This window comes from Limnohabitans sp. WS1, assembly GCF_003063265.1.
Lineage (GTDB): Bacteria > Pseudomonadota > Gammaproteobacteria > Burkholderiales > Burkholderiaceae_C > Limnohabitans_A.
Window position 1 is genome coordinate 1 of record NZ_NERU01000011.1, and the last position, 57,671, is coordinate 57,671.

Below are 57,671 nucleotides of genomic sequence, written 5' to 3' on the forward strand. Positions count from 1 at the left end.
CAGGCAACGCCACGCCCGAGGCCAGCGACAGCGCCAAGCGCGACACCTCCAACTTCGGCCCCGTCGACCCCAACGTCGACCCGGCCAATGCCGACAAAAACATCAGCATCGAGATCACCTCCGACCTCGAAACCGGTGGCGGCAACGCCGTGCTCAACGCCGCCGAGCTGGCCTCCGGCAAGATCAGCGTCAAAGTCAAGTTGTCTGCCGACGCCAAAGCCGGTGACACCCTGGTCATCGAAGGCACGGGCAATACCGCACAAACCATCACCCTGAGCGCCGCGCAAGTGGCCGCCAAGGAGGTGGTCACTGACTTTGCCAACGTGCCCGCCAACGGCACCAAGTTCGTGGCCACCGCCCAATTGAGCGATTTGGCCAAGAACATCAGCAACAAGGTCGAAGACTTTGCCGTCATCAACACCGACTTGCCAGGAGCGCCCAAAGTGGTCATCCTGGAAGACGCCAACGACAACAGCTTCATCAGCCGCGCTGAGCTGTCGGGGGCCATCGACGTCAAAGTCACCGTGCCCACCGGCGCGGTGGTGGGCGACACCATCACCGTCACCGACGGCGTGAGCGCACCGCAAAACTTCACGCTCACCCAAACCCAAATCGACAACGGCATCCTCACCAGCTTTGCCGCGCCCGCAGACGGCGCGACCTTCAGCGTCAGCGCCACGCTCAAAGCCACGGGCGGCAGCACGCCCAGCAACGCCGTGAGCAACCCCGGCACCGACAGCGCCAAGCTCGATCTGACCGACTTCAGCAAAGTGGACCCGAGCAATCCCAATGGCCCGAACGGCCCGCGCATCAGCGCTGTGGGCGTGAACATCGACACCGATGCCAACGGCTTGGGTGACGGCATCATCACCACCGCCGAGCTGCTGGCCACCGGCAGCAAAATCAAAGTCACCATCTTGCTGCCCCAAGGCGCAGCCGCAGGCGACACCCTCACCGTCAACGCCAGCGGTAACAGTCAGCGCCTGATCACCCTCACGCCAGCGGACACAGCCGCGCAAAAGGTCGTCATCACCGACTACAACAGCGTGGGCGAGGGCAACACCTTCGAAGTCTCGGCCAGCATCAAAGACCCCGCAGGCAACGCCAGCCCCGCACCCGACGCCAAAGACAGCGCCATCTTGCGCACCGTCATCGCCGGCGCTCCCGTGGTCGTCATCACCGAAGACAGCAACGACGACGGCTTCATCAACGCCGCAGAACTGAACGGCGCAGTGGGCATCAGCATCAGCATCCCCACGGCAGCGCAAGTGGGCGACGTGCTCAAAGTCACGATCAACGGCGCTCCAGACAACATCACCCTGACGGCCGCTGACTTGTTGGCCGCCAGCATCACGCGCCAAGTCAGTGCCAGCAACGGCCAAACCGTCACCGCCAAGGCCCAGCTCATTGCCGCAGGCAACCAAGCATCGGCCGAAGGCAGCGACACGGCTGTCATCGACACCACCGCCCCCAACGGCGGCAAAGCCGTGGACTTGTCGATCGACACCGACACCAACAACGACGGCTGGATCAACCGCAAGGAACTGGGCGCGGACACCAGCGTCAAAGTCACGGCCAAGTTCGATCCCGCCTTGGTGGAGGTGGGCGACAAAGTCACCTTCACCGCAGCGGACGGCAGCGCCCCGCAAATCGTGACCCTGGACGCCGCCTCTAAAGCCGCAGGGCAGGTGAGCGTCAGCTTTGCCGCGCCTGCCGAAGGCGCCAGCATCAACGTCAAGGCCGTGCTCAAAGACAGCTCTGGCAACGCCACGCCCGAGGCCACCGACAGCGCCAAGCGCGACACCTCCAACTTCGGCCCCGTCGACCCCACGGTGGACCCGGCCAATGCCGACAAAAACATCAGCATCGAGATCACCTCCGACCTCGAAGCCGGTGGCGGCAACGCGGTGCTCAGCGTCGCCGAGCTGGCCGCAGGCAAGATCAGCGTCAAAGTCAAGCTCTCGGCGGACGCCAAAGCCGGTGACACCCTGGTCATCGAAGGCACGGGCAACGACGCACAAACCATCACCCTGAGCGCTGCGCAAGTGGCCGCCAAAGAGGTGCTCACTGACTTTGCCAAAGTCCCCGCCAACGGCACCAAGTTCGTGGCCACCGCCCAACTGAGCGATTTGGCCAAAAACATCAGCAACAAGGTCGAAGACTTTGCGGTCATCAACACCGACTTGCCCGGCGCCCCCAAAGTCGTCATCCAAGAAGATGAAAACGACAACTCCTTTGTGAGCTTGGCCGAACTCAAGGGCCTGGTCAACGTCAAAGTCACCGCCCCTGCAGGCGCGGTGGCCGGTGACATCCTCACCGTCACCGCCACCACCAACCAGGCGGTGGGCCAGCCACAAAACATCACACTCACCCAAGCCCAAATCGACGGCGGGGTGGACCTCACCTACACCGCGCCCGCTGACGGCGCCACGCTCACCGTGAGCGCCACGCTCAAGTCCGCGGCCAGTGGCAACATCAGCAACCCCGGCAGCGACAGCGCCAAGTTCGATCTGACCGACTTCAGCAAGGTGGACCCGGCCAACCCGAACGGCCCGCGCATCAGCGCGGTGGGCGTGAACATTGACACCGACACCAACACAAACAACAACACAGCAGGTGGCGACGGCTTCATCACCGCCGCAGAGCTCACAGCCACCGGTGGCAAGATCAAAGTCACCATCAGCTTGCCCGCAGGCGCGGCCGTGGGCGACACCCTCACGGTGACCGCCAGCGGCAACAACCAACGCGTGATCACCCTCACGCAAGCGCAAATTGACGCCCAACAAATCGTCATCACCGACTACAACAGCGTGGGCGACAGCAACACCTTTGAGGTGACCGCCAGCATCAAAGACCCTGCGGGCAACGCCAGCCCCACGCCCGACGCCAAAGACAGCGCCATCATGCGCACCGTCATCGCCGGTGCCCCGGTGGTCGTCATCACCGAAGACAGCAACGACGACGGCACCATCAACGTGGCCGAGTTGAACGGCACCGTGGGCGTGAACATCACCATCCCCACCGCTGCCAAAGCGGGTGACACCTTGCGCGTGACCATCAACGGCACGCCGCAAGACATCGTGCTCACCCAAGCGCAAATCATCGCCTCCAGCATCACGCAAGAGCTGACAGCGCCTGCCAACGGCCAAAGCCTGACCGTCAAGGCCCAGCTCATTGCCCCGGGCAACCAAGCGTCTGCCGAGGGCAGCGACACCGCCGTCATCAACACCACCGCACCCGCGGGGGCCATCAGCATCGACGCCATCACCGGCGACGACTTCATCGCCGGCCCAGAAAAAACCGGCAGCGCCACCATCACCGGCACGGTCACCGGCAACTTCCGCGCAGGCGACATCGTCACCGTCAAAGTGGGCGCTGACAGCTACAGCGCCGCCGTGGACGCCTCGGGCCAGTACAGCGTGGCGGGCGTGCCTGGTGCCCAATTGGCCGCCTTTGCAGGCCAACAGGTGCAAGCGAGCATCCTGGCCAGCAACGAGGCGCAAAACACCGCCACTTACACCGCCACACCCCGCCCCTACACAGTCGACAGCAACGCCGAAGCGCTCAAAACCGCTTTGACGCTCAATCCTGTCACCGGCGACAACATCCTTGACACCACCGAAGGGGCCGCGGCCAGCACCACACTCACCGGCAAAGCCACCGGTGCGTTCGCAGCAGGCGACGTGGTCACCCTCAGCGTGGGCCTGGCAGGCAACACCAAGACCTACTCGGGCACGGTGGACGCCGCAGGCGCTTACAGCATTGCCGTGAGCACCGCCGACTTGAAGGCCGACACCGACACCCGCGTTGAAGCCCGCATCGCGGCCACCGTGCCCGGCAGCGCTGCCAAGCAAACAGCCACGGCTGCGCAAGACTACGTGGTGCAAAACGCCACCAACGTGGGCAAGATCACGGCGCTGAGCATCGACCCGGTCACGCCGGACAACATCATCAACTTGGCCGACAGCACGGCCAACGGGGGCCAAATCGCCATCACCGGCAAAGTGACTGGCGCATTTGTGGTGGGCGACACCGTCACCCTCACCGTCAAGGGCTCGCCCGTTGTGGGCAGCGTCAGCGCCATCGTGGGCGGCCAAGGCGTCTTCAGCATCAACGTGAGCGCGGCCGACCTGATCGCAGACGCTGACACACAAATCGAGGGCAGCGTCACCGGCACCGGCGGCAGCCAAGCCAGCGCCTTGCAAAACTACGCGGTCGACACCACACCGCCTGCAGGCACCGCCATCACCATCGACGCCATCACCGGCGACGACTTCATCAGCTCGGCCGAAGCGGGCGCGAGCGTCACCATCACCGGCTCTGTCACGGGCGAATTCCGCGCCGGCGACAAAGTCACCATCACCGTGGGCGGCGCCGACTACACAGGCACTGTCGATGCTGCAGGAAAATACACCGTCTCAGGCGTAGACGGCAGCAAGTTCGGCCCCGACACCGACCAAAAGGTCGAAGCCAAGATCTTGGCCACCGACAGCTCTAGCAACAGCGCCACCTTCAGCGCCACGCCCCGCGCCTACACGGTGGACACCAGCACCGAGGCCACCAAAACGGCCCTGACGCTGGACCCCATCACCGGCGACAACGTCATCACCTTGGCCGAAAGCGGCCAAGCCAACACCACGCTCACCGGCAAAGTGACCGGCGCGTTTGCCGTGGGTGACATCGTCACCATCACCTTGGGGCTGCCCAGCGGCAGCAAAACCTACAGCGTTGCCGTGGACGCCTCGGGCGCCTACAGCCTGGCCGTGGCCACAGCCGACTTGGTCGCGGACAGCGACACGCAGGTGCAAGCGCGCATTGCGGCCACCGTTGACGGTCTCAAGAAAACGGCCGACGCCGCGCAAGACTACACCGTGGAAAGCACGGGCACCCTCACACAAACGGCGCTGTCCATTGCCCCCATCACGGGCGACAACCTCATCAACCTGGCCGACAGCACGGCCAATGGCGGCGTCACTGCCGTCACCGGCAAAGTGACGGGCAAGTTCGCCAGCGGCGACATCGTCACCGTGACGGTCAACACCCAGCCCTACAGCGCTGCCGTGGACGCCTCGGGCAACTACAGCATCAACGTGCCCACGGCGCAGTTGCTGGCCGACAGCAACACGCAAATCGAGGGCAGCGTCACCGGCAGCGGCGGCACAGCGGCCAGCGCCTTGCAAAACTACGCCATCGACACCACACCGCCGTCTCCTGCGGGCACCACGCTCACGATTGACGCCATCACGGGCGACGACTTCCTCTCCGCCAGCGAAGCGGCAGGCAGCGTCACCATCACCGGCGCTGTCACGGGCGAGTTCCGCGCGGGTGACATCGTCACCGTGGTGGTCGACGGCACCAACTACAGCGCCGCTGTCAACGCCTCCGGAAAATACAGCGTGACGGGTGTTCCCGGCGCTAAGCTCAAAGCCGACTTTGACAACGGCGACAAAGCCGTCTCGGCCACCATCCTGGCCAGCGACAGCTCCAGCAACACCGCCACCATCTCGGCCACGCCACGTCCGTTCACCCTGGACACCAACACCGAAGCGCTCAAAACCGCTTTGACGCTGGAGCCGATCACGGGCGACAACATCATCAACACCACCGAAGGGGCGATCACCAGCACCACGCTCACCGGCAAAGCCACAGGTGCGTTTGCAGCAGGCGACGTGGTCACCTTGACTGTGAACGACGTCAAGTTCAGCGGCACCGTCAACGCAGCCGGTGTGTACAGCATCGCTGTGACCACAACCGACCTCAAGGCCGACGTGGACAGCAAAGTCGAAGCCCGCATCGCGGCCACCGTGCCCGGCAGCGTGGCCAAGCAAACGGCCGAAGCTGCGCAAGACTACGTGGTCGAAACTGGCACCACCGTGGGCAAGCTCACCGCCATCAGCCTCGACCCGGTCACCGCTGACAACATCATCAACGCTGCAGAAAACACCAGCTCCATTGCCATCACCGGCAAAGTGACGGGTGCCTTTGCATCGGGTGACACCGTGACGCTCATGCTCAAGGTGGGGGGGGTGGACAAGCCGTACCCCGGCACCGTGGGTGCAGACGGCAAATTCAGCATCAACGTGCCTGCAGCCGACTTGGTGGCTGACAGCAACACCACCATTGAAGCCAGCGTCACTGGCACGGGTGGCACGCTGGCCAATGCGGTTCAGAACTACGCGGTGGACACCGTGGTGCCACAAGGCGCCATCAGCATCGACGCCATCACCGGCGACGACTTCCTGAACGCCTCTGAGCAAGCTGGCAACGTCACCATCACCGGCACCGTCACAGGCGACTACCGCGCGGGTGACGTGGTCACCCTCACCGTGGACGGCACGGGTTACAGCGCGGCCGTGAACGCCTCGGGCCAATACAGTGTGGCGGGCGTTCCGGGCAGCAAGCTGGCAGCGGATGCCGACAAAAAAGTGCTGGCCACCGTGCTGGCCAGTGACGGCTCCAACAACACCGCCATCTACACCGCGCCGCTGCGTGCCTACACGCTCGACACCAACACCGAAGCGCTCAAGACTGCACTCACGCTCAACCCCGTGGCCGTTGACAACGTCATCGACGCGACCGAAGGCGCCAACACCTTGACCACCCTCACGGGCAAAGCCACCGGCGCGTTCGCAGCCGGTGACGTGGTCACCATCAGCTTGGGCCTGGCCAGCGAAGTCAAAACCTACTCGGGCACCGTGGACGCGGCAGGCAACTACAGCATCGCCGTCAACACCGCCGACCTCAAGGCCGACACCGACACCCGTGTTGAAGCGCGCATTGCCGCCACCGTCTCCAGCGTGCCCGGCGCGGCCAAACAAACGGCCGAAGCCGCACAAGACTACGTCGTCGAAGACGGCACCACCGCAGGCAAACTCACCGCCATCAGCCTGGACTCTGTCACGCCTGACAACATCATCAACGCCGCAGAAAACACCGGCTCCATTGCCATCACCGGCAAAGTGACGGGCAAGTTTGCCTCCGGTGACACCGTCACCCTCACCCTCAAAGTGGGGGGTGTGGACAAACCGTACCCCGGCACCGTGGGTGCAGACGGCAAATTCAGCATCAACGTGCCTGCAGCCGACCTGGTCGCTGACAGCAACACCACCATCGAAGCGAGCGTCACTGGCACCGGCGGCACGCTGGCCAATGCACTGCAAAACTACGCAGTCGACATCACGCCGCCCGTGGGCACCGTGATCACCATCGACGCCATCACCGGCGACGACTTTGTCACGGCCACCGAGCAAAGCGGCACCGTCACCATCACCGGCTCTGTCACCGGCGAATTCCGCGCAGGCGACAAAGTCACCATCACCGTGGGCGGCACCGACTACACCGGCACGGTGGACGCAGCAGGCCAATACGCCATCACAGGCGTTGACGGCGGCAAGTTTGGCCCCGACACCGACCGCAAAGTCGACGCCAGCATCCTGGCCAGCGACAACTCGGGCAACACCCTCACCGTCAGCGCTGTGGCCCGCGCCTACACGGTGGACAGCAACGCCCAAGCCCTCAAAACCGCGCTCACGCTCAAGCCCATCACCGGCGACAACATCATCGACGCCGCCGAAGGCTCCGCCACCAGCACCACCCTCACGGGCAAAGCCACTGGCGCATTTGCAGCCGGTGACGTGGTCACCATCCGTTTGGGACTGGCAGACAGCGTCAAAACCTACTCGGGCACCGTCAACGCTGCAGGCGACTACAGCATCGACGTCAGCACCGCCGACCTCAAAGCCGACACCGACAGCCAAGCCGAAGCCAGCATCGCCGCTACCGTGCCTGGCAGCGCCGCCAAACAAACGGCCACCGCCGCGCAAGACTATGTGGTGGAAAACGGTGCCAACATCGGCAAAGTCACTGCCCTGAGCATTGACCCGGTCACGCCCGACAACATCATCAACGCCGCAGAAAACACCGGCTTCATCACCATCACCGGTCTGGTCACGGGCAAGTTTGCAGCGGGCGACACCGTCACCCTCACCGTCAAAGGCGCACAGGTGCCCGGCACCGTGGGCGCAGACGGCAAATTCAGCATCAACGTGGCCGCAGCCGACTTGGTGGCGGACAGCGACACGCAAATCGAAGGCAGCGTTACCGGCACCGGGGGCAGCAAAGCCACTGCTTTGCAAAACTACGCGGTCGACACCACGCCGCCAGCTGGCACCATCATCGTCATCAACGCCATCACCGGCGACGACTTCTTGAGCGCCACCGAGCAAGGCGGCAACGTCACCGTCACCGGTAGCGTCACGGGCGAATTCCGCGCAGGCGACAAAGTCACCATCAACGTGGGCGGCACCGACTACACCGGCACAGTGGACGCGTCTGGCCAGTACAGCATTGCGGGCGTGCCCGGGGCGCAGTTTGTGGCCGACTTCAACAGCGGCGACACAGCCATCGACGCCAAAATTCTGGCCAGCGACAGCTCCAATAACAGCGCCACCTTCAACGCCACCCCACGTCCGTTCACCCTGGACACCAACACCGAAGCGCTCAAAACCGCTTTGACGCTGGACCCCGTGGCAGGCAACAACATCATTGACACCACCGAAGGGGCCATCACCAGCACCACGCTCACCGGCAAAGCCACAGGTGCGTTTGCAGCAGGCGATGTGGTCACCTTGACGGTGAACGACACCAAGTTCAGCGGGACCGTCAACGCAGCTGGTGTGTACAGCATTGTGGTCACTACCGCCGACCTCAAGGCCGACAGCGACACCCGAGTCGAAGCCCGCATTGCGGCCACCGTGCCCGGCAGCGCGGCCAAGCAAACGGCAGAAGCCGCGCAAGACTACGTGGTCGAAACCGGCACCACCGCTGGCAAGCTCACGGCCATCAGCCTGGACCCCGTCACCGCTGACAACATCATCAATGCTGCAGAAAACACCGGCTCCATTGCCATCACCGGCAAAGTGACAGGTGCCTTTGCATCGGGTGACACCGTGACCCTCTCACTCAAGGTGGGGGGTGTGGACAAGCCGTACCAAGGCTCTGTCAACGGCCAAGGTGTCTTCAGCATCAATGTGCCTGCGGCCGACCTGGTCGCTGACAGCAACACGACCATCGAAGCCAGCGTCACTGGCACTGGCGGCACGCTGGCCAATGCGGTTCAGAACTACGCGGTCGACACCACACCTCCGTCACCCGCTGGCACCACGCTCACCATCGACGCCATCACCGGCGACGACTTCCTGACGCAAGCCGAGCAGGGCGGCAACGTCACCATCACCGGCTCTGTCACAGGCGAATTCCGCGCTGGCGACATCGTCACCGTGGTGGTGGACGGCGCGAACTACAGCGCCGCAGTGGATGCCTCTGGCAAATACAGCGTGACCGGTGTGCCCGGCTCCAAGCTCAAAGCCGACTTTGACACCGGCGACCAAGCCGTCTCAGCCAGCATCCTGGCCAGCGACTCCTCCAGCAACACCGCCACCATCTCGGCCACCCCACGTCCGTTCACCCTGGACACCAACACCGAAGCGCTCAAGACCGCTTTGACGCTGGATCCGATCACGGGCGACAACATCATCAACACCACCGAAGGCGCTGTCACCAGCACCACGCTCACCGGCAAAGCCACAGGTGCGTTTGCAGCGGGCGACGTGGTCACCTTGACGGTGAACGACACCAAGTTCAGCGGCACCGTGGACGCTAACGGCGTGTACAGCATCGCCGTCACCACCGCCAGCTTGAAGGCTGACACAGACACCCGAGTCGAAGCCCGCATCGCGGCCACCGTGCCCGGCAGCGCTGCCAAGCAAACCGCAGAAGCCGCGCAAGACTACGTGGTGGAAGACACCAACACCGCTGGCAAGCTCACCGCCATCAGCCTGGACCCTGTGACGGCTGACAACATCATCAACAGCACCGAAGCGGCAGGCAACATCACCGTGACCGGCAAAGTGACGGGCAAGTTCGCCGCAGGCGACACCGTCACCTTGACAGTCAAAGGTGCAGCCTTGCCTGGCACGGTGCTGGCAGACGGCACCTTCAGCATCCTCGTTTCGGGTGCCGACCTGGTGGCTGACAGCAACACGCAAATCGAAGCCAGCGTCACCGGCACCGGTGGCACAGCGGCCAACGCACAGCAAAACTATGCCGTGGTCCTCAACGAGGCACCGGTCAACACCGTGCCCGCCGCCACCCAAACCGTGGCCGAAGACACGCAGCAGGCCATCACCGGCATCAGCGTGTCTGATGCCGACGGCAACCTGGCCACCACACAAATCAGCGTGCTCAACGGCAACCTGAACGTCAACCTGTCGGGTGGTGCCACCATCACCGCCGGTGCCAACAACAGCGCTACGATGACCCTGAGCGGCACACAAGCGCAAATCAACGCCGCACTGGCCACCATCCAGTACAAGGGCGCTGCCAACTACAACGGCAACGACACCCTCACGGTGCTCTCCACCGACGGCCAAAATGTCACCGACAGCGACACCGTGGCCATCACCGTCACAGCTGTGGACGACAACGCCAGCATTGGCGGCACCACCACCGGCGTGGCCACCGAAGACACCCTGGCCAACGCCAGCGGCACCGTCACCGTCACCGACGGCGATGCAGGCCAAGCCACACTGCAAGCGGCCACCCCCGCCAGCTTGGTGGGCACCTACGGCAACTTCACGCTGAATGCCAGCACCGGCGCGTGGACCTACACCTTGGACAACACCAAGGCCGCCACCCAGGCCCTCAAAGCCGGCCAGCAAGTGAGCGACAAACTCAACGTCAAGAGCAGCGACGGCAGCGCCAACCAAGACATCACCGTCACCATCACCGGCACCAACGACGCGCCGGTGGTCAATGGCAACGTGAACGTCAATGACGTGATATTTACGGATTTGTTGGGGGCGGTGGTCCTTGTCCCTGGCATTTCTTCAACGGTGAGTGACTTCCTAGCCAATACGTCCTACACCTTTGGCAGCACAACCGGCACGATGACTGGCAATATCGGCGCAATTTCGGAGGTTGTGCCCAGCGGGTACTTTGGAGTTTTGGTTCAAGGCGATACTGCTTTGCGCTTGGGCCAAGGCCCCGCTAATTTTGATGAAACAGCATCTGTCACATTCAACAAAGCAGTGGGGCAAGTCGTAATCAAACTGACTGGGTTAGATGCAACAAGCCAGGTGGGTTTCGAACAGGTCATTATTTCCATTAACGGACAGCCATTCAAACTAACGCAAGCTAACCTGAGCAATTCAGTCAATTGCGTAGACGGTACTCCTGTAACCCCTACGTTTTCTGCGAGCGGTGCCCTAACTGGCGCAAATCGAATCAGCACCACCATCACCATTAATTTGCAAGATGTACCAGGGGGCATCAATAGTCTTGCTGTGTTCAATGACTACATCAGCGATGGATCAGTCGTAGGACCTGGCGGTGTGTATGCCAAGATTACAGCTACTGAAATCCCCACGGTTACACCAACCCCCTCCAAAACCGTCAACGACCTCTTCGGCCCCACCTACACCGACGTGGACACCGGCGACGCTTTCCGTGGCGTGACCATCACATCCGCAGGGCAGGGCACAGACGGCACCAACCTGGGCAAATACCAGTACCAAAAGGCTGGCACCACCACCTGGGTGGACCTGCCCTCGGGCCTGACCGACGGCACCGCCGTGTACCTGGCCAAAGAAGACGCCATCCGCTTCGTGCCCTCCAGCACCAACAGCTCGGCCTTTGCCAAGCCCGACCTGACAGCTCGCCTGGTTGACAACTCGGCCACCACCGCGCCCGTCACCGGTGACGTGATCGACGTCGCAGGCGTCAAGCACGGCGGCAGCACCCCGTACAGCGGCGACACCGCCACCCTGCGCGTGGGCCCCAACACCGTGGCCAGCATCAGCGGCACCAGCACTGGCACCGCCACCGAAGACAACGGCAGCCAAAACATCGCCACCGGCACCCTCACGGTCACCGACCCAGACGCAGGCCAAGCCACGCTGCAAACGCCTTCCAACCTGGCAGGCACCTACGGTAACTTTGCGCTCAACACCGCCACCGGCGTGTGGACCTACACCTTGGACAACACCAAGGCGGCCACCCAGGCCCTCAAAGCAGGCCAGCAAGTGTTTGACACCCTGACCGTGGCCAGCGCCGACGGCAGCGCCACCAAGCCGATCACCGTCACCATCACCGGCACCAACGACGTGGCCGTCATCAGCGGCCCCGCCACCGGCGAGCTGACCGAAGACAGCGCCACCACCGTGGCCAGCGGCACGCTGACGGTGGCCGACGTGGACACCGGCGAAGCCGCCTTTGCCACGCCCACCACCTTGGCAGGCACCTACGGCAACTTCACCTTCAACACCGCCACCGGCGAGTGGACCTACACCTTGGACAACACCAAGGCCGCCACCAACGCCCTGAACACCGGCGACACCGTGTTTGACACCGTCACCGTCAAGAGCACCGACGGCACCGGCAGCCAAGAGATCAAAGTCACCATCCGGGGTGCCAATGAAATTGTGCTGAACACCGCTCCTGTGCCCAACCCGGCCAATGGCTTGGTGAACAACCCGCTGCAAGGGCAAGACGCGGTGACTGTCAGCATCACCGACAACGCCACTACCAACGCAGGCAACTTCGTGAGCGGTGGCACCACCGTGGCCCAAGGCTTGGTGCGCTACACGCTCAGCTTCAGCGGCGGCATCGACGCTGCCACACTGACCGAAGCCGACATCAAAGTCAGCAACGGCACCCTCAAGGCCGGGTCACTGACCCGCGTGGGCACCACCAACGAGTGGACCGTGGACGTGCAAACCCCCTCATCGGGCAACGGCGCGACCAGCGTCAGCGTGATGGATGGTGTCTACACCGGAGCCAACGGCTTGGCCGGGCAGGGCAATTCAGCTACGCAGGCTTATGGGACGTTTGCTCAGACACCTTCGGGCGGTACCTTGGCGATATCGCCAAACAGTTATTTGTCATCTCCAAACAACACCAATATGCTGGCAACAGCAGACGGTGGATGGATTACCGTGTACAGCGGCGTTTACCCCAGTTCTTACGGTATTAATGCTCAGAAATTTGATTCTTCTGGAAATTTATTATCAACGTCAGTACTTGTTTCTGTTTCAAATCTTGGCGGTGGAACTGGAAATAGTTTGTTTTTGGGCATGATGAATGGTCCAGTTATTTCTCGCCTGGATAATGGTGGTTATGTTGTCGCATTTTCCGATTCTCAAAATGGTGGTGTTTATACACAATTAACGAACTCGGACTTGACGCCAATTGCCGGCAGTCTTGTGCAGGTTAATACATCACCAGCAACACCGTCCGGGACTATAGCTTGGTCTCTTAATATAGACATTATCAATCGTGATAATGGAAATTATATGGTTGTCTATCAACCAAATACCAATCCTGGAAGCTTTACGAGCGCAGGTATTGTTGGTCAGGAATATACGGTTTCAGGTTCCAAAGTTGGCTCTGAGGTTCAACTGTTGCCCTCTGGTGCCTATGATCAAAGCATTGAGCCGCTCAGTAACGGCGGCTATGTCATGAGTTACAGCCTCGCTAACGGCTCGATCATGTACCAATTGTTCAATTCGGATTTGAGCAAAAATGGCAGTGCTGTTACTGTCTTCAGCGCGAATAATACAAATAGCCCGCTCAATACAAAAACATCAGTGCTTGCTGATGGTGGGTTTGTGATCAGTTGGGGGCAAGGTAAAACTGGTGGTGGCGATAAATTCTTCCAGCGATACAGCGCTGCAGGTGCTCCCGTAGGCAGCACGGTCACATTGCTCTCAGCTTCTGACACACTCAATATTGCGGGTTTGGCAAACGGTGGTTTTGCAGTAACTTATGGTGCCGCTCCAATTGGATCGTGGCCAACAACGATTGATATATACGATGTCAATAGTACAAAAGTAGGTACAACTTCATATGCGGCTTCTGCCGCCTCCAACATTGTGGCTTTGCCGAGTGGTGGATTTGCAGTATCGAGCAGTTTTGGCCAGAATCAGATTGCTAACCGTGTCTTCGCCGCCCCCGGCGGCTCCTTCCTCTCCGGCGCCACAGCCGGTGGCACCGACACCTTCACCGGTGGCGACGGCGCTGACGTCATCACAGCCAACGGCGGTGCCGACGTCATCTACGCCGGTGCAGGCAACGACACCGTCATCATCAACGCCGACAACATCACCCAGCTGGCCACAGCGGCCAACATGGTGCTCGACGGCGGCACGGGCATCAACACGCTCAAGGTGGACGGCACGGGCTCCACGCTCGACCTGACCAACGCCACCATCGCGGCCAAGGTCAGCAACTTCAGCGTCATCGACCTGACCGGCACCGGCAACAACACCCTCAAGCTCAACGCCGCATCGGCCAAGTTCTTGTCGGGTGCCAGCGACAACGCGCTCACCGCTGTCAACGAAGCCAAGCTCATCGTGGTCAACGGCAACACCGGCGACGCCGTGCAGCTGCTCGACCCACAGGTGGGCGGCACCAGCCAATGGACCGCAGGCCCCATCGAAACTGGCCTTGACCTGATCGCCAAGTTCGGCGCTGCTCAAGGCTTTGTGTCTGTCCAAAGCTACAAGGCCTACACCCTGGCCGGTGCCACGGTGTACATCAACACCGCGCTCAGCGTCACCGACTTTGGCACGCCCACCACAGCGCCTGCCCCAGTGGCCACCGCTGGCCAGACCGTGCAGGAGCTGTTTGGCACCCGCTTTACCGACGTGGACGGCGTCAGCGTGGCCAACGGCCAATTCAAAGGCGTGGCCATCACCGACGCGGGCACCAGCACAGAGCAAACCAACCAAGGCAAGTACCAGTGGTTCAACACCACCACCAGCCTGTGGGTGGACCTGGCCGCTGGCCTGACCGACAGCAATGCCGTGTTCTTGGCCCCCACCACACTCATCCGCTTCCAGGCGGCAGCAGGTGTGGCCACGCTCAACCTGCACGACCTGAGCGCCCGCTTGGTCGACATGTCGGGCCAGACCAGCACCTCAGGCCTGACCAACGGAGCCACCACCAACGCCAGCAGCAACGGCGGCACGACCGCCTTCAGCGGCACGCCCATCACGCTCAAAGACCTGGGTGCGCCCGCAGCGCCGGCCATCGTCAGCTACTTTGACGACGTGGGCAGCGCCACCGGCAACAACGCCAGCGGCACCACTACCGACGACGCCAAGCCCACCCTCAGCGGCACGGCCGAAGCGGGCAGCGTGGTCAAGCTGTTCAACAACAACGTCGAAATCGGCAGCACCACCACCAACGGTGCAGGCGTGTGGACGTACACACCCACGGCCGATCAGGCCAACGGTCTGTACACCATCACCGCCAAGGCCACGGACGCCAGCAACAATGTGAGTGGGGTGTCGAACACCTTCACTTACACGGTGGCAGCGCCCGAACTCAACGCCGCCCCCGTGGCCAACCCCACGGTGGTGAGCAACGTGTTTGCGGCTACGGCCACAGCGCCTAAGTTGACCATCACCGACGACGTGAGCGGCAACGCCACGCTGGGCCAGGCGGTGACCTACACGCTGAACTTCAGCGAAGCCATTGCCGACGGCACCTTGACCGCCAGCGACATCACGTTGCTCAGCGGCGGCGCAGCGACAGGCACGCTGACCAAGGTCTCGTCCAGCCAATACACCTTCACTACCACCGCCCCAGCCTCTGGCTCGGGCGTCACGGGCATCACCGTGGCCGATGGCAGCTACACCAGCGCCGTTGGCAGGGCAGGGCAGGGGAACTCGGATACGCAGGCTTATGGGACGTTTGGGCAGAACGCTTCAACGGCAACAGGTTCTGGTGCGTCGATTACCAATAAGTCAACAAGTTCAGATAAAGCATCTACCTATTTGGCAGACGGTGGCTGGGTGACGGTGGCATCGTCCCAAGGACGTGGGGGCGTTTATGACACGGTTGCTACGAGATTTGATGCGGCCGGTAATGCAGTCAAAACAGTAACTGTCGCGACAGGCGTTGCTGCTGGGGGGCAATACCCTGATTCAGCGACAACCACGACATTGAGTAATGGCGATGTTTTGGTGTCTTGGCAGGTGACTAAGGATATTTTTGTCCAACGCTTCGACAGCAATATGAATGCCTTGGGATCGACTATCAAGGTCAGTGATCCTGCAGAGACAACACAGAGTAAAAATGTTCCTTCAATTGCCGCGCTGCCTAATGGTGGCGCTGTAGTGACTTGGCATAGCAATAATTTTGACAGTCCAAATTCAGACGGTGTCTTTGGGCAACTCTTAGATGCCCAAGGTAATCGTGTGGGCAACACATTCCAAGTGAATACACGGGTTCTGGGTGATCAGACCTACTCAAGCGTCGAAGCATTTAACAACAATGAATTTGTAGTCACCTGGACGCATTTGAACGGCACAGAAAAGCAAATCGCCGGTCAAAATTTCAACGCAGATGGCACAAAGAAAGGGGCTGAATTCGTCGTCGTCACTGGCAATAGCCCGTCCAACCCATCAGTGACGGTATTGAAGGACAACAGTTTTGTCGTGACTTGGTCCGAGCTCGATGGACAAGGACAACCAAAGATTGGCCGTTGGCAGCAATTTAATTCAGCTGGTGTGGCTCTTGGCGCTATCAAGGATATTCAAACTCCGATTGAAGTTGCGCCACTTGTTGCCAGATTGGTGGATGGCGGTTTTGTTTTGGGTTGGGACACTGGCAGTGCCATTCAGATGCAAGTATTTGATGCTTCAGGCACTGCCGTTGGCTCTTCGACAATAGTGACACCTCCAGGAGGGTCGGTCGGACTGTTTGGCATCAACATCACAGGTCTGAGCACTGGTGGTTATGCTTTGTCATACACGTATGGTCTTTCTAACGGGTCAGTGGTTGCCACCAACCAAGTCTTCGCAGCCCCCGGCGGTTCCTTCCTCTCCGGTGCCACAGCCGGTGGCACCGACAACCTCAACGGTGCTGACGGTGTTGACGTGGTCACCGCCAACGGCGGAGCCGACCGCATCTTCACCGGTGCAGGCAACGACACCGTCATCATCAACGCCGACAACATCACTCAGTTGTCTGCCACCAACACCATGGTGTTGGACGGCGGCTCGGGCGTTAACGCGCTCAAGGTGGACGGCACGGGCTCCACACTCGACCTGACCAACGCCACCGTGTTGGCCAAGGTCAACAGCTTCAACAGCATTGACCTCACCGGCACGGGCAACAACACGCTCAAACTCAACTACGCCGCTGTGGTCGCCCTGTCGGGCACCAGCGACGCGGCGGGCACCTTGGCCGACGAGTCCAAGATGCTGGTGGTCAGCGGCAACGCGGGCGACACGCTCAACCTGGTCAACCTGGCCAGCTGGAACGTGGGCGCGGCCCAAAACGCCGCCAGCCTGAGCGCCGCTTATGGCAGTGCCTACAACTTCTTGTTCGGTAAAACCTACAAGGCCTACACGCTCAACGGCGCGACGGTGTTTGTGGACCAGGCCATCACCGTGGCCAACGTGGTGGCAACGGCGGCCAACACGCCCGTGGCCTACAGCCAGGCGGTGAGCATCGAGAGCCTGTTTGGCCCGCAAAACGGCAGCACCGACACGGCCTTCAGCTTCACCGACGCCAACACCGCAGGCACGGCCAACGCGACCTTCAAGGGCGTGTCGCTGACCAACATCGGCACGGCGACCGACATCACCAGCAAGGGCTTCTACCAGCTATCCAAAGACGGTGGCGCGACCTGGATCGACCTGAAAACTCCCATCACCGGCAGCACCGTGGAGATCTACGCCGACAAGGCCGCGCTGATCCGCTACGCCGGTGCCACCGGCGTGGAAGCCATCAACCCGCAAGACCTGACGGCCCGCATGGTGGACAACTCGGGCCTGACCGGCACCGCCAGCTACAACCTGGCCGCCACCGGCACCACCATCAACGCCAGCGTCAACGGCGGCGGCACTGCCTTCAGCGGCGGCAACAGCGGCGGCGTGGGCGACACCGTGACCACCAACTTGGTTAACCGCGCGCCTGTGTCTTCGGATGCGGATGGGGTGGTGGTGGGGGATGCGTTTGGGGCGGCCCAGGCTGGCTATGGCATCACTTCAACGACAACTGATTTCGTAAATAACGCCAGCTACACCTTTGGAAGCACCACGGGCACAGTGACGGGCCTTAATGGGACCATATCGGGCACGAACCCGTATTTCGGTAACGGCACAGAGACTGTTTTGCGATTGGGCGAGTCCAACGCTGATGAAACGGCGACGATCTCCTTCAACAAGCCCGTGGCTCAGGTGACGGTGAAATTTGCAGGTTTAAACGTAGAGTCCACCACTGGTTTTGAAGCCGTCAGAGTCTTCATCAATGGCCTGCCCTTCAAGCTCAGTTTGGCGAACCTCAGCGACAGTGTTTCCTACACAGCTACGGGAACCGGTGGTGCAGCCGTTACACCTGTTTTGTCTGCCGATGGTTTCAGCATCACCGGTGCAACTGGTTTAGGGGCTGCTTCATCATTCAATGGCACCATCACCATCAACTTGAATGATGTGCCTGGTGGCATCAGCAGCTTTGCTGTGATGAACGACTACATTTCCACTGGATCGACCAACCCGCCCAATGGAGCGTTGTATCAAATCAAGGCGACAGAAATGTCTGCCGTCGCCACCCCAGCCCAATCCGTCGAAGCCCTCTTCGGCCCCACCTACACCGATGCCGATTTCGACACCATGCGTGGCGTCACCATCACCTCGGCAGGCACGGCCGGCGATTTGAGCAGCTTGGGCAAGTACCAGTACCAAATCGCAGGCACCACCACCTGGGTGGACATTCCAGCGGGCCTGAACGACAGCACCTCGGTGTTCCTGGCCAAGACCGACTTGATCCGCTTTGTGCCCTCGGCCACCAACACCTCGCTGGTCAACAAGCAAGACCTGACCGCCCGCCTGGTCGACGACTCGGCTGCCGTGGCCCCCACCTCGGGCGCCACCGTGGACGTGTCTGGCACCAAGAACGGCGGCAGCACGCCTTACAGCGGCAATGCAGTCACCTTGCGCGTTGTGGATGCAGGCGCCCCCGTGGCCAACCCCGACACAGCCATTGCCACCGAAGCTGGTGGTGTGGGCAACGGCACAGTGGGCGTCAACCCCGGCCTTGACAGCGTGGTGGCCAAAGTGTTGGCCAACGACACCGACAGCAACGATGCCAACAGCACCTTGGTGGTCAGCGCCATCGCCAAAGGCACCAGCGGCACCGCCAGCGCCGTGACCGCAGGCACCAACAGCGCCAACGGCCAAACCGTGGTGGGCGATTACGGCACACTCAAAATCGGTGCCGATGGCAGCTACAGCTACACGGTCAACCAGAACAACGCCACCGTGCAGGCCCTGAACACGGGCACCAACGTCAGTGAGCAGTTCACCTACACCGTCAAAGACCCGGGCGGCCTGACCAACAAGGCCACCATCACGGTCACCGTCAACGGTGCCAACGACGCGCCCGTGCTGGCCAACGTGCTGGCCGACACCACGGGCACTGAAGGCCTTGCCTTCAACTGGACCTTGCCCGCAGGCAGCTTCGCCGACGTGGACAACGCCACGCTGAGCTACAGCGCCACCTTCGCCGATGGCAGCGCCTTGTCCACCAAGGGCCTGAGCATCAACGCCAGCACCGGGGCCATCACCGGCACCCTGAGCGCAGGCACAGCAGGCAGCACGCTCAGCATCAAGGTCACCGCCACCGACAGCGCAGGCCTGAGTGCGAACGACACGTTTGACGTTGTGGTGGCCTCGCTCAACTCAGCCCCTGTGGCCAACCCTTCGGTGCTGAGCAATGTGTTTGGTACGCCAGCGATGGCACCTTTTGTGACCATCACGGACAACCAGGCAACGTCCACCGTTGCCAACAACACGGCCGTGACCTTCAAGCTCAAATTCAACGAGCCCATCAAGGCATCCACCTTGTCGGAATCCGACTTGTCCGTCACCAATGGCAGTTTGGTCGTTGGCTCTTTGGCCGGCGTTCCCGGCACCAAGACCATCGTCAATGGTGTGGACTACTTCACCGAATGGACGGTTCGTGCACAAACACCGACGACCGGATCGAGCGGCACCTTGCTGACTCTGGCTGACAACAGCTATACCAATGAAATGGGTGTGGCGGGCACAGGCGGCGTGGGTTTGCAAACCTATGGCGTGCAAACCGCACCTGCGGTGTCGGTGGGTGGAGCTGATTTCTCCAACATCAACGAAGACAACGCAGCCCTGAAAACCCTGTCAACCGGTAAGGTGGTGTCTGCTGCAGGTCGGTCGAATAATCCCTCAGAACCTCAGTTCAACAACACACCTTGGTTGGCGGTCAGCGGTGGGCTGATTTCTACGCAAAACGTTGCCAATGCGACCAATACAGGGCAAGTCTGGGACAAGAGCCCGGACTTTGCTGAAGTGGGTAGCGATGGCTCGTATGTGTTGGCCTGGAGCAGCTTGAACCGGGGCATCTTGACTCAGCGTTTCGATGCCAGCGGGTCACCGATTAACCCGATCCTCAGCAGCCCTTTCATCAACGATGGTCTGCGCATCTCGACCAACACCAGCGCCGCCCCCAAAGTGGCGGGCTTGGGCACCAGTGGAGCCTATGTGGTGACTTGGTCTGAGGGCAGCTCGATCAAGTACCAGGTGGTCAACGCCAACAACAGCCTGACGGGCAATCCTCAGGTGACGCTCAATGGCGATGCGGCCAGTGCGGCATCTGCTGATTCCGATCCTCGGATCACCTCGATCGGAGCCGATGGCTCGGTGGTCATCACCTGGACGGGCGTGGACAGCAACGGCGACAACAGCGTTTTTGTGCAAAAGCTTTCGCCAACCGGCTCGATTGTGGGCAATCCGGTGGTGAAGCTGGAGGCCAATGGTGTGACCACGGGTGCCGACAACTCGGCCAAGGTCACTGCGGTGGGCAACGCTGGTGCTTACGTGGTCAGCTGGTCGGGCGTGGACGAGGGTGGCGACACCAGTGTTTATGTCCAAAAATTCAATGTCAGCGGTTCGCCTGATGGGACAGCCACCAAGCTCGAAGCGATTGGCAACACCAGCAGTGCAGACACAGAACCTCAAGTAGCCAGCACGGGCACGGACGGCTCTTATGTGGTGGCCTGGCTGGGCAGCAACGGTACAGGACCGCGTGTTCACATTCAGCAGTTCAAGGCCGATGGCACACCCAAAGGTGCCGCTGTCTCACTTGACCGAGGCTTCAATCAGACCAAGGTGCAACTGATCGGCTATGGCGACGGTTCGTATGCGGTGGGTTGGCTCGAAGGCGAAGTCAAAACCCGAACCAACCCCAATGGTGCGCCTGGCAACGACACGACGACTGAGCAGAACCAGGTCTATATCCGCAAGTACTCGGCCGATGGCGAGCAGTTGTGGTCAGGCAGTTACCAAGACGGACGCACGGTCGGTAAATTGACGGACACGACCTTCGGTGGGGTTTACCCCATTGGGGCCACACAGGTGGAAACAGACAAATTGGTCATTGCAGCCACGGCCGATGGCGGTGTGGTGTTCAATTCCACCCTCAAGCTGACCGGCTATTGGGACAGATTTGACAACACCTTTGCCACGGTCTTCTGGTCTTACACAGCCATCAAACAAGGCACGTATGGACCGGATGGTGCGACCTTTACCGTCACGGGTTCAACGGCCGCCAACACCACTTATGGCACCGATTTCTCGGACATCATCACCGCTGGCGGTGGTGCCGATCAGATTTATGCGGGTGGCAACAACGACACGGTGATTTTGAACACGGACAACGTCAACAGCCTGAGCGCGAACAACGCCATGGTGGTGGACGGTGGCACTGGCGTGAACTTCTTGCAAATCACCAACACGACGCCAGGCACAGGTGTGACCTTGGACTTGACCAACAGCACCGTCATCAACAAGTTGAGCAACTTCAACAGCATTGACATCACGGGACCCACAAGCACGTTCACCAACAACACCATCAAACTCAATCTGACCTCGGTCCTGGCCTTGTCTGGTGGCACTGACAATGCCGCAACGTCGGGTGTTGATGAGAGCAAGTTGCTGGTGATCAGTGGCAACTCAGGGGACACTGCGCAGTTTGTGAACTTGGCCAACTGGAGCGAGGGCGTCACCGATACGGCCACCAATCTGAGCAACACCTATGGTGTCAGCTACAAGTTCACACCAGGCCGCAGCTACACCGCCTACAGCCTGAGCGGCGCAACCGTTTTTGTTGACAGTTTGATGAACGTGGTGACGTCCACAGCATCCGTTTCGGCTTCGTCGGTTTTCAGTCAAGCCATCAGCATTGAGAGCTTGTTTGGCCCACAAAGCGAAGCCAATGACACGCTGTTCAGCTTCACAGATGCCAACACAAGCGGCACGCCAAGAGGAGACTTCAAGGGTGTGGCGATTGTGGCGGCAGGTTCAAGCACCGACATCGGCACGCTGGGCCGCTACCAGCTGTCCAAAGATGGTGGGTTGACCTGGACCGACGTGACAGGTGGCTTGACGGATGGCACCGCCATTTACGCCGACAAAACGGCCTTGATCCGATACGCCGGCGCATCGGGCGTGGATGTGATCAAACCGCAAAACCTGACTGTGCGCTTGATCGACAATTCTGGCGAAACTGGTACAGCCAGTTACAACGCCACGTCGACCGGCAACACCATCGATGCCAGCGTCAACGGCGGCAGCACCGCGTTCAGCGGCGGCAACAGTGGCGGCACGGGCGATACCGTGACCGTGAATTTGGTCAATCGGGCACCCGTTTCGACAGACGCGGATGGCGTGGTGGACAACGTTTTGCTTCCGGTGATTTCCGGCGCAACGCCAGGCAAGACCGTCGACGCCCTTTTTGGTCCCACCTTCTCCGACGCGGACTTCAACAGCATGCGTGGTGTGGTCATTACCTCGGCAGGCACGGCGGCTGATTTCACGAGCAAAGGCCAGTACCAGTACTCCACCAATGGCGGCACCATCTGGTTGTCCCTGGCTGCAGGCTTGACCGACAGCACCTCGGTGTTCCTTGCCAAGACCGACTTGATCCGCTTTGTGCCCTCGGCCAGCAACACCTCGCTGACCAACAAGCAAGATCTGACCGCCCGCCTGGTCGACGACTCAGCTGCCGTGTTCCCCGCTTCGGGGGCCACCGTGGATGTGTCTGGTGTCAAAAACGGCGGCAGTACGCCTTACAGCGGCACTGCGGTGACTTTGCGTGTGGTCATGCCAGAAAACAGAGCGCCGCTCAACTCCGTCCCAGCCACCCAAACCGCGACCGAAGATGTGCAGCAAGCCCTCACTGGCATGAGCGTGAGCGACGCAGACGGCAACCTCAGCACCACACAAATCAGCGTGTTGCAGGGCAAACTCAATGTGAGCTTGGCAGGCGGGGCCACCATCTCGGCAGGCACCAACGACAGCGCCACCCTCACGCTCAGCGGCACTTCGGCTCAAATCAACGCCGCACTGGCCACAGCCAACTACACCGGGGCCAGCAACTACAACGGCGCTGACACTATGACGATGGTGTCCACCGACAGCGAGGGCGTGAAAGACACCGATATCATGGCCATCACGGTCGCGCCGGTGAATGACCAGCCGACGGTGTACACCTTATCGGGCAACCACAATGCATTGACTTCGGGCATTGAAGACCAAGGTCCACCCACCAGTGGCACTATCGGTCAGACGATTGCCAGTGTGACCAACATGACCGCCGCAGACCGTGATGTTGATGGCGACGCTGTGGGCGTGGCTTTTGTCTCGCCGTTCCAATCCACCACTTTTGGTACGGCTTGGTACAGCTTGGACAATGGCACAACCTGGAACAACCTGACCACCAAACTGGCCACGGCTTCCGAGACCAACGCTTTCTTGCTGAGCAGCACGGCGCGTGTGTACTTTGAAGGCACCCCCAACGCAGCTGGCACGCTGGGTAAAGCAAGCATCCGCACTTGGGATGGCACCGATGGCGGTACTTCAGGCAGCTATAAAAACATCAGTGCCCTGCAAGGCCCAACAGGTGCCTATTCGGCCAGTACAGCCTTGTTCAACATGGTCGTGACCAACGTCAGTGATGCACCGATTAACACCGTACCGGCCACCAAAACCGTGACCGAAGACGTGCAGCAAGCCCTCAACGGCTTGAGTGTGAACGACCCAGACGGCAACCTCAGCACCACACAAATCAGTGTGTTGGAGGGCACGCTCAATGTGAGCTTGGCAGGGGGGGCCACCATCTCTGCAGGCACCAACGACAGCGCGACCCTCACGCTCAGTGGCACTTCGTTGCAAATCAACGCCGCACTGGCCACGGTCAAGTACACCGGGGCCAGCAACTACAACGGCGCGGATACATTCACGATGGTGTCCACCGACAGCGAGGGCTTGAAAGACACCGATGTCATGGCCATCACGGTCACGCCGGTCAATGACCAGCCGACGGTCCCAAGCAATCTTAATTACGTGACCTCCGGCATCGAAGATCAAGGCCCGCCGACCAATGGCTCTTTTGGCCAGACGGTGGGTCAGACCGGCTTTGATGTTGATGGCAATGAGGTGGGCGTGGCTTTTGTCTCGCCGCTCCAGAGCACCACCTTTGGTACGGCTTGGTACAGTTTGGACAATGGCACAACCTGGAACAACCTGACCACCAAGTTGGCCACGGCTTCCGAGACCAACGCCTTCTTGCTCAGTAGCACGGCACGGGTGTACTTCCAAGGCAACCTCAACGCCGCTGGCACGCTGGGCACAGCAACCGTTCGCACTTGGGACGGCAGCGATGGCGGCACCTCGGGCACCTACAAAAACATCAGTGCCCTGCAAGGTGCATCGGGTGCCTATTCGACCAATACGACGTCGTTCAATATGGGGGTGACAGCCGTCAACGATGCTCCAGTGAACACCGTACCAGGCGCACAAAGCACGAGCACGAACACAGCCAAAGTCATCACTGGCCTGGCCATTGCTGACGCGGAGGCCACGAACCCCAACGGCACACAGCTGTTCAACGTCACCCTGGCAGTTGATAAAGGAACCATCAACGTGGCCAGCGGCACTGGCGTGACCTTGACCACCAATGGCACAGCCAGCGTTAACTTGTCTGGCACCGTGGCCAACATCAATAGCCTGCTGGCCAGCGCCAACGCCGTGACCTACACACCAACCAGCGGCTATACCGGCACAGCCAAGCTGACGATGACCACCAGCGACAACGGCAACTATGGAACAGGTGGCACGCTGACCGATCAGGATACGGTGGACATCAACGTCACCACTGATCCGCTGATTGCGGCGGCTTGTGCAGCAGTGTTTACCAGTTCTTCCACGGGCTGGAACGGTTCGGCTGGTCAGGTGGCTGTGGCCATTGATAACACTGCATTCGCCAATGCAACGATCAAGTTGTATGTGAACTCGACGCTTGTGCAGACGGCCACGATGAGTGCCAGCGGTAGCTACAACGGTCAATCGCCAGGCCTCTCTCCATCGCGGTTGACGGTGAACAACAACGACATTGTTCACGGGGAGTTTGTTGTTAACGGTGTGACCTATGTCATTGGTGGAGGTATGAAATACTTGAACCCAACGTTTGCAGGCAATGGTTCTGGCACTCAGGTTGCAGTCACCTACGCCACACCTCTGGTGCTCGACCTGAACGGTGACGGCGTGCAGACCGTGGGTCTGAACGAGAGTGTGCAGTTTGACTTGACCGACAGTGGCACGCCACAAAAGTCAAGCTGGGTGGACAAGCAAGACGGTTTGTTGGCCATGGATTTGAACGGCGACGGTCAGATCAACAGTGGTGCTGAATTGTTTGGCAGCAGCACCAAGCTGGCCGATGGTTCTGTGGCCAGCACAGGCTGGGCCGCTTTGGCGGCCTTGGACACCAACGGCGATGGCAGGATCGACGCCAGCGACGCGGGCTTTGACAAGCTGCGTGTGTGGGTTGACGCCGACGCCGACGCGGACACCGACGCAGGTGAACTCAAGACCCTGGCCCAAGTGGGTGTGACCAGCATTGATCTGGGCCACGACAACGTGGTGATGTATCAAAACGGCAACGCTTTGCAAGGCTTCTCGAAGTTCACCACTGCCGATGGCAAAACCCATGACATCGTGGACGTGTCCTTCTTGGTCCAGCCGGTGTTGGCCGATGCAAGCGTGGCCGCCGATGTGGCTACACGGAGCAATGCAAGTGCTGGCATGACCGCTGCAAGCGATGCAATGCTTGCAGAAGCTACAGCCGTCGACTTGCTGCCTGCCGAGATCGTGACCGAGTTCTTCAACAAGCCCTATATGCTGACCGACGAAGAGCTGGCTGCGCTGAACCCGCTGGGCCAGACCACGCAAGCTGATGACGCCAACGTGATCGAAGTGACCCTCAACGAAGTCCAGCTCATCGATGAGGCGTTCTTTGTGGGTGCGCGTCCTCTGGTCGAGCCAGCGCTGGTTGAAACCACCAACGTGGACATCACCCCCGAGGATGTGGCCGCCGCCATTGCTGTGTGCACGGGTGCTGCCGAGTCGAGCACCTACTCGCTCAGCAACGGCCAGAGCCTGGACTTGACCACCGTGCTCAAGGACATGAGCTTCAACGGCATCGTCAAGGGCTTGGAGCAAGTGGACATGGCCACCGACACCGCCGCCAACGTGGTGTCACTGACCCTGGCCGACGTGCTGAGCATGCCGCCCACCAACGGTGTGTACCAGCTGGTGTTGTCTGGCGCTGCCAACGACAAGGTGATGCTGACCGAAGGCGAGTGGACCGATACCGGCACCGTGGTCAACCAAAACGGTCACAACTACGCCGTCTACAGCGGTACCACCGACCCGTCAGCGCAACTGCTGATTGACCAGCACATGCTGCAGTCTCACCAGACCAGCTAAACAAAAAAGGGCCGCCACAAGCGGCCCTTTTTTTGTCAGTCGCTGCGCGATGTTTTGTGTCTTTGTATTTGCCTTTGTGGGAGCCCACCCCTGTGGGCGATTGGCGTGCCATGGCGATATGCGTGAAATCGCCCACAGGGGTGGGCTCCTACAAACAGGTGTGTATAAATTTTGATACACTGAGGAGGCTTTGATGATTGGAAACCTTTTGACGTGGTGGGTGCGGGCACAAAAGAGATTCGCATCAGCTTGAACGACGGTTGGTTTCGTGTGATGTATGTCGCTAAATTTCCGGAGGCAGTTTACGTGTTGCACTGCTTTAAGAAAAAGACAAGCACGACGAGCAAGCAAGACAAAGAGATTACTGCCGCACGCTATAAAGCGGTGGTTCAGGAACGGAGTAAAAAATGAAAAGCAATACCAAATCAATGCACAAAACACCCGTTGGCGGTAATGTATTTGCCGACTTGGGTTTTGATGCCCAAGAAGCAGCTTTGTTGAAAGCCGAGTCGAACCGTGTGATTTCGGAAAAGCTGGCCATTAAAGAATCGTTGATGAGCGAGCTGGCGGTGTGGATGAATGAGCAGCATTTAAAACAATCCGATGCCGCGCAAATTTTGGGTGTGACGCGTCCTCGCGTGTCAGATGTGATGAATAAGAAAACCGTGAAGTTTACGATTGACGCGTTGGTCGATATGCTGGCGCGAACTGGCAAGCGTGTGCAGTTGTCGGTTAGTTGAACAATTGACTCATCGAAATTTTTGGCATCAAAGCCAGCGTCCTCTTTGCCAATGAAGCCCGCTACCTTGTCGAATTTCGTTCGGTTTGCAGCAGATGTTTCAAAAAGCATGGGGTCAGTTTTGCGCACGCAGAGCAAGCTTTGCGCGACGAATATGGCTTGACGATGGATGATCCAGACGCTCAAGGTGAGCAGCGATTTTTGACTTTGGGTATGGATGCTTTAGGCCGTGTGCTCGTGGTGTGCCACACCCAACGCGATGAACGAAGGCGTTTGATTTCTGCTCGAAAAGCAAGTCCCAATGAGGCAAGGAATTACCATGCGTAAAGAATACGATTTCAAGGCGGCAAAGCGAGGCGCTGTGTTGCCTTCAACTGCCAAAACACGCATCACGATCATGCTGGACGATGACGTAAATGAGGCGTTTCGAGCCAAAGCCGAAGCCTCTGGTCGCGGCTATCAAACGTTGATCAACGATGGGCTGCGCAACGCCATCGACCCAGAGGCAGCCCCAGTTTCTCTTCGTGCCTTGCGCACCTTGCTTGACGAACGCTTTGCGCTAGCGGCTTAACGGAAGTCTTTGCACAAGCCCACCCCGTGGGCCATGGTTCCTAGGCAGGGCTCAAACCCAGACATTTTTTGTAGGAGCGACGCCCCCATCGCGATCATCCTCGCAGACTACCACCCATCGCCCCGAGGGCAGGGCTCCTACAAAATGCGGGGTTGCTAGTAGGAGCGACGCCCTCGTCGCGATCACCCTCGCAGACCACCAAGAATCGCCCCGAGGGCGGGGCTCCTACAAAATGCGGGGCTGCTAGTAGGAGCGATGCCCCCATCGCGATCACCCTCGCAGACCACCAAGAATCGCCCCGAGGGCGGGGCTCCTACAAAATGCGGGGCTGCTAGTAGGAGCGACGCCCTCGTCACGATCACCCTCGCAGACCACCAAGAATCGCCCCGAGGGCGGGGCTCCTACAAAATGCGGGGCTGCTTGTAGGAGCGACGCCCTCGTCGCGATCACCCTCGCAGACCACCAAGAATCGCCCCGAGGGCGGGGCTCCTACAAAATGCGGGGCTGCTAGTAGGAGCGACGCCCTCGTCGCGATCACCCTCGCAAACCACCAAGAATCGCCCCGAGGGCGGGGCTCCCACAAAATGCGGGGTTGCTAGTAGGAGCGACGCCCTCGTCGCGATCACCCTCGCAGACCACCAAGAATCGCCCCGAGGGCGGGGCTCCTACAAAATGCAGATTGCCTCCTGTTGGGGCAACGCCCTCGTCGCGATGAATCCCGGCAGGCTTTGCGTTTTGGCACGTTCACATGGCTTTGAACAAATGCGCGTACAGGCGGCTCACGGCCAGAGTGTCGCCATGGCCTTTGAGGCGCAGGCTCAAGCGGCCCGTGTCGTCGCGGGTGACGCTGTCGATGGCGCTGGCGCGCACCACAGAGCCCCGGTGGATTTGCCAGAACACTTGCGAGTCGAGCCGCTGCATGAGTTCTTTGAGCGGGGTGCGCAGCAACACTTCGCTGCCGTCCAGCGTGAACACGCGCACGTATTTGTCGGCGGCTTCGAGGCGCAGCACCTCTGCCACGGGCACCATGCGCAGTGCTTTGCCCACGCTCGCTTGCAGCAGTTGCAGCGGGGGCAAGGTGGCCTCGGGGTGCTGGGGGTGGTTGGTTTCGGTGCGCAAGTTAAGCAAGGCGCGCAGTTGGGCCAGCACCGGGTCTTGTTGCAGGTTGGGTGTGGGGGTGTGTTGGGCACGTTGCTGCAGGGCGTTTTGCAGCCGCGTCACGGTTTGCCGCAGTCGCTCGGCCCGCACGGGTTTGAGCACGTAGTCCACGGCCTGCGCCTCAAAGGCCTGGATGGCGTATTGGTCGTAGGCGGTCACAAACACCAGCAGCGGAAACGGCGTGCCGCTGGGCCATTCTTCGGCCAGTTCGGCGGCGGCTTCGAGCCCGCTTTGGCCAGGCATGCGGATGTCAAAAAACAGCACATCGGGGCGGTGTTGCAGCGCCAGCTGCACGGCGCTCAGGCCGTCGCCAGCGGTGGCTGCGATGTGGATGTCGGGCCACAAGGCGCGCAATTCGTTCACCAGGGTTTGCGCCAGCAGGGGTTCGTCTTCGGCGATCAGGGCGGTGTGGGTTTTCATGGCGCGGGTGTTTCTGAGGTTTTGTAGGTCGGTGGCTTCAGCCCCGACGTTGTTTGTTTTGGCGCAGGCTCATGTCGGGGCTGAAGCCGCCGACCTACGGGGAGAGCGTGGGCCAGCATTTCAGGATTTGGCGTGCGGGTTGTGCAAAGGCAATGTCAGCACCACGCAGGTGCCGCCCGTGGGCATGGGGCTGATGTGCATACCGGCGCGTGGGCCATACAAGGTTTGCAGGCGCTGGCGCACATGGCTCAGGCCCCAAGAGGGGCCGGTTTGTGCGCCGTCTGCCTGCAGCGGGCGTGCTGCATCGGCCAGCGCCAGTTCGCTGATGCCGCTGCCGTTGTCGCGCACCGTCAGCAGCAGTTGCGCACCCTCGGCGCGGGCCTGCACCTCGATGCGGCCGCCTCTGACCTGAGGCTCTAGCCCGTGGCGTATGGCGTTTTCCACCAGAGGCTGCAGGATGAAGCTCGGCACGGACGCTGTGGCCAATGCGGGCGGCAAGTCCAGCTCAAACGCCATGCGTGGCCCCATGCGGATCGCCATCAGGCTCAGGTAATCGCCCAGACGAGAGAACTCGTCGCCCAGCGCGTGCAGCGCTTGGTGCACGGGCAGTCGCGTGGCGTGCAGCGTGGTGCGCAAATAGTCGTTCAGGTGGTCGAGCATGGCATGGGCGCGTGCCGTGTCTTGCCCAATCAATGCCCGCAAATGCGCCAGGGTGTTGAACAGCATGTGTGGCTCCAGCTGCGACTGCAGCAGCATGAGCTGAGCCTGTGTCACCTCGTTGGCCAGCGATTCGGCTTTGCCGCGTTGGTGGAAAAACGCGACGAAGGCGGCGCTGAGGGCGAGGGCGCTGATCATCAGGCCCCAAAAGCGGTTGCGGTTGAAGTGCCACAACTCCCAAGTCGACTTGCCTGAATAAGCATCGCCCACCATCGTGCCCAAGACATAGCCCAGCGGAATGCCCACCAACAGCATGAGCGTGGCGGGCAGCGCAGGCGGCCAGTAGTAGGGCGCGGGTGAGCGCAGTAGGCGCTTGAAGGCAAAGCGCGGCACATCGGTCAGCAGCCAAATGAAAGTTGAGATGGCGTAGGCGTAAACCAGCGACACATCAAAGGCGCTGGGGTGTCCTTTGGCCACGTTGCCATTCCAGGTGGCCAAGCCGATCAGCAAAGCCACACCCCACACGATCAGCAAGCGTTGGAGCATGGGGCGACGGTGTTGGGGCGGTAGCCAGGCAAGCAGGGCGTTTGTGTTCATGGCTGAGACAGCTGTTGTTGAAAGAATACCGCGATCTGGTCGAAGGCTTTTTGGCGGTCTGCGACGGTGAATTCGGGCTTGGGCAAGCCGCCGCGCATTTGGGTGGCGGCCACGGTTTGGGCAATGCTGGCAGGCCAAGGTGAGAGCCAGTCGAAGTGGCCCGCTTGCGGGTGGTCTGACAGGGTGGTGCAGTTTGTGCAATGTTTCAGCACATGCTGGCTGTGAAAGCGGGGCAGCAGCACACCGTCATCGCCCGATGTGCTCAAGGCTACGGGTATGCGGATGCGTGCCAGGCTTTCGGGGGTTAAGATGGCCCCGACGGGCACCGCCAGGCTGACGGCGACCACACGCGGGTCGGGGCGCGGGTCTGCGGATGCGCTGGGGCTTGCACCGCCGTGCAGGGTTTTGAAGCGGGTGGGCGCAGTGGTTTCGGTCAGCATGCGGCCCATGGCAAATTGGCTCTTGCGCAGCAGTTGCACGCTCGGTTGTGTGGCCAGGCCATTGAGGCAAAAGCCGATGTCCTCGTCCAGGTTCTGCGCACAGTGCTGGATCAAATTCAACATGCGCCACTGCGCCCCGGCCAGCACCAGGCCAGTCACACCGCCTGCCGACATGCCGTGCACGCCCACGCGGCGGGTGTCCACCAGCGCGGCCAGTGCCGGGTCACGCGCCACGGCGTCAATGGTCTCGCTCACGTCTTGCGGGCGGGTTTTCCAGCTCTCGGGGCCTGCTTTGCTGAAGTCTTGCCAGTTATCGCCCCGGTGCTCGGGCTGGGCCACCACAAAACCGGCGCGGGCCAAGGTGGCGGCCAGCGTGTGTTCGGGCAGGGCGCTGCCTGCGGTGCCGTGCGACAAGACAATCAGCGCCCGTTTGCCCGATGCCGCTGTTGAATCTGCTGGCAAAGGCGCAGCGTTGCTGGCGATGGGGACGGTGAATGCGCCGTAAGTGACGTCTTGAGCCACCGCCGCAGTGGGGTAAACCAAGGTGATGGTCATGCCGTTCGACTGGATTTGGCGCATGCCCACAGAAGTGACTTGGGCCTGGCTGGCGCTGGCTGAAAGCAAGGTGAAAGCGCAAGCCAGGCGGGTGAGGGTGTTCAAGAGGGGCATGGGGTTTCTTTCAAGGGGATGGATTTCGGCAGGACGATGGCCTTCCTTTGTAGGTCGGAGCTTCAGTTCCGACAGTGCTGGCTTCGGCCAAGGTTTCATGTCGGGGCTGAAGCCGCCGACCTACGGGGACAAAGGGACACGCGGGTCCTGGCGTGTGGATAGTTTCAGCAAACGCAACGCCCGGCCATTGAGCACCCCCGAAAACAAGCCATACACGGCGCTGATGCCGATGGCTGCGTTCAGGCTGTGAATGTGCTCTGGTGCGGTGGCTGTCAGCATGCCCACCCCAAACTTGCAGGCAAAAATCGCCATGAACAAGGCCAGGGGCAGCCAGCTTCCGGGCACAGTGAAGCGGCGTGTGTCTGCGTTGTAGCTTGCGCCAGCCGGGGCAGCACCCCGGCCCAAGGCCCAAGCCACGAGTGCACAGCTGGCGGCCCAGCTGAACAGGCCCAGTGCCAACCAAGGCGTAGGCTGCCACTGCTGGACCACCCCTACCAGCGTGAACACCGTCAGCGCGATGTTGACGCCCAAAAGCCGACGCTTGAGCATTTGCCGTGTGCGGGTTTGCAGCCAACCCAAAGCGATCAGGCCGATCAACAGTGCGAAGACCCAGACGGGGATGTGTTGAAGTGTTTGCATGGTGTTGTGCTTTCTTGAGGTTTCAAATCCAACCCAGCCACTGGCCCCAAACCAGTTGGCCCAAATAACGCCCAGGCAGCAGGGTGAACATGCCTGTGACGATGCAGGCCCAGAAATACAGCCATTGCATGGTTTTGCGGTGGCCGGTGATGTTGCCCGCCGCCAAATACCGGAAGGCCCGGAACAAGCTGAACAGGGTCAGCGGAATGAGCCAATGGATGGGCGTGTAGCCCCAGAGGTTGGGCAGCCGGAAGTCGCGGATGAACAAGCCCGTGAGCGCGGCCCCCAGCATGCAAGTGACCCAGGCGTAGCCCAGGGCGCGGTGCAGTTGGGGGCGAAGGGTTGCGCCCATGCGGGCCCAGAGGACCCAGGGGCCGATGGCGACGGCGCTGAGCGCCAGGCTCAGGTGGACGGCGATGATGGGCGTCAGGGATGAGGGCAGTGGCACGTTTTTACTCCTGAATTTTTACTTGTGCCTGCACTGTGGCGCGTCAATGGCCCGATTGCCATGCGTTTGCGACAGCTGGCAGTTCACGCGGCGCGAGATGCCATGGGCGGGTGTGAATGGCGCACGCCAATGGGCGTTTGCATCGAATTTATGGAGGACGTCATGCCCAAGCAACGATAATCCCCCCAGTTTTCCGAGGAGCGTTTGTGGATCTGATCTTGTTGCTGAAAGCCGCCGTGATGGGCGTGGTCGAGGGTTTGACCGAGTTCTTGCCGATCTCGTCCACCGGGCATTTGATTTTGGCCGGGGCTTTGCTGGGCTTTGACGATGACAAGGCCAAGGTGTTTGACATCGCCATCCAGACGGGCGCGATTTTGGCGGTGATCATTGTTTACTGGCAAAAAATCAGCACCACAGTGCGTGCCCTGCCGCGCAGCGCCGATGCCCAGCGTTTTGCCTTGAATGTGTTCATCGCCTTTGTGCCAGCCGTGATTTTGGGCTTGTTGTTTGGCAAGGCCATCAAGGCGAACCTGTTCACGCCCGAGGTGGTGGCGACCAGTTTCATCATTGGCGGCTTCATCATTTTGTGGGCCGAGCGCAGACAGGCTCGCGCCGTACATATTGCCGAGGTCGAAGACATGCGCTGGCAAGACGCACTCAAGGTGGGCCTGGTGCAGTGCCTGGCCATGATTCCGGGCACCAGTCGCAGCGGCGCGACCATCATCGGCGGCATGTTGCTCGGCATGTCGCGCAAGGCGGCGACCGATTTCTCTTTTTATCTGGCCATTCCCACGCTGATCGGCGCTGGGGCTTACAGCCTGTACAAAGACCGTGCTTTGCTGAGCATGGCCGACGCGCCGATGTTTGCGGTGGGCCTGGTGTTTTCGTTTTTGAGCGCCTGGGTGTGTGTGCGTTGGCTGCTCAAGTTCATCTCGACCAACAGCTTTGAGGTGTTTGCCTGGTACCGGATCGTGTTCGGTCTGGTGGTGCTGGGCACCAGCTACTTTGGACTGGTGAGCTGGGCCGCTTGAGTCCTTTGAGGCCTTGGTGCGGGCGCTTGTCTTGGTGGATGCGCTGGTTCAGGTAGGGCCGTGCAGCACATGGATCAAGGGCTCTCCCCGGCTCAATCGCCCAATGTTGTCGGCCAAGGTGTTTTGGCGGCGGCGCACGGTGCCCTCTGTCCAACCCGACATGTGGGGCGTCATTTGCACATTGTCCAGCGCCGCAAAGTCAAATTGGGACGGGGCGCATTCGCTTTGTGTGGGTGTGGGGTATTGGTACCAAGTGTCGATCACTGCGCCACCAATTTGCCGCGAGACCAAGGCGTTGTACAGGGCTTGTTCATCGATCACCGCGCCGCGACCGACGTTGATCAAGCAACTATTTGATCGCATGGCCGACAGGGCTTGTGCGTCCACCAAGCCCCGTGTGGTGTCGGTGAGCGGCAAGCTGACCACCACGGCGTCGGCACTGGCCAGAAAGTCTTGCAGGCCGTCCAGCGTCCAGCTTTGGTCGACATGCGCATGGCGGATGGGACTGCGGTTGGCCACATGCACACGCATGCCAAAGGCCTTGGCGCGGTGGGCAATGGCTTGGGCAATGTGCCCAAACCCCAACAAACCCAAGGTTTGCGCCCCCATCTCGGTGCGCAGGGCGTCAGGGCGACCGGCCCAATAGGTCCAGCGTTGCTGGCGCAGGTCTTGGTCCGCTTGAGCCAAAGGCACATGACGCATGAGCAAGGCGGCCATGACGTATTCGGCGATGGCGTTCTCGTGGCCAAAACAATTGCACAAGCTGCATTGAGCGGGCAGCAAGGCGGTGTTGATCGCGTCGGTGCCTGCGGCCGGGGCATGGAACAGGCGTGCCTTGTGCGGCACGGGCATCTGACTGTGCAATTGGATGCCGATGACCACATCCGCGTTTTCGTACTGGGCCCGTTCGCCTGGCTGATCGAGTGCGTCACTCAGGTCTGCAATGGTGTGTTCAGGGCCAATGAGTGATTCAAAGCCCGGCCGAAAATTGGCGGCGTTTTGACCGTGAAAAACGATTTTCAAGGGTTGGGGGTTCATGGCGTTTTTGGGGGGGTGTGATGAGGTTGAGTGGTTTTGAACTATGCCAGACACCCCCAAGTTCCAAGCTAGGTGCGTGTTGCGGGTGCGACCCGTCAGCGACAATGGGGCCTTGTTTTTGTGAGGCTCTTGGCCATGACCCAGTTGAAAAAAGTTGTTTTGTTCACCGATACCGATGGTCGCGCACGTTTTCGTGACGAATGGGTTCCTTTGACTGAAGGCACGCCGCAAAGCCGTTTGTCAGCCTTGATGGCCGCGAGTGCTTGTCAGTTGCGGCAAAGTCCTGTGGGCTTTCGCAGCAGCTTTCATTGCACGGGCAGCCCGCAGTGGTTGTTTGTTTTGGGCGGTCAGATGGAAATCTTTTTGCAAGATGGCACTTCGCGTGTCTTTGGCCCGGGCGAGTTTTTCTATTCGGCCGATACCTTGCCCGAGGGTGCGATTTTTGACGCCACGGTGCACGGCCATTGGAGCCGCCAAGTGGGGGCGGACCCCTTGGTGACATTGTTTGTGCGAGACGGTGCGCTTTGAGGCGATAGCGCGTCTGGCGTGCTGGGGAGCATGAGCCCCAGGCAAAAAAAGAGCCTGCATCAGCAGGCTCTTGGAGGGACTTGAAAAACGCTGGATCAGCGGCCAAAGCCACCGCGATTGCCGCCGCCACCGCCGCCGCCGCCAAAACCACGGCCGCCACCATTGCCGCCGCCGTAACCCCCACCACCACCGCCGCCGCCATGGCGTCGACCACTGCTGGCCAGGCTGTCAATGCTGGTGCGTGTGGGGTCAGGCTGGCCGCTGGTGCGAACCGGCTTGCGGTTGGGCAAGTCCAGGCGTGCAAACTGCGTTGTTTTCAGGGGATCAATGTGACGTGGCAACTCGTCATCGTGGTTGCGACGGTCTTGACCGCCACCTTGTGGGCCACGGTTGGGGCCACGGCCTTCTGGGCGCGGGCCACGCGGAGCGGGACGGCCTTGGCCATCGCCCCGGTTGTCAAAGCGCGGGTCGCTGCGTTGATCTTGGCCGCGACCGCCGTCACGGTTCATGCCTTCGCGGCGACCGTCGCCTTGGCCTTCAAAGCGCGGTGCGCCTTGTGGGGCGGTGCGGCGTGAGGGTGCGGGGCCATTGCGCGGTGCGCGTGCAGGGCCTTGGCCTTCGCCACGGGCCTGACGCGGACCGCCACCACCACCACCACCACCCACAGCCACTTTGTTGTCACGGATGCGTTGCATCATGTCCTGGCGTGCGGCCTTGGCGGCTGCAGCCATCACATCGCGGCTTGGGGGCTTGCCTGCGCCGCCCCACAAAGTCTGGCGACCCATGGCAATGGGCTCGGCCACTTCGCCTGGCTCGGGGCCAAAGCCTTCGAGCAACTGGACTGGAATCTCTTGCTTGGTGAAGCGCTCGATGTCCATCATGAAGCCTTCTTCGTCCAAGCAGACCAGGCTCACGGCCTCGCCGCTGGCACCCGCGCGGCCAGTGCGGCCAATGCGGTGCACGTAGTCTTCGGACACGTTCGGGATCTCAAAGTTCACAACGTGTGGCAAGTCTTCGATGTCGATGCCGCGTGCTGCAATGTCGGTGGCCACCAAAGCGCGGATCTCGCCACTCTTGAAACCGGCCAGCGCTTGTGTGCGGGCGGTCTGGCTCTTGTTGCCGTGCAGGGCCATGGACTTGACGCCATTTTTGGTCAGGAAGTCGGCCACATTGTTCGCGCCAAACTTGGTGCGGGTGAACACCAGCACCTGGCTCCAGTCGTGCTTTTGGATGATGTGCAGCAGCACGTCTTTTTTCTTGCTGCGGCCCACAGGGTGGATCACCTGCGTGATGCGCTGCACCGTGGTGTTGCTGGGCGTGACTTGAATGCTTTGCGGGTTCTTGAGCAGGTTGCCCGCCAGTTCGCGAATTTCGTCGCTGAAGGTGGCCGAGAACAGCAGGCTTTGCTTTTCTTTGGGCACCAGGGCCAGCACTTTTTTCACGTCATGGATGAAGCCCATGTCCAGCATGCGGTCGGCTTCGTCAAGCACCAAAATTTCGATGCTGGACAAGTCCAGGAAGCCCTGGCCTTGCAGGTCGAGCAAACGGCCGGGTGTGGCCACCAGAATGTCCACGCCTTTTTTGACCTTGCTGATTTGCGGGTTCATGCCCACACCACCAAAGATCACGGTGGAGTCGAGCTGCAGGTATTTGCCGTAGTCGCGCACCGACTCTTCGACTTGGGCGGCCAATTCGCGGGTGGGGGTGAGTACCAAAGCGCGAATGGCTTTGCCGCCAAAGCGGTTTTTGCCGGGCTCACTCAGGCTCAGCTTGTGCAGCAAAGGCAAGGTGAAAGCGGCAGTTTTGCCGGTGCCGGTTTGTGCACCGGCCAACAAGTCTTGTCCGGCCAGAACGGCAGGAATGGCTTGGGCCTGAATGGGGGTGGGGGTTTCGTAGCCGAGCTCACGCACCGCTTGCATGATGGCCGGGGCCAGGTTCAATTCTTCAAAGTTCATTTTTACAGAGCGCCATGTCCGGCGCAGGCATCGGCTCATTCAACTGCTGTTGGCAGTGTCCAGTGTTGGCCGATAAGTCTTAAGGTGGGCATGGAAACCACAGGCGCTTGTTTTGAGCGTTGCCTGGGTCAGGCCCCAGCAGGAGTGCTGATGTTGCAGCAACTGGAGGCCGCAACGAGCGCGATTGTCGCACAAGTTGTGCAAGTCGCTTCCTCGCATGTTTTTGTGGGAGCGACGCCCCCGTCGCGATGGGGCCTTGCAGACCCACAACCACCGCCTCGATGGCAGGGTGCCCTCATGGAGCACCGCCCTGATCCCTCTGCCCACAACAAGCGTCTGACGTTATTTTGGGGGGGCATGGGTTTAAACCCCAATTCAATGAATGCGCTGTGCCCCCTAGACTGAAAGGCATATTTTTATCTTTGCAAGCACCACACCATGAAGTCCACACACCCACGTCGTACCTTTGTACAAGCTTCGGCACTGGCCGCAGCGGCCTTGTGCGCCTGCAGCACCTTGACCCCCGTTTGGGCCCAAGCTGCCAAATGGCCCGCCAAGCCCATCAAGATCGTGGTGGCCTTTCCGCCCGGCGGCCTCACCGATGCCTATGCCCGCAATTACGGCGAATACCTCTCGGGCAAGCTGGGGGTGCCAGTGGTCATTGAAAACAAACCCGGTGCTGGGGCCATCATTGGCATTGACGCAGTGGCCAAGTCGCCTGCCGATGGTTACACCTTTGGCATGAGCACCTCGGGCACCTACTGGCAAAACCGCATCCTTTATTCCAAGCTGCCCTATAACCTGGACAAAGACCTCACGCCCGTGACCGTGTTTCCGTCCGGCCCACTGGTCGTGGGCATCAACGACAAGATCCCGGCCAAAAACATGGCCGAGTTCGTGGCTTGGGCCAAAAAGAACCCGACCTCCATGGGCACGTATGCACCGGGTTCTTACCCCCATATGGTGGCCGACCAGACCAACCGCCAGCAGGGCACCAGCATCCAGTCGGTGCACTACCGGGGCGAAGCGCCCATGTGGCTCGATGTGGCTTCGGGTCAGTTGCAAATCGCCGTGGGCAGTTTTCAGGCTTACAACACCGTGTCCACCCGGGGTGTGCGTGCCATTGGCGTGACCGGCAGCTACCGCTCGCCCAAATTGCCCGTTGTGCCCACCCTGACCGAGCAAGGCAACACCGAAAAACTCGTCACCCTTGAAGGCGGCTTGCCTTTGGTGGCCCCCGCCGGCACACCTGAAGCCATCCTCAAACGCATGGCCGACGAAGCCGTGGCGTGGTCCAACACCGACAAGGCCGCCAAACTGCGCGAAACCTTTGCCATTCCCAACAAGCCCAAAAACCTGGCCGACACGCGCAAGGACTGGGAAGGCGAGGTGCCCGTGTGGATCAAGCTGGCGGTGGATTTGGGGATCAAGCTGGATTGAATCCAGGTGCTGCAAGCGCCCAACCTTCACTGCGGGCATCACCGCACTTTGCCCGACCAACAGCGACAACTTGCCCGCCCCGGCGGTGATTGCGCAGTCAATCGTGGAAGACCCGCAAGCCGCGCTGGAGCAATTCAAGCGGATTGTGGGTGACTTGGGGGCTGAAGTGGCCGAAGTCGCGGTTTAATCTCGCCCTATGAACAAAAGCGACCAGATGAGTTTTTTCGGTTTTGAGCCGGGCGGGGTGGACAAGCCCAAAAAGCCAGGGCGTCCCCGCCTGGCTCAGGCTCCAAGTCGGCCCCGTGCGGTTGTTCCGACAGGGCCTGTGACCGACGCGCCTGCTTTGCTGGATCTGCCGCCAGCGGATGCACCCGCTGTGGCTGGCCATGACACTCCAACCGTGTCCCCCGCGTCGGTGCAAGGGGTGCAGGCGGCCTTGCAAGCCCCGACCCAAGCCCTCAGTGTGATGTCCGACCACGAAGCCATGGCCCAGGCCCTGGCACAACACCCCGACTTTCGCGTCTTGCGCCGTCTGGTGCCTTGTGCCGACTATGGCGGTTTGCACGGCCAGGCCACGCAGCGGGTGATCGTGCTGGACACCGAAACCACCGGGCTGGACAGCAAGGGTGAAAAAATCATCGAACTGGCCATGTTGTCGGTTCTGATGGATGTGGCCACCGGTCTGCCGGTGGGGCCTGTCACGGTTTACGAGTCGTTTGAAGACCCGGGCAAGCCGATTCCGCCTGCCATTCAGGACATCACGGGCATTGACGACACCATGGTCAAGGGGTGGCGCATTGACGATGCGGCCGTGGGGGCGATGGTCGAGCAAGCCGACCTGATCGTGGCGCACAACGCTGGTTTTGACCGGCCTTTTGTCGAGGCTCGCTTTCCGGTGTTTGCCCGCAAAGCCTGGGCTTGCTCTTTTTTGGGCATTGACTGGAAAAAAGAGGGCAGCGGCTCGGCCAAGCTGGAGTTTTTGGCGGCTGAGCGCGGCTGGTTTTACGACGCACACCGGGCGCAGGTCGATTGCCATGCCTTGCTTCTGGTGCTGGCCTCGCCCTTGGGGGATGGTTTGACTGGTTTGTCGCGCCTTTTGGCGGGGGCCAGGCAGACGCGTTACAAGTTGCGGGCCACGGGTGCCCCGTTTGAGGCCAAGGACAAGCTCAAGGCACGGGGTTACCGCTGGGACGGTGAAGGCCGGGTCTGGTGGTGCAGTGTGGGTTCAGACGCCTTGTTGGATGCCGAATGTGACTGGCTGCGCGACGAGGTGTATGGCCGCCGCAGTGCCCGGGTGATGCTGGAGGCCTTGGACAGCTTGGTGCAGTTTTCCAGCCGTCCGGGCTTGCAGACCGAACGCCAGTTGTAGGGTCCGCGCCCTCCGGGCGAATGCTTGTGGTCTGCGAGTGGTCTATCGCGACGAGGGCGTCGCTCCCACAGGGGCAGCCTCCAACAAGGGCAGCCGTCTACAGGTAGAGTCTTCCAATGGGATTGCCTCATCTGTTTGATGCGCCGTTATGGCAAGCTGGGATAATGTGCGGTTGTTGGTAATTTTTTCAGGCGGGTATACATGGCTCAATACGTATTTTCGATGAACCGGGTTGGCAAGATCGTGCCGCCCAAGCGTCACATTCTCAAAGACATTTCGCTGTCTTTCTTTCCCGGTGCCAAGATTGGCGTGTTGGGCACCAACGGCTCGGGCAAGTCCACTTTGCTCAAGATCATGGCGGGCATTGACAAAGAAATCGAAGGCGAAGCCATCCCCATGGCGGGCCTGAAGATTGGGTATTTGCCGCAAGAGCCGGTGATGGACCCTGAGCAGACCGTGCGTGAAGCCGTCGAAAGCGGCATGGGCGAAGTCAAGGCTGCGCAAGCCCGCCTGGAAGAGGTGTATGCCGCTTACGCCGAAGAAGACGCCGACTTTGACGCCCTGGCCGCTGAGCAGGCCAAGCTTGAAGCCATCATCTCCACCGCCGGCGATGCGTCTGAGCACCAACTCGAAATTGCCGCCGATGCCCTGCGCCTGCCCGCTTGGGACGCCATCATTGGCAAACTCTCTGGCGGTGAAAAACGCCGTGTGGCCTTGTGCCGTTTGTTGCTGTCGCGCCCCGACATGTTGTTGCTTGACGAGCCCACCAACCACTTGGATGCCGAATCGGTCGATTGGCTCGAGCTGTTCTTGCAGCGTTTTTCGGGCACCGTGGTGGCCATCACCCACGACCGTTATTTCCTGGACAACGCCGCAGAGTGGATTTTGGAACTTGACCGGGGCTCCGGCATTCCCTACAAAGGCAATTACTCCAGCTGGCTGGAGCAAAAAGACGCCCGTTTGGCCACCGAGCAGCGCACCGAAGACGCTCGCTCCAAGGCCATGAAGAAAGAATTGGAGTGGGCACGTTCCAACCCTAAAGGCCGCCAAGCCAAGAGCAAGGCGCGTTTGGCCCGCTTCGAAGAGTTGTCAGACCACGACTACCAAAAGCGCAACGAGACGCAGGAAATTTTCATTCCCGTGGCCGAGCGTTTGGGCAATGAGGTGTTCGAGTTCAAAAACGTCAGCAAGTCTTTTGGTGACCGTTTGTTGATCGACAACCTGAGTTTTCAGGTGCCTGCGGGCGCGATTGTCGGCATCATTGGCCCCAACGGTGCCGGTAAGTCGACTTTGTTCAAGTTGATCGCCGGCAAAGAGCAGCCAGACAGTGGCGAGGTCAAGATCGGCCAGACCGTGCGCATGGCCTTTGTGGACCAAAACCGTGATGACCTGAACAACGACAAAACCGTGTGGGAAGACGTCTCGGGGGGCTTGGACATCTTGAACGTGGGCAAGTTCCAGATGGCCAGCCGCGCGTATTGCGGTCGCTTCAACTTCAACGGGGGCGACCAGCAAAAGAAGGTTGGCATGTTGTCGGGGGGTGAGCGCGGTCGTTTGCACCTGGCCAAAACCCTGATTGCAGGCGGCAACGTCTTGTTGCTGGACGAGCCATCAAACGACTTGGATGTGGAAACCTTGCGGGCCCTGGAAGATGCGCTGCTGGAGTTTGCGGGCTCCATCATGGTCATCAGCCACGACCGCTGGTTCCTGGACCGCATTGCCACACACATTTTGGCCGCCGAAGGCGACAGCCAGTGGGTGTTCTTTGACGGCAACTACCAAGAGTACGAAGCCGACAAGAAGCGCCGTCTGGGCGAAGAAGGTGCCAAACCCAAGCGCGTGCGCTTCAAGGCTTTGAAGTAATTACAGCTTGCACCACCACAACGGGCCCTTCGGGGCCCGTTGTCGTTAGGGGGTGGTCTGCAAGGCTTGATCGCGGCGAGGGCGCCGCTCCCACAAAGAAAGCCTGCACCTTTGCAGGAGCCCCGCACAAGGGACTGCCTGCCTTTGTAGGAGCCCCGCCCCCGGGGCGATGGGGCGGTGGTCTGTATGGCTCTATCGCGGCGAGGGCGCCGCCCCTGCAAGGAAAGCCTGCACCTTTGCAGGAGCCCCGCACAAGGGACTGCCTGCCTTTGTAGGAGCCCCGCCCTCGGGGCGATGGGGTGGTGGTCTGTATGGCTCTATCGCGGCGAGGGCGCCGCTCCTGCAAGGAAAGCCTGCACCTTTGCAGGAGCCCCGCACAAGGGACTGCCTGCCTTTGTAGGAGCCCCGCCCCCGGGGCGATGGGGTGGTGGTCTGCAAGGCTCGATCGCGGCGAGGGCGCCGCTCCTGCAAGGAAAGCTTGCACGTTGCAGGGGCCCCGCACAAGGAACTGCCTGCCTTTGTAGGAGCCCTGCCCCCGGGGCGATGGGGTGGTGGTCTGCTTGGATCTATCGCGGCCAGGCCACTGCGCTCAAAAAAGCATTGACGCCAACATCGTGAGGCCGGATCTACAAGTCATGCGCTTCACAGCGGAAGCTGCCAGCCAACCGGCTACAGGCTGGACAGCCGCACTCGAGCCTTGTCTGCCCACAGTTGCAGGTTGTCGAGCAAGTCTTTTTGGCTGAACGAGCAGCTTTCGCCGCTGAACAAGGCGCTGGACTCGATGCGGTCCAGCAAATTGCCCAAAACAAGGCCAAACTTTTCCGGCAATGGCAGGCTGGCCGCATCGCTGCGCCACTGGCGGATCATGTCGGTTTGCGGCAAACCGCCTTGTTGGCAGGCTGCCAGCGTGTCGGTCATGCGGGTCAGGGTGTCCAGGGCGGCGTTCATGGGCAAAGGTCTCCGGCAAGGTGGGGTTTCAGGGGGTGAATTCGCGGCGACAATCATGCCCCATGAAAGCCAAATCTCTCAAACCCATGCGCCTGGAAGACATTTTGTACAGCCAGGGTTTTGGCACCCGCCGGGTGTGTGCCGGTCTCGTGCAGCAAGGTTACGTGCAAGTCAACGGTGAACCTGCCACCGATTCGGGCGAATTTTTTGACCTGCAGGGTCTGCATTTCAAAGTGCAAGGCACCGATTGGCCATTCAAAGAGCACGCTTATGTGCTGCTGAACAAGCCCTCTGGAACCGAGTGTTCGCAAAAACCTTCGACTTGGCCGAGCATTTACACCTTGTTGCCCGCACCACTGCGGCAGCGTCCGCAAAAGGCCGCCGTGCAGGGCGTGCAGGCGGTGGGCCGACTGGACCAGGACACGACGGGTTTGTTGTTGTTGACCGATGACGGCCAGTTTATTCACAAGATGAGCTCTCCCAAGCACCATGTGCCCAAGGTGTACGAGGTGACCACCAAGCACCCGATCACGCCCGAGATGGTGAACAAGCTCTTGTCTGGCGTGGTGCTCGACGATGACCCCAAGCCGGTCAAAGCCGCCGCCTGCGAGGCTGTGGGCGAATTGCACATGAAGCTGACCCTGACCGAGGGCAAATACCACCAGGTCAAACGCATGTTGGCCGCAGTGGGCAACCGGGTTGAGGGCTTGCACCGTTCGCAAATCGGCGGCTTGGTGCTGGCCGATCTGGCCCCAGGTCAATGGCGTTGGTTGACAAACGAAGACCTGGCCTTGCTCAAGCCCTGAGCCGGCTGTCCAGGGTTGACACGGTTTCTAAGTCGGCGCTTGACCCAAGCCAAATGCTGCCATCTTTGTGGGCGCTCCGCAGCCTGGGCGATGTGTTTTTATAGAAGCCCCGCCCCCAAGGCGATGGGGGGTGGTCTGCAGGGCATGATCGCGACGAGGGCGTCGCGCCTACGGGGGGAAGTCCTGCATTTTGTGGGAGCCCGGCACAAGGAGCAGCTTGCCTTTGTAGGAGCCCCGCCCCCGGGGCGATGGCTTGTGGTCTGCAAGGCATATCGCGACGAGGGCGTCGCTCCTACGGGGGAAGGCCTGCATTTGTGGGAGCCTGGCACAAGGAACGGCTTGCATTTGTGGGAGCCCCGCCCTCGGGGCGATGGGCTGTGGTCTGCAAGGCTTATCGCGACGAGGGCGTCGCTCCCACAGGGGACAGCCCTGCATTTTGTAGGAGCCCCGCCCCCGGGGCGATGGGGGGTGGTCTGCAGGGCTTGATCGCGACGAGGGCGTCGCTCCTACAAGGGACATTGCCCTGCAATTTGTGGGAGCCCCGCCCCCGGGGCGATGGCTTGTGGTCTGCAAGGCTTATCGCGACGAGGGCGTCGCTCCTACAAGGGACATTGCCCTGCATTTTGTAGGAGCCCCGCCCCCGGGGCGATGGGGGGTGGTCTGCAAGGCTTGATCGCGACGAGGGCATCGCTCCTACGGGGGAAGGCCTGCATTTTGTGGGAGCCCGGCACAAGGAGCGGCTTGCCTTTGTAGGAGCCCCGCCCCCGGGGCGATGGGGTGTGGTCTGCAAGGCTTGATCGCGACGAGGGCGTCGCTCACAAAAAAAGCGTCGATGCAAACCGCATTCGGCTGGATCAATAAAGATGACCCACAAACTTTTGCACGGCTTGCGCAACAGCCTCGGGCTGGTCTCGGTGGGGTGAGTGTCCGCAATCGGGCAGTTTGAGCCGCTGTGCATGTGGCACAGCGAGGGCGATGTCGTCGATCTGGGCCATGGTGCCATAGGGGTCGTTTTCGCCTTGAATGGCCAGCAAGGGAGCGGTGATGCCCTGCAGTTCGGGGCGGATGTCAAACGCGCGAAAAGCATCGCTCAGCCAGACATCGTTCCATTGCCAGAAGGCGCAGTCCACATCGGCATGAAAAGGGGACAGTCGCTGGTGCAGGGGGCCGTTTTCGTAGGCATCACGGGCGGCCGTGATGGCCTGCAGTGAGATGGTTTCGACCATCACATGTGGGGCCATGACGATGCAGCCTGCCACGGGGTGATGGCTGGCGTGGATCAGTGCAATGGTGCCGCCGTCAGAATGGCCCAGCAGCACAGGCCGCTCCATGCCCAGGGCCGTCAGCAAAGCTGGCAACACTTCGAGGGCTTCGTGGTGCATGTAATCAGGGCTTAAACGGCCATGCCTGCGCCCTCCGGTTTGCCCAGCCGGACCGCGCACATCGGCCACCGGATCGGACTGGCCATAGCCTTGACGCGAATAAACCAGACCCGCGCAGCCAAGCTGTTGGCACAAGCGTGTGGGCCAGTCGCGCCACATGGCGATGCTGCCCAAACCCTCGTGCAGGAAAACCAAGGTGGGACCGGGGCTTTGTTGTGCCTGGGTGTGAAGGGTCTGGAATTCAAGATTCACACCTTGAATGCTTATTTTTGAGAGGGGTTTGATTTGCATCGAAGTTCCTGGGGAGGGGCCGATTACACTTATGAGTGATTTTGAAAGCGGTTTTGTGATTTCTTTTCTCTCTGTCATTCGTTTTTTGGCTTTGACTTTTTTAGGGTTTCAGCTTCTCAGTGTTTCGGCTCAACCCCCGGCACCTATTTTTGTATTGAATTCACTCGAAGGTAACGTCAGTGTGATCGATCCGCTCACCTGGAAAGAAAACAAACGCATCCCAACGGGCAAAGAGCCCCACCACCTTTATCTGACGCCCGATGAAAAATCGGTCATTGTGGCCAACGCCATGAGCGACTCGCTGACCTTCATTGACCCCAGAACGGCCCAAGTTCAACGCACTGTCACGGGCATTCTGGATCCCTACCACCTGCGGTTTTCGCCCGACATGAAGTGGTTTGTCACGGCTGCTAACCGATTGAACCATGTGGACATTTACCGTTGGGATGGCCAAAACGCGCATTTGTCCAAGCGCATTTCCACCGCCAAAACCCCCAGCCATTTGTGGATTGACAGCCGCAGCAAGATCGTTTGGGCCAGCATGCAAGACAGTGACGAAATTGTCGCCATCGACTTGGGGACCCAGACTGTGAAGAGCCGCACCCGGGTGGGCTCGGTTCCTGCCGATGTGTTTGGCACGCCAGACGACAAGTTTTTGCTTGTCGGCTTGACAGGCAGTGATGGTGTCGAGGTGTACGACATTTCTGGTGCCCAGCCCAAATGGGTCAAAAAATTGGTGACCGGCAAGGGAGCCCATGCTTTTCGGGCCAAAGGCGACCAGCGCCATGTGTTTGTGAGCAACCGCGTGGCCAACACCATCAGCCAAATTGATTATGTGAACATGACCGTGGTGGCTCAGTTGCCTGCCCCCTCGGGCCCTGACTGCATGGACATCACGGCCGATGGCAAATACATTTTGGTGGCCTCCAGATGGGCTAAAAAATTGACCGTGATTGACATTGCTGAACGCAAAGTGGTGCGTCAGATTCCCGTCGGTAAATCGCCACACGGGGTGTGGACGCTGGACCATGCACCGCGCAACTGAAATTTGGGTGAGGTGTGTGGTTTTGGCTGCAGGGGCAGCCTTGCCGCTGCTGGCCGGTGCTGCATCTTGTAAACAACCGGTTTACTTGACCTTTGACACCGGACACATGGGCGTGGCGCCATGGGTGGCCGAGGTTTTGAAGCGGCAGGACGTGCGGGTCACGTTTTTTGCCGCTCACGAAAAGACCCAACAAGGCGATGGCTCCTTGGGTGAGCATTGGGCCCCTTGGTGGCGTGAGCGTGCACTGGAGGGGCATGCGTTTGCGACGCACACTTGGGACCATGCCTATTGGCGAGGTGACTTGGGAACGCCCGACAAGCCCTTGTTCAAGATCAGGCCCAGTTCGGGTGAGCAAGTGGGCCAGAATTTGGTGTGGACACCCGCTGTGTATTGCGAAAACTTGCAACGTGCAGCACGACGCTTGCAGGCGCTGACGGGCCAAGCGCCTTTGCCCTTGTTCAGGGCACCCGGCGGCAAAACGTCTCCCGCTTTGTTGTCTGCCGCCAAGGCTTGTGGATGGACCCATGTGGGTTGGTCGGCTGCTGGTTTTCTGGGAGATGAACTGCCCAGCGACAGCCATCCGAATGCCGCATTGCTTCAAAAAGCATTAAAAAATATTCGGTCTGGCGATGTGCTGATGGCCCATTTGGGCATTTGGTCGCGCCAAGACCCTTGGGCACCCGCCGTTTTGGAGCCGCTGATCGTGGGTTTGAAGGCCAAAGGGTTTTGTTTTGCAACTTTGCGCGAACACCCGCAATACCGTGCCGTCATGGCGCAACAACCCCTGAGTGGAACGGGCGTTCAACCTTCAGGAAAATGAGGCATGGACGCTCTGATTGAAACTTTTGCCACTCTGCAACAGACGCTTTTTGAAGCCTGGGTGCAGCCTTTGGTTTTTGGCATGGGCCAAGGGCATTTGCTCGACAAGGCCTTTGAAGGGGCCGGTTGGTTGGTCGTGGGTTTGTTGCAAATCTTGATCTTGGTGCTGGTCATCGGTCCACTCCAACGCCTTTGGCCCGCTGAGCCTGTGGTGTTTCCAAAGGCCATCAGGGTGGATGTGGTCTACACCTTGATCCATCGCCTGGGTTTGTTCAAATTGGTGATGTTTTTCAGTTTGGACCATGCGTTTGAGCAAGGCTGGGGTTTGCTGCGCGCCATGGGCTGGCCGACTTTTCACCTGGATGCACTGTGGCCCGGTGTGACCGATCAGGCCTTGGTCAGTTTTGTTCTGTACCTGGTGTTCTTCGATTTTGTTCACTACTGGCTTCATCGGGCACAGCATCAGTCCAACACCTGGTGGGCTTTGCACAGCTTGCACCACTCGCAGCGGCAAATGACCATGTGGAGCGACAACCGCAACCACTTGCTCGATGACATGGTGACCAGTTTGATTCTGTCGACTGTGGCGGTGCTTCTGGGCGTGGGCCCGGGGCAGTTTGTCGCCTTGGTGGCCATCAGCCAGTTGAGCGAAAGCTTTCAGCATGCCAATTTGCGCATTGGGTTTGGCCCTTGGGGTGAGCGGCTGTGGGTCAGTCCGCGCTTTCACCGGCGGCACCACAGCATTGGCATCGGGCATGAGTTTGATGTGAAGGGCCAAAAAGTCTTGGGGGGCTGCAATTTTGGTGTCTTGTTGCCTTGGTGGGACGTGCTGTTCGGTACCGCCGATTTTCAGCAGCGCTACGACCCCACGGGGGTGCGTGACCAAGTGGAGCAGGGGCGTGATTACGGTGACGGGTTTTGGGCGCAGCAGCGCCAGGGTTGGCGGCGCTTGTGGGGGCGAGCCTGATGGCTTGGGGCGGTTCGGCTTTGGCGCAGTGCTGTTAAGCTTTCATCCATGAAATTGTTGATGGACTCCTTTTGGCGTGCTGCGGTGTATTGCCTCTACCCCCGGGTGATTGGCTTGTCCTTTTTGCCCTTGGTGCTGATCGTGGCGCTGTCTTGGTTGCTGGGTTATTTTTATTGGGACCTTGCCGTGACTTGGGTCCGCACTTGGCTGGATGCCTCGAGTTGGTTGGAGGTGGTGTGGCGTTGGCTGGAAGGCATTGGCTTGCCGCAATTGAAAACCGTGGTGGCCCCCTTGTTGGTGATTTTTTCAGTCACCCCTTTGGTGGTGGCGGCTTCCTTGGTGGCGGTGTCTTTGCTGATGACCCCTGCGTTGACCCGTTTGGTGGCCGATCGGCGATTTCCCGGTCTTGAGCGCAAACGAGGCGGCAGTTTTTTGTTCAGTTTGTGGTGGACTGTTTTGTCTTTGATGCTGGCGCTGGGGGCCTTGTTGTTGACATTGCCCATGTGGCTGGTCCCCCCCTTGGCCATGGTCTTGCCGGCTTGCATTTGGGGCTGGCTGACCTACCGCGTCATGGCTTTTGATGTGTTGGCCGAATTTGCCAGCGCCCAAGAGCGGCAAACCCTGATGGCACGCCACCGCATGAGTCTTTTGGGCATGGGCGTGTTCACGGGCTTGATGGGTGCTGCACCCAGTTTGGTGTGGGCCTCGGGGGCGCTGTTTGCAGCCGCTTTTGTGATTTTGGTGCCCATCGCCATTTGGATTTACACCTTGGTGTTTGCATTTTCCTCACTGTGGTTTGCCCATTTTGTGCTGTTGGCCTTGCACCAGTTGCGCAGCGAGCCACCCTTGGACGACTTGGCCGGGTCCATGCCCTTGGCGCCGACTTCACCACACAGTTCTGCGCGTTTTGGAAATTCCGAGTTCAAGCCGGTCCATGATGTGACCGACGTCCAGGCCCGCACCGCTGATTGATCCATTCTGAAGGATTTGACCCATGACCTCCACAAGCCCAGTTTTTGGCCTGATCATCATTGGCGATGAAATCATGTCTGGCAAACGCCAAGACAAGCACATGCCCAAAGTCATCGAGCTGATGTCTGCGCGGGGCCTGAATTTGTCGTGGTCTGAATACGTGGGTGATTCACCCGAGCGCATCACGGCCACCCTTCAAAGGGCGTTTGCATCATCGGACGTGGTGTTCAGTTGCGGCGGCATTGGTGCCACACCCGACGACCACACCCGCCAGTGTGCCGCTCAGGCTTTGTCTGTGCCCTTGGCCTTGCACCCGCAAGCCAAGCTCTTGATCCAAGAGCGCATGCAAGACACAGCCAAAGAGCAGGGCATGGTCTACGACCCTGATCGGCCAGACAATGTCCATCGACTGAACATGGGGGTGTTTCCGCAAGGCGCAGCCATCATCCGCAATCCTTACAACAAAATCCCTGGTTTCAGTTGTCTGGGGGCCGGAGGCGGGGCAGTGCACTTTGTGCCGGGTTTTCCGGTCATGGCGTGGCCCATGATCGAGTCGGTTCTGGACAGCCAATACAGTGCTTTTTTTCGACATGACGCCTATGTCGAAAAATCCGTGATCATTTTGGGGGCCATGGAGGCCACGCTCACACCTTTGATGGAGTCGATTGAGGCTGCGCATCCCGGCGTCAAAGTGTTCAGTTTGCCCAGTGTGGATCATCCTCAATGGGGCCGTCACATTGAGTTGGGGGTCAAAGGTGAACCCGATTTGGCCGATGCGGCTTACCGAGCACTGCGTGAGGGGCTGTCTTCCTTTTCTTTGACGTATGGCCCTGAATTGGTGCGATAAATTTATTTGCACCAAATAAGTGCATTTATGCATCGTTCGGGTGCATTGATGTCGCCCCGTTGGGCGTCTCTGGAACCCGTTTCGGGGCGACAGTGACAGACCGAGGCCCTGTTCCTCAAGCCGGTTCCCTTGTGATACTGGCTTTTTTCCGAGTGATGCAGGGCCAATGGGCTCAGCTCAAGGCACAATTGCAGCTTGTTCAAATGTGGTTGACTGAGTCAAGTTGGCACAAAAACTGCAAGAACTCTGTGTTAGCTTTTTAACCCCTTTCCATTCAGGAGAATTTGATGGCCAAGACCGTCGCAGACGTGATGAAGATGGTGAAAGAGAACGAAGTCAAGTTCGTTGACTTCCGTTTCACCGATACCCGTGGCAAATGGCAGCACATCACTGCGCCCGTGTCGCAGTTTGACGAAAGCAAGTTCGAAGACGGTCAAGCTTTTGACGGCTCTTCCATTGCTGGCTGGAAAGGCATCGAAGCCTCCGACATGTTGTTGATCCCTGACGCCAACAGCGCCTTCATCGACCCCTTCTTCGAAGAAGTCACTCTGGTTTTGATCTGCGACGTGATCGAACCCACCGACGGCAAAGCTTATGAGCGTGACCCACGTTCCATTGCCAAGCGCGCCGAGACTTACCTCAAGCAAGCTGGCCTGGGCGACACCGCCTTCTTTGGTCCAGAACCCGAATTCTTCTTGTTTGACGACGTGCGTTGGAGCACCGAGCCCAACAACACCTTCTATGCCATCGACGAAGCCGAAGCCCCCTGGAACAGCGGCACCAAGATGGAAAATGGCAACAGCGGTCACCGCAACCGCGTCAAAGGTGGTTACTTCCCAGTGCCCCCAGTTGACAGCACGCACGACATGCGCAGCGAGATGTCCCTGATTTTGGAATCCATCGGCATTCCCGTCGAAGTGCACCACCACGAAGTGGCTGGCGCTGGTCAGTGCGAAATCGGCACACGTTTCTCGACCCTGGTCGAGCGCGCCGACTGGACCCTGATGCAAAAGTACGTGATCCACAACGTGGCCAACGCTTACGGCAAAACCGCCACCTTCATGCCCAAGCCTTACGCTGGCGACAACGGCTCCGGCATGCACGTTCACCAGTCCGTCTGGAAAGACGGCAAGAACCTGTTTGCGGGCAACGGTTACGCTGGTTTGTCTGAATTCGCCCTGTTCTACATCGGCGGCATCATCAAGCACGCTCGCGCCCTGAACGCGATCACCAACCCCGGTACCAACAGCTACAAGCGCTTGGTGCCTCACTACGAAGCGCCAGTGAAATTGGCTTACTCGGCCAAGAACCGCTCCGCTTCGATCCGCATCCCCAACGTCGCCAGCGACAAGGGCCGCCGCGTGGAAGCCCGCTTCCCCGATCCATTGTGCAACCCATATCTCGGCTTTGCTGCCTTGTTGATGGCGGGCCTGGACGGCGTGGAAAACAAGATCCATCCCGGCGAAGCAGCGACCAAAGACCTGTACCACCTGCCTCCAGAAGAAGACAAGTTGGTGCCCACTGTGTGCTCTAGCTTGGACCAAGCTCTGGAAGCCCTCAACGCTGACCGCGCTTTCTTGACCAAAGGCGGCGTGTTCACCGATTCGTGGATCGACGCTTACATCGACTTGAAGATGCAAGAAGTCAACCGCGCTCGTGTGGAAGTGTCTCCCGTCGAGTACGACATGTACTACTCGCTGTAATCCGGCCCATGCACGGATTGCACAGCGCAGTGCAAAAAAAGGACGGCTGAGGCCGTCCTTTTTTTTGATTCAAAATGACAGTGGCCAAGATGGCCGGTTTTGCTTGCAGGAGTTTGTCCATGATGCATTGGCGTTTTCTTGAGGGACATCGGGTCAAGTGGGTAACGCTGTGCTTGGCTTGGGTGTTGAGCATGGTGGGCGCTTCAGCTCAAGCTCAAGCGGTGATTTACCGGTGTGGCCAGGAATACACCAATGCACCACGCAGCACCACCCAATGTGAACCCTTGTCCACACAGGCCATCATGGTGGTTCCCGGAACACAGCCGTCAGGCACCGCCTTGGCCGCACGCCGCCCTGTGGTGCCCGATGTCGCCCCAGTTCAGCCTGAGCGCACCAAATCAGAGCCTGCGCGGGCCGTGCCACCGGAGCAAGCTGAGCGCGATGCGCAAGCCCGCACCCTGGTGGTGCAGGAGTTGGAAAAGGCCCGGCAGCAGCTTCAGCAACTGACGCAGGAGTACAACGAGGGTGAGCCTGTCAAATGGGCTGCAGAGGCCCGCAACCATCAAAAATACCTCGACCGTGTGGCCTCACTCAAAGCCGCCATGGCGCGAACAGAGCGCGATATCGACAGCTTGCAACGTGAACTGGCCCGTCGCCCCCTGTTGGCCAGGACCACCACGCCATGAACAGTCCTGTGTCCCGATTTCTGGCTTTGGACCTGTTGGCCACGCCCGTGGCCGTGCTGGACGGTCAAGGCATGGTTCGCTTTGTCAATGCCGCTTTGGAAGACGCGATGGGTTTGTCGCGGCGCTCTTTGTTTGGGGTTTATTTGCCCGATTACTTTGCCGATCCGCAGCCCATGATCACGGCCTTGGTGGGGGCGCAGTCCAATGAGTTTGCAGCCTTGCGATACGAGGCGCAGTTGCGGCGAATTTTGCACAACGACGCTTTGCCCGTGCATGTGATTTTGGCGCCGTCAGATCAAACCGATGAAGTGATTGTGGAGTTGCTGCCCGTGGAGCAGCAAACCCGTCAAGAGCGTGAGGAGCGCCTGTTGGAGCAAGCGCAGGCCAACAAGGAGTTGATTCGCAATTTGGCCCATGAGATCAAAAATCCCTTGGGGGGGATTCGTGGCTCTGCCCAATTGCTGGAGATGGAGCTCGACAGCAAAGAGTTGTCGGAGTACACCCAGGTCATCATCCGAGAAGCCGATCGGCTGCAAACGCTGGTGGACCGTCTGTTGGCACCTCACCGCCGCCCTCATGTGGTCAGTGATGTCAACATTCACGAAGTGTGCGAACGGGTCCGAACCTTGATCTTGGCCGAGTTTCCAAGGGGTTTGAAAGTGCTGCGGGACTACGACATCTCGATTCCCGAGTTTCGCGGCGACCGTGAGCAGTTGATTCAGGCGGTCCTCAACATTTCTCACAACGCGGCGCAAGCTTTGCATGAGCGCATTTTGCAAGGCGATGCGCAAATCACGCTCAAGAGCCGAATATTGAGGCAAGTCACGTTTGGCAAGCAGCGTTATCGCCTGGCATTGGAATTGCATGTGATTGACAACGGGCCTGGTGTACCAGACTCGATCAAGGACCGAATTTTCTTCCCGTTGATCTCGGGGCGTGAAGGGGGGTCTGGCTTGGGGCTCACATTGGCGCAAACCTTTGTTCAGCAACACCACGGCATGATCGAGTGTGACAGCGAGCCCGGTCGTACGGATTTCAAAATTTTGATTCCGTTGCCCTGAAGCTCATGCCTGTGAACAATGAAAGCGCCACGTTGATGAAGCCAATCTGGATCGTAGACGATGACCAATCCATTCGCTTTGTGCTTGAAAAAGCACTCTTGCGAGAGGGTTTGCCCACGCGCAGTTTTACCAATCCACGAGAGGTCATGAAGGCCCTGGAGTCAGAAGGCGACAGTGCGGGGCCTCAGGTGTTGGTCAGCGACATTCGCATGCCCGGGGGCTCCGGGCTGGATTTGCTGGCGGCCATCAAGCAGCGCATGCCGGGTTTGCCCGTCATCATCATGACCGCGTTTTCCGATCTGGACAGTGCCGTGTCGGCTTTCCAAAGCGGTGCGTTTGAATACCTGCCCAAGCCATTTGATCTGCCCAAGGCGGTTGAGTTGATTCGCCGTGCAGTGGGCGAGAGTCAACGCGAGGATGTGGCCGAAGAAAAAATGGTCGATGCCCCGGAGATGTTGGGCCAGGCCCCTGCCATGCAGGATGTGTTTCGCGGCATCGGTCGCTTGGCGCAAAGCCATGTCACGGTGCTCATCACGGGCGAGTCGGGTTCGGGCAAAGAGTTGGTGGCGCACGCCTTGCACAAACATTCGCCGCGTGCCCATCAACCCTTTGTGGCCATCAATACGGCAGCCATTCCCAAGGACTTGCTGGAGAGTGAACTTTTTGGTCATGAGCGGGGTGCTTTCACGGGGGCACAAGCTTCGCGGCGTGGGCGATTTGAGCAGGCCGATGGCGGCACACTGTTTCTGGATGAAATTGGTGACATGCCTTTTGACCTGCAGACCCGGCTGCTGCGTGTGTTGTCCGATGGCCATTTCTACCGCGTGGGTGGACACAGTGCCGTCAAGGCCAATGTGCGCGTGATTGCTGCGACGCATCAGGACTTGGAGCAACGTGTCAAAGAAGGCGTTTTTCGCGAGGACTTGTTTCACCGCTTGAACGTCATTCGATTGCGCCTGCCCGCATTGAGAGAGCGTCGCGAAGATGTGCCTGTGCTGGCCCGCTATTTTTTGCAGCGCAGTGCACAGCAGTTGGGGGTAGAAGCCAAACGGATTTCTGAGGCAGCTTTGGAGCGCCTGTCTTCTTTTCAATTTCCGGGCAATGTGCGTCAGCTGGAAAACATTTGCCATTGGTTGACCGTCATGGCGCCAGCTCAGGTGGTGGAGGAAAAAGACCTGCCCCCGGAAGTTTTGGACACCCAGACACCGCCACAGGCCGCCCTTGGCCTTGTCACGGCCAACCCATTGCCCGGGGCCCATGCCGTGCAGGGTGTCGATGACACTGTGGGTGTTTCTTCAAGCCCGGTGGGTTGGGTGGCCCCTGCGGTTGTCAAAACCTGGGAGCCTGGCTTGGAGGAGGAGGCGCTGAGTTTGTTGGCATCAGGCCGCACCGATGTTTGGGATGTGTTGACCCGGCGTTTTGAAAGCAGTTTGATTCAGGCGGCTTTGGCGATCACCCGGGGTCGACGCATTGAGGCCGCTCAAAAATTAGGCATTGGGCGCAACACCATCACCCGAAAAATCCAAGAGTTGGGCTTGGACGACTGAAGCGGCGGATCAGTCCGCAAGCGGGTCTTTGAGCACGAGGTCCGAGGCAGGAAAGGCCACACAGGGCAAGATAAATCCATCGGCCTTTTCTTCAGCGCTCAGCCCAGGCCAGGCCATGTCATAACGAACTTGGCCCGACAGCAATTGACCTGTGCATGTGCGGCAAGTGCCAGAGCGGCAAGAACTGGGCCATGTCACACCGTGCTGCTCGAGGGATTGCAGCAGTGTGAGCTTGGGGCTCACAACCCAATGCTCACCCTCTGGTGTCATGTTGAAGATGGAACAAGAAAAGGCTTGTTGCATGGTCCTTGCTTGGCTTGACAAAAGACCCGATTGATCAGGTCGGCCCCTGAAACACCAGTTTCCATTGGCCGGCCTCTTTTTGCCAATAGGTTCGCAGGTACTGAGGGGGGACTGAGGCTTTGTGGTTGGGGTCTTTCAGGGTCACGACCATGGTTTGAGCGGAGTCTTTCCATTGCAGGGCAGAGATCAATTCCAGTGGTTTGCTGACATGGTGACCCAAGGTGGTTTGTGCCATTCTGGGCCACCACTGGTTCAAACCCATGTCATCGCGCTCAAAGCGTTCGCTGTAGTGACGTTTCAAGGCGTCGGCATCGGTGCCATTGCGTGCAGCCAACCAGGCATCGAGGCTGGGTTTGAATGCATTGAAGGCCTCGGCCGATTCAACCGGGGTGACCCAGTCGATTTTTTCAGCAATGATCACGGGGGTCATGCGCAGACCGGATAAATTGAGCAATTGACCCATTTCGGGATTGGCCAGCACGACACAGCCATCGGTCGATTCTGGCGCTCGCGCGTATTGAGCGCTGGGCGTGCCATGCAACCAAATTCCAGAACCTGTTTTTTTGTTCATCAAATCCAGCGCATTGGGGTAATTCAAGGTGAGAGCGCCGATACCAAAAAGATCTGGAAGGGTTTCGCCCGGGAGATTTTTCTGAACAAAATAAATCCCGGTGGGTGTTTTGCCATCACCTTCGAGCTGTTTTCCGACGCCGTTGAGGCCGACTGAAATGTACGACTCTCGAACCAGTTTGAGTTGAACTGGCCCATGGCCTGAGCTTTGGTTTTCGAACCAGTAAAGGCGTGACTGAGAGGCATCAACTGCGGCCACATAAGCTTGTTGAGGGCTCAGATTCAGCAGCGCCGAGGGAACACGCCCTTGCAAACTGTGGGCATTGGGACGATTGAGTCGTCGTTTGGATTCCAAAATCAACTCGTTCAAACGACGGGTCAAAGATGGCTTGTCTTGTTCCTCGACTTCGGGCAAGGCCACCGGGGCGTTGGTGCTGATGTTGAGCAAGTCGGCATACAGCAACTGCCCCAGCTGAAATGTTGGAAACTGTCGTGCCAGTACGCCAGCCAGTGCCAAAGCTTTGGCGCGGTCACCATCGCCCAATGCTGCATAGATTTGCCTGACCAGATGTTCCGGATCATGCGAGGCCGCAATGACTTGTTCATCATTGAGTTCAAATTCCAGGCGGAAAGGCATCGCCTGCTTCGAGTTCAAGTCTTGTGCTTGTTCTCGAACGCTGCTCACCAAGGGGGCCGAAAAAAACCAAGCACACATGGCCAGTAAGGTCATGCCCAGTGCGATCCATGCCCAACGTCGGCTTGGGGGTGTTTTTTGTTGGGCGTGGTTCAGTGCATCAAAGGGGGGAGCTTCTTTGAGGTTCAATTCACGGTCTCGCGCACAATGAGCCAGCGTGGCCCTTGCTTGGACATTTCCAGCGTTTTACGGCTGTTGCCCTTGAAGTTGTCCGATTCGTAAATTTGCTGAAAGCGGACAGTGGCCTTTTGGCCCTGGAGAGTGATCTGAACTTGGCTGACCCCGACCGAAATGGACTTTTTGGAAACGATCCGAAGACGGCGGTCGCTTTCCCACTTGGCACGCGACATTTTTTCGGACGGCACAAAATTGTCAGCATAGGCTGACAAATAACGCGGCATGTCTTTTTGACTCCAGGCTTTTGCCCAAATCGCAATCGCACTTTGGATGGCCGCTTCTTCTGCTTTGTTGGCAGCTGGGACGACTTTGTTCGCCGTTGGGGCTTGGGCCTTGGGCTGGGCGGCTTCTGGGGCCAGTGGTTTTTTCTCGGCAGGCGCGGACGCACTGGCTTGGGTCATGCTGCCCGATGCCGATGCCGATG

The 57,671-nt window shown here is 59.8% G+C and carries 31 protein-coding genes and 1 pseudogene (1 of these 32 running past the window's edge); 20 read left to right on the forward strand and 12 right to left on the reverse strand.

Annotated elements, in window-relative coordinates; all coding sequences use genetic code 11:
• Window positions 1-149 precede the first annotated feature (149 nt).
• The 5 genes and pseudogenes from B9Z48_RS13655 to B9Z48_RS13675 all read left to right on the forward strand — a co-directional run bounded on the left by B9Z48_RS13655 (window position 150) and on the right by B9Z48_RS13675 (window position 28,177).
• The gene (locus tag B9Z48_RS13655; RefSeq protein WP_233261127.1) at window positions 150-26,867 is read left to right on the forward strand and encodes an Ig-like domain-containing protein; all 26,718 of its coding nucleotides are present in this window, start codon (window positions 150-152) and stop codon (window positions 26,865-26,867) included.
• Window positions 26,868-27,065: 198 nt separating this feature from the next.
• Window positions 27,066-27,278, forward strand: a pseudogene (locus B9Z48_RS13660) (type II toxin-antitoxin system RelE/ParE family toxin); the annotation flags it as partial.
• The gene (locus B9Z48_RS13665) at window positions 27,275-27,607 is read left to right on the forward strand and encodes a helix-turn-helix domain-containing protein (RefSeq protein ID WP_089955166.1); all 333 of its coding nucleotides are present in this window, start codon (window positions 27,275-27,277) and stop codon (window positions 27,605-27,607) included. The pseudogene B9Z48_RS13660 and the gene B9Z48_RS13665, both read left to right, overlap by 4 nt.
• 26 nt (window positions 27,608-27,633) lie before the next feature.
• Window positions 27,634-27,933 carry a BrnT family toxin gene (locus B9Z48_RS22015; protein WP_089955163.1) on the forward strand — a complete coding sequence of 100 codons (300 nt, stop codon included), beginning with the start codon at window positions 27,634-27,636 and terminating at the stop codon, window positions 27,931-27,933.
• Window positions 27,926-28,177, forward strand: a complete 252-nt coding sequence (locus B9Z48_RS13675) for a BrnA antitoxin family protein (RefSeq protein ID WP_108379114.1) — start codon at window positions 27,926-27,928, stop codon at window positions 28,175-28,177. Before B9Z48_RS22015 ends, B9Z48_RS13675 begins: the two co-directional genes overlap by 8 nt.
• 744 nt (window positions 28,178-28,921) lie before the next feature.
• Here B9Z48_RS13675 and B9Z48_RS13680 read toward each other — a convergent pair.
• The 5 genes from B9Z48_RS13680 to B9Z48_RS13700 all read right to left on the reverse strand — a co-directional run bounded on the left by B9Z48_RS13680 (window position 28,922) and on the right by B9Z48_RS13700 (window position 33,205).
• Window positions 28,922-29,755 (reverse strand): LytTR family DNA-binding domain-containing protein, encoded by an 834-nt coding sequence (locus B9Z48_RS13680; protein WP_108379116.1) that lies wholly within the window; start codon window positions 29,753-29,755, stop codon window positions 28,922-28,924.
• 120 nt (window positions 29,756-29,875) lie between these two features.
• Window positions 29,876-31,009, reverse strand: coding sequence for a sensor histidine kinase (locus B9Z48_RS13685; protein ID WP_233261128.1), 1,134 nt, complete (start codon window positions 31,007-31,009; stop codon window positions 29,876-29,878).
• On the reverse strand, window positions 31,006-32,118 hold the full coding sequence (locus tag B9Z48_RS13690; protein ID WP_158273268.1) for a prolyl oligopeptidase family serine peptidase: 1,113 nt from the start codon (window positions 32,116-32,118) through the stop codon (window positions 31,006-31,008). Before B9Z48_RS13690 ends, B9Z48_RS13685 begins: the two co-directional genes overlap by 4 nt.
• A gap of 120 nt (window positions 32,119-32,238) precedes the next feature.
• Entirely contained in the window at window positions 32,239-32,757 is a 519-nt protein-coding gene (locus B9Z48_RS13695; protein WP_108379120.1) for a DUF6622 family protein, read from the reverse strand.
• 22 nt (window positions 32,758-32,779) lie between these two features.
• A complete protein-coding gene (locus B9Z48_RS13700) occupies window positions 32,780-33,205 on the reverse strand; it encodes a DUF2306 domain-containing protein (RefSeq protein ID WP_233261129.1) in 426 nt (141 codons plus the stop codon).
• A gap of 206 nt (window positions 33,206-33,411) precedes the next feature.
• On the opposite strand from B9Z48_RS13700, the gene B9Z48_RS13705 reads away from it, so the two are divergent.
• Entirely contained in the window at window positions 33,412-34,236 is an 825-nt protein-coding gene (locus B9Z48_RS13705) for an undecaprenyl-diphosphate phosphatase (protein ID WP_108379122.1), read from the forward strand.
• Between the two features lie 48 nt (window positions 34,237-34,284).
• Here B9Z48_RS13705 and B9Z48_RS13710 read toward each other — a convergent pair whose 3' ends face one another.
• The gene (locus B9Z48_RS13710; protein WP_108379124.1) at window positions 34,285-35,274 is read right to left on the reverse strand and encodes a 2-hydroxyacid dehydrogenase; all 990 of its coding nucleotides are present in this window, start codon (window positions 35,272-35,274) and stop codon (window positions 34,285-34,287) included.
• 135 nt (window positions 35,275-35,409) lie between these two features.
• Between B9Z48_RS13710 and B9Z48_RS13715 the strand changes: the two genes are divergently transcribed.
• Window positions 35,410-35,802, forward strand: coding sequence for a hypothetical protein (locus B9Z48_RS13715; RefSeq protein WP_089955137.1), 393 nt, complete (start codon window positions 35,410-35,412; stop codon window positions 35,800-35,802).
• Window positions 35,803-35,897: 95 nt separating this feature from the next.
• Here the strand turns inward: B9Z48_RS13715 and B9Z48_RS13720 are convergent, their stop codons facing one another.
• The gene (locus tag B9Z48_RS13720; RefSeq protein WP_108379126.1) at window positions 35,898-37,757 is read right to left on the reverse strand and encodes a DEAD/DEAH box helicase; all 1,860 of its coding nucleotides are present in this window, start codon (window positions 37,755-37,757) and stop codon (window positions 35,898-35,900) included.
• A 438-nt stretch (window positions 37,758-38,195) separates the two neighbouring features.
• Here B9Z48_RS13720 and B9Z48_RS13725 point away from each other — a divergent pair, with 438 nt between their 5' ends.
• The 3 genes from B9Z48_RS13725 (at window position 38,196) to ettA (ending at window position 42,429) form a co-directional block, all read left to right on the forward strand.
• Complete coding sequence (locus tag B9Z48_RS13725; protein ID WP_108379128.1) at window positions 38,196-39,197, forward strand: tripartite tricarboxylate transporter substrate binding protein; 1,002 nt, start codon at window positions 38,196-38,198, stop codon at window positions 39,195-39,197.
• Window positions 39,198-39,393: 196 nt separating this feature from the next.
• On the forward strand, window positions 39,394-40,566 hold the full coding sequence (locus B9Z48_RS13735) for a 3'-5' exonuclease (RefSeq protein ID WP_199233526.1): 1,173 nt from the start codon (window positions 39,394-39,396) through the stop codon (window positions 40,564-40,566).
• Between the two features lie 201 nt (window positions 40,567-40,767).
• Window positions 40,768-42,429: an energy-dependent translational throttle protein EttA gene (ettA, locus tag B9Z48_RS13740; RefSeq protein WP_089955127.1), complete on the forward strand. Its 1,662-nt coding sequence runs from the start codon at window positions 40,768-40,770 to the stop codon at window positions 42,427-42,429.
• A gap of 669 nt (window positions 42,430-43,098) precedes the next feature.
• On the opposite strand, the gene B9Z48_RS13745 is transcribed toward ettA, so the two are convergent.
• The gene (locus tag B9Z48_RS13745) at window positions 43,099-43,296 is read right to left on the reverse strand and encodes a hypothetical protein (RefSeq protein ID WP_233261136.1); all 198 of its coding nucleotides are present in this window, start codon (window positions 43,294-43,296) and stop codon (window positions 43,099-43,101) included.
• Window positions 43,297-43,463: 167 nt separating this feature from the next.
• On the opposite strand from B9Z48_RS13745, the gene B9Z48_RS13750 reads away from it, so the two are divergent.
• Complete coding sequence (locus tag B9Z48_RS13750; RefSeq protein WP_089955319.1) at window positions 43,464-44,183, forward strand: pseudouridine synthase; 720 nt, start codon at window positions 43,464-43,466, stop codon at window positions 44,181-44,183.
• A gap of 854 nt (window positions 44,184-45,037) precedes the next feature.
• On the opposite strand, the gene B9Z48_RS13760 is transcribed toward B9Z48_RS13750, so the two are convergent.
• Window positions 45,038-45,856: an alpha/beta fold hydrolase gene (locus B9Z48_RS13760; RefSeq protein WP_108379134.1), complete on the reverse strand. Its 819-nt coding sequence runs from the start codon at window positions 45,854-45,856 to the stop codon at window positions 45,038-45,040.
• 31 nt (window positions 45,857-45,887) lie between these two features.
• On the opposite strand from B9Z48_RS13760, the gene B9Z48_RS13765 reads away from it, so the two are divergent.
• From B9Z48_RS13765 to ntrC, 9 genes are all read left to right on the forward strand, one after another.
• Window positions 45,888-46,901, forward strand: coding sequence for a YncE family protein (locus tag B9Z48_RS13765; protein WP_089955114.1), 1,014 nt, complete (start codon window positions 45,888-45,890; stop codon window positions 46,899-46,901).
• Window positions 46,885-47,721 carry a polysaccharide deacetylase family protein gene (locus B9Z48_RS13770; protein ID WP_108379136.1) on the forward strand — a complete coding sequence of 279 codons (837 nt, stop codon included), beginning with the start codon at window positions 46,885-46,887 and terminating at the stop codon, window positions 47,719-47,721. The genes B9Z48_RS13765 and B9Z48_RS13770 overlap by 17 nt, the downstream gene beginning before the upstream one ends.
• A 3-nt stretch (window positions 47,722-47,724) precedes the next feature.
• The gene (locus B9Z48_RS13775) at window positions 47,725-48,687 is read left to right on the forward strand and encodes a sterol desaturase family protein (RefSeq protein ID WP_108379138.1); all 963 of its coding nucleotides are present in this window, start codon (window positions 47,725-47,727) and stop codon (window positions 48,685-48,687) included.
• A 48-nt stretch (window positions 48,688-48,735) separates the two neighbouring features.
• Window positions 48,736-49,659 carry an EI24 domain-containing protein gene (locus tag B9Z48_RS13780; RefSeq protein ID WP_108379140.1) on the forward strand — a complete coding sequence of 308 codons (924 nt, stop codon included), beginning with the start codon at window positions 48,736-48,738 and terminating at the stop codon, window positions 49,657-49,659.
• Window positions 49,660-49,681: 22 nt separating this feature from the next.
• The gene (locus tag B9Z48_RS13785) at window positions 49,682-50,506 is read left to right on the forward strand and encodes a molybdopterin-binding protein (RefSeq protein WP_108379142.1); all 825 of its coding nucleotides are present in this window, start codon (window positions 49,682-49,684) and stop codon (window positions 50,504-50,506) included.
• 287 nt (window positions 50,507-50,793) lie between these two features.
• A complete protein-coding gene (gene glnA / locus B9Z48_RS13790; protein ID WP_089955094.1) occupies window positions 50,794-52,209 on the forward strand; it encodes a type I glutamate--ammonia ligase in 1,416 nt (471 codons plus the stop codon).
• Window positions 52,210-52,328: 119 nt separating this feature from the next.
• Window positions 52,329-52,895, forward strand: coding sequence for a hypothetical protein (locus B9Z48_RS13795; protein ID WP_146186288.1), 567 nt, complete (start codon window positions 52,329-52,331; stop codon window positions 52,893-52,895).
• Window positions 52,892-53,956, forward strand: a complete 1,065-nt coding sequence (gene glnL / locus B9Z48_RS13800) for a nitrogen regulation protein NR(II) (protein ID WP_108379144.1) — start codon at window positions 52,892-52,894, stop codon at window positions 53,954-53,956. The genes B9Z48_RS13795 and glnL overlap by 4 nt, the downstream gene beginning before the upstream one ends.
• Window positions 53,957-53,991: 35 nt before the next feature.
• Window positions 53,992-55,503 (forward strand): nitrogen regulation protein NR(I), encoded by a 1,512-nt coding sequence (gene ntrC / locus B9Z48_RS13805; protein ID WP_108379235.1) that lies wholly within the window; start codon window positions 53,992-53,994, stop codon window positions 55,501-55,503.
• 9 nt (window positions 55,504-55,512) lie between these two features.
• Here ntrC and B9Z48_RS13810 read toward each other — a convergent pair whose 3' ends face one another.
• The 3 genes from B9Z48_RS13810 to B9Z48_RS13820 form a co-directional block, all read right to left on the reverse strand.
• On the reverse strand, window positions 55,513-55,773 hold the full coding sequence (locus B9Z48_RS13810; protein WP_228769132.1) for a 2Fe-2S iron-sulfur cluster binding domain-containing protein: 261 nt from the start codon (window positions 55,771-55,773) through the stop codon (window positions 55,513-55,515).
• A 67-nt stretch (window positions 55,774-55,840) separates the two neighbouring features.
• Window positions 55,841-57,199: a murein L,D-transpeptidase family protein gene (locus B9Z48_RS13815; RefSeq protein WP_108379146.1), complete on the reverse strand. Its 1,359-nt coding sequence runs from the start codon at window positions 57,197-57,199 to the stop codon at window positions 55,841-55,843.
• Window positions 57,196-57,671: the 3' end of a nuclear transport factor 2 family protein gene (locus B9Z48_RS13820; RefSeq protein WP_158273269.1), read on the reverse strand. It continues 745 nt past the right edge of the window; only the last 476 of its 1,221 coding nucleotides appear in the window; its start codon lies off the right edge, out of view — the gene reads right to left on this strand; the stop codon is at window positions 57,196-57,198. The genes B9Z48_RS13815 and B9Z48_RS13820 overlap by 4 nt, the downstream gene beginning before the upstream one ends.

Coding starts and splice junctions, on each gene's coding strand:
- B9Z48_RS13725 (WP_108379128.1), top strand. CDS start 38,196: ATGAAGTCCACACACCCACGTCGTACCTTTGTACAAGCTTCGGCACTG.
- B9Z48_RS13750 (WP_089955319.1), top strand. CDS start 43,464: ATGCGCCTGGAAGACATTTTGTACAGCCAGGGTTTTGGCACCCGCCGG.
- B9Z48_RS13680 (WP_108379116.1), bottom strand. CDS start 29,755: ATGAAAACCCACACCGCCCTGATCGCCGAAGACGAACCCCTGCTGGCG.
- B9Z48_RS13785 (WP_108379142.1), top strand. CDS start 49,682: ATGACCTCCACAAGCCCAGTTTTTGGCCTGATCATCATTGGCGATGAA.
- B9Z48_RS13735 (WP_199233526.1), top strand. CDS start 39,394: ATGAACAAAAGCGACCAGATGAGTTTTTTCGGTTTTGAGCCGGGCGGG.
- B9Z48_RS13780 (WP_108379140.1), top strand. CDS start 48,736: ATGAAATTGTTGATGGACTCCTTTTGGCGTGCTGCGGTGTATTGCCTC.
- B9Z48_RS13795 (WP_146186288.1), top strand. CDS start 52,329: ATGATGCATTGGCGTTTTCTTGAGGGACATCGGGTCAAGTGGGTAACG.
- glnA (WP_089955094.1), top strand. CDS start 50,794: ATGGCCAAGACCGTCGCAGACGTGATGAAGATGGTGAAAGAGAACGAA.
- B9Z48_RS13745 (WP_233261136.1), bottom strand. CDS start 43,296: ATGATCCGCCAGTGGCGCAGCGATGCGGCCAGCCTGCCATTGCCGGAA.
- glnL (WP_108379144.1), top strand. CDS start 52,892: ATGAACAGTCCTGTGTCCCGATTTCTGGCTTTGGACCTGTTGGCCACG.
- ntrC (WP_108379235.1), top strand. CDS start 53,992: ATGAAGCCAATCTGGATCGTAGACGATGACCAATCCATTCGCTTTGTG.
- B9Z48_RS13710 (WP_108379124.1), bottom strand. CDS start 35,274: ATGAACCCCCAACCCTTGAAAATCGTTTTTCACGGTCAAAACGCCGCC.
- ettA (WP_089955127.1), top strand. CDS start 40,768: ATGGCTCAATACGTATTTTCGATGAACCGGGTTGGCAAGATCGTGCCG.
- B9Z48_RS13685 (WP_233261128.1), bottom strand. CDS start 31,009: ATGAACACAAACGCCCTGCTTGCCTGGCTACCGCCCCAACACCGTCGC.
- B9Z48_RS13775 (WP_108379138.1), top strand. CDS start 47,725: ATGGACGCTCTGATTGAAACTTTTGCCACTCTGCAACAGACGCTTTTT.
- B9Z48_RS13695 (WP_108379120.1), bottom strand. CDS start 32,757: ATGCAAACACTTCAACACATCCCCGTCTGGGTCTTCGCACTGTTGATC.
- B9Z48_RS13690 (WP_158273268.1), bottom strand. CDS start 32,118: ATGCCCCTCTTGAACACCCTCACCCGCCTGGCTTGCGCTTTCACCTTG.
- B9Z48_RS13810 (WP_228769132.1), bottom strand. CDS start 55,773: ATGACACCAGAGGGTGAGCATTGGGTTGTGAGCCCCAAGCTCACACTG.
- B9Z48_RS13665 (WP_089955166.1), top strand. CDS start 27,275: ATGAAAAGCAATACCAAATCAATGCACAAAACACCCGTTGGCGGTAAT.
- B9Z48_RS13760 (WP_108379134.1), bottom strand. CDS start 45,856: ATGCAAATCAAACCCCTCTCAAAAATAAGCATTCAAGGTGTGAATCTT.
- B9Z48_RS13675 (WP_108379114.1), top strand. CDS start 27,926: ATGCGTAAAGAATACGATTTCAAGGCGGCAAAGCGAGGCGCTGTGTTG.
- B9Z48_RS13765 (WP_089955114.1), top strand. CDS start 45,888: ATGAGTGATTTTGAAAGCGGTTTTGTGATTTCTTTTCTCTCTGTCATT.
- B9Z48_RS13770 (WP_108379136.1), top strand. CDS start 46,885: ATGCACCGCGCAACTGAAATTTGGGTGAGGTGTGTGGTTTTGGCTGCA.
- B9Z48_RS13715 (WP_089955137.1), top strand. CDS start 35,410: ATGACCCAGTTGAAAAAAGTTGTTTTGTTCACCGATACCGATGGTCGC.
- B9Z48_RS13720 (WP_108379126.1), bottom strand. CDS start 37,757: ATGAACTTTGAAGAATTGAACCTGGCCCCGGCCATCATGCAAGCGGTG.